Raw genomic sequence first — 55,939 nt, 5'->3', positions numbered from 1 at the left:
ATCCACTCCATGCCCAGCCCCGGAGCCGCGGCGACCACCACGAGCCGTCCGGGCCGCACCCGGGCCAGGGGCGACCTGCGCACCAGGACGCGGTCGCCGTGCCGCAACGTGGGCTCCATGCTCCGCCCGCGTACGGTCACCGTGAGGAACCGCGCCCGCAACACGAGAACCAGAACGACGAGAAGAACCGGGACGACCACGCCGACGACGGCCACCAGGGCCACCGCGGTCAACGGACGCCCGCCGGGGCGTAGCCGCGGGCCTGGGTCGCGAACAATTCGGCGTACCGGCCGCCGGCGCGTACCAGCTCCTCGTGGCCGCCGCGCTCGGCGATCCGGCCGTCGGCCAGGACGGCGATCGTGTCGGCGTCGCGTACCGTGCTCAGCCGGTGGGAGATCAGCAGTGTCGTCCGGCCGGCGCGGTGCTCGCGCAGGACGGTGTGCACCTCGTGCTCGGCGGCCGGGTCGAGACCGGCGTTCGGCTCGTCCAGGATCATCAGCTCGGGACGGTCCCGTAACAGCCCTCTGGCCAGCGCGATCCGCTGCCACTGCCCTCCCGACAACGTCACGCCCGACTGCTCGTCGTCGGAGAACAACTTCGTGAGCAGCGTGTCGTAGCCGCGCGGCAGCGCCCGTACGATCGCGTCGGCGCCCGCGCGCACGGCCGCCGCCTCGACCCGCGCGCGCCCGGCCGTCAGGTCGCCGACCGCGATGTTCTCGGCCGCGCTGAGGTCGTAGGCGGCGAAGTCCTGGAACACCGCGCCCAGCCGTTCGCGCAGCGCCGCCGGGTCGAGTTCGCGCAGGTCCACGCCGTCCCAGAGGATCGCGCCGCGCTCGGGGTCGTAGAACCGGCACAGCAGCTTGACCAGGGTGGACTTACCCGCGCCGTTCAGGCCGACCAGCGCGAGCGAGCGGCCGGAGGGGATGTCGAGATCGACGCCGCGCAGCACCCACGGCCGGTCGGGCCCGTAACGGAACCACACGTCCCGCACCTCGATCCCCCGCGAGACCGGGCCGGGGGACGCCGCGCCGCGCCCGGACGGGGTGCGCGGGGCCAGGTCGGGGGCGGTGTCCAGGACCGCCCGGTAGTGGCCGAAGAGCAGCAGCGCCTCGTGCGCGGCGGCCAGGTTGCGCACGCCCGCCGCCAGCCCGCCCTGCGTGCCCGCCACCGCCGCCACGAACACCGACAGATCGCCCACCGACGCCCGGCCCGCGACCGCCTCCGCCACGATCCACACCAGCCCGGCCCCCCAGATGGCGGCGGCCAGCAGCGCCTGCCCACCCTGTCCCCGGAGCTGCCGCACCGCCACCCGCCGCCGCTCGGCGTCGACTGCCCGCAGCTCGGCCAGCATCCGGCCGCGGAAGAAGTCCCCGAGACCGAACAGGCGGATCTCCTTGGCGGCGTGCGGCATGCTCAGCAGCCGGGCGAAGAACAGCTCCCTGCGCTGCCCGTGTCCCGTGGTCCGTATGACCTCGGCCTGCTCCCGTCCCAGCCGCAGGTGCACGCGGAGCAGCGGCAGCGCCGCGACGGCGACGAGGACCGCGACGGCCGGGCTCACGCCGGCCAGCGTGACCAGGAATCCCGCCGTCGTGAGCACGGCCTGCGCCAGGCCCAGCGCACTGGTCACCACCCGGCCGGGCCCGGCGCTGCCGGCCCGCTCGGCCAGGTGCAGCCGGTCCTGGAACGCGGGCTCCTCCAGCCGGGCGAGGCCGGGCAGCGCGTTCACGGCCGTGTAGAGCCGGTCGCGGACGAGCAGGCCGACCCGGCGTTCGAACTCGGCCCCGGCGAAGGTCATCACGTACGGGCCCGTCCCGGCGACCGCGGCCAGCGCCAGCAGCGCGTCGACGTACGGCGCCAGGGCCGCCGAGCCCCGCCCGGCCACCTCGTCCAGGACGAGCTTGGTGTACCAGGCGGTGAGCACCGGCGCCACGCCCGTCGCCGCGGTCAGCACGGCCTGCAGCACGACGTACCACCGGCCCGCCTCCCAGGCGAGCGCCACGGCCTGCCCGAGCGTCCGCGCCGGGCTGCCGTCGCCCGGCCTCACACCGGCTCCGCGGCCGGAAGCGCGGCGGGCTCGGTGCCCGAACCGCTGATCACGCCGCGTTCGTCCAGGAGGTAGAAGGCGGGCAGCCCGCGCAGCCCGAACGCGCGCCACACCGGCCCCTCCGGCTCCTCCTCGATCACCACCCTGGCCGCCGGTCCGATCCTGGCGGCCAGCTCCGCCACCTCGCCGGGCGCGCCGATGAGCACCGCCAGCACCTCGTCCCGGCGGAACCGGCCCCGGCGCACGTAGTCCAGGAGGGCGGGCAGGCGCTCGCCGCACAGCGAGCAGGCGGGGCTGAAGAAGCCGACCAGGCGGATCCCGCCGGCGTCCACGACCTCGCCGTCGCGCGTCGTGGCCGTGAACGGCGCGGGAGTCGTCCCGGGCGGGAGCACCGGCAAGGGGATGTGTTCCGGCGCGGGCCCGGCTCCGCGGGCGTCCCCGCCGCCGCGGAGCCGGGTGATGAGCGCCAGCACCAGCAGGAGGTTCAGCACGCTCAGCACGGTGACGAAGATGATCAAGTACGTCATCGGAACACGCTCCTGAGATCGTCGATCTTGATGAGCAACAGCGCCGCCACGGCTCCGGCCAGCCCCGCGACGGCGCTCTGCGCCAGGGCCCCGGCCAGGACCGCCGCCGCCGGAGCACCGCCGGCGACGTACCCGAGGACGCTCACGCCGGTGAGCAGCACGTTCCTGACCACGTGCACCGGCCCCAGCGTGCGCGGCGGGCCGCCGAAGCACAGGCAGGACGCCGGCGTACGCCGGGCCACGGTGAACACGACGGCCCCCGTGAGGACCGTGCTCACCGCCGCGGCCAGGGCGAAGCCGTAGCGCGGCGGCACCGGCGCGACCAGCAGCACGACGACCGCCGACTCGGCCGCCACCACCGCGCCCGCCGCCCACCCGCGCCACCGGCGGCGGACGAGCCCGCCCGCGTCCAGCGACCGCGCGAAGGCGGGCAGGTCACGGGCCTTGCCCGCGACCGCGGCGCCGAACACCACGACCAGGGCGACGCCACATCCGACGGCGAGAAGGTCCATGCGCCGAACCGTAGAAAACCGGCGCCTCGGATTTACTGGCAAGCTTCTTAACTATTTGCCAGTATGTCCACCAGGCACACGGGGTGTCTGCGGCGGGGCGACCGGCAGGAATCGCGGCGGGAATCCATATGAGCTCGGGCGGTGAAGCGCTCCGGCGCAGGCGGGTGGCGGCGGGGTGGAGTCAGCTCGAACTGGCCACCCGCGCCGGTGTAGGCGTGCGCACGCTGCGCGACATCGAGCGGGGACACGTACGCCGCCCGCAGCGCGCCTCCCTGGAACGCCTGGTCGCCGCGCTGCCCCTGGCCGACGCCGACCGGGCCGAGCTGCTGGCCGGCTTCGAGCGCGCCGCGCCGCCGTGGATCGGGGTGCTCGGCCCCCTCGCCGTCCGGCAGGGCGGCGTCGAGCTGGACGTCGGCGCGGCGATGCCCCGGGCCCTGCTCGGCCTGCTGGCGCTGCACGCCGGGCGGCCGGTCCCGTCCGACGAGATCGTGGACGTGTTGTGGGAGGACCGGCCGCCGCGCACGTACGACAACCTCATCCACGTGTACGCGGGCCGGCTGCGCGCGGTCCTCGGCAGGGAGGCGATCCGGCGCACGTCCGCCGGCCACGTCCTCGCGCCCGCCGCCGGTTCCCTGGACCTGGCCGCCTTCGAGGCGCTGACCACCCGCGCCGGCACGCTCCCCGACGAGCCCGTGGGCGACGACCTCGCGGCGGCGCTCGCGTGCTGGCGTGGTCCCGTGCTCGCCGGGTCGCCCGGCCGCCTGCGCGAGCACCCGATCGCGGTCGCCGCCGCCAGGACGCGCGTCGCCGCCGCCCTGGCCTACGCCGACGCCGCCCCCGACGCCGGGCCGGAGGTGGTGGCCGCACTGTGGCGGGTGGTGCACGACGAGCCGCTGCACGAGGGCCTGGCCGCCAGGCTGATGACGGCGCTGGCCGAGCAGGGCGAGCAGGCGGCGGCCCTGCGCCTGTACGGCGAGATGCGGGCCAGGCTGGCCGCGGAGCTGGGCGTGGAACCGGGCAACGACCTGCGCCGGGCCCGCGAACGCATCCTCACCCGCCCGCCCGAGGTCCCGGCCGGACGGCAGCCGGAACGGGCGGTGACCGTGCCCGCGCAGCTGCCCGCCGCCGTGGCCGCCTTCACCGGCCGTACCGCCGCGCTGCGCCGCCTGGACGGGCTCCTGGAGGGGCGGCGGGAGAGCGCGGCCATCGCGGTGCTCACCGGCACGGCGGGCGTCGGCAAGACGGCGCTCGCCGTCCACTGGGCGCACCGCGCCCGCGACCGCTTCCCCGACGGCCAGCTCTACGTCAACCTGCGCGGTTACGCCGCCGCGCACCCGCTCGGCCCGATCGACGCGCTCGCCCGTTTCCTGCACGCGCTCGGCGTGCCGCCCGAGCAGGTCCCCGCCGACCCGGACGAGGCCGCCGCCCTCTACCGGACGATGCTGGCGGGCAAGCGGGTGCTGGTCGTGCTGGACAACGCCTCGGACCCCGGCCAGGTGCGCCCGCTGCTGCCCGGCGCGGCGGGCTCGGCCACGCTGATCACGAGCAGGGACACGCTGGCCGGGCTGGTCGCGCTCGACGGCGCCCGGGTGCTGCCGCTGCCGGCGCTCACCGAGGTGGAGTGCCGCGACCTGCTCGCCCGGCTGCTCGGCCGCGCGCAGGTCAGGGCCGAGCCGGCGGCGGTGGCCGAGCTGGCCGCCCTGTGCGCCCACCTGCCGCTCGCCCTGCGCATCGCCGCCGCCAACCTGCTCGGCGCGCTCGCGCCCGCCGCCGCCAGGCAGTCCGTACGGCCCACGCACCGGCCGAGCGCCCGGCCCGGCGAAGGGCCCATCGCCCGGTACGCCGAGCGGTTGCGCATGGGTGACCGGCTGGACGTGCTCCAGGTCCCCGGGGACGTCGAGTCGGCCGTGCGGACCGCGTTCCAGTTCTCCTACGCCGCGCTCACGCCGCCCGCGCGCCGCCTGTTCCGGCTGCTGGGCCTGATCCCCGGCCCCGACATCACGGTCCCGGCCATGGCAGCGTTCCTGGGGACGACCGAGGAGGAGGCCGAGGCGCTGGCGGCCGTGCTGCGCTCGGCGAGCCTGCTGGACGAGCACCTGCCGGGCCGGTTCGCCCAGCACGACCTGCTGAGGTTGTGCGCCGCCGAGTACGCCCGCGACGAGCGGGCCGAGCTGGTCCGCCTGCACCGCCACTACCTCGACCGGGCAGACGCGGCGGCTCGTACGCTGTACCCGCAGTTCCTGCGGCTGCCCATGCCGCCCGCCGCCGAACGGTTCCCCGACCACACGGCCGCGTCCGGGTGGCTCGACGCCGAGTTGCCGAACCTGCTGGCCACGGTGACCCACACCGCCGAGCACGGCCCGTACGAGCTGGCCTGGCTCATCGCCGACACCCTGCGCGGCTACTTCTTCCTGCGCCACCAGGTGGCGGAGTGGCGGACGATGGGCTACACCGGCCTGGCGGCGGCCAGGGGGGCCGGCGAGCGGCGGGCGCAGGTCGCGCTGCTGCTCAGCCTGGCCGGGCTGAACGGTTTCCAGGGCCGCCAGCAGCAGGCGCTCGACCATTACGCGGAGGCCATGCGCCTGTCGGAGGAGACCGGCTGGCACGAGGCGCTCACCGCCGCCCTGTGCAACGCCGGCGCCACGTACGCCGACCTGGGCATGCTCCGCGAGGCCGTCGACCACCTCGAACGCGCGCTCGCGCTCAACGAGGCCCTCGCCCACACCCCGGCCAAGGCCGTGAACCTGGGCAATCTCGGCTGCCTCTACCTGGAGATGGGCCGCCTGCACGACGCCGAGGCCAGCCTGACCCGTTCGCTGAGCCTGTGCCGCGAGCTGGAGCACCGGGCCAGCGAGGCGAACGGCCTGGCGATCATGGGCGAGGTGCTGCACGGCCTGGACCGGCTGCCCGAGGCCCGCGACACCCTCCTGGCCGCGCTGGACCTGCACCGGGAGATCGGCAACCGTGGCAACGAGGCCGACACGCTGCGCAACCTGGCCGCGGTCGAACGCGACGACGGCAACCTCGGCGAGGCGCTCAGGCTGGCCGCCACGGCGCTCGACGCCTCCCACCAGACCGGGCACCGCAGGCTCGTCGCCGACACCCTGAACACCCTCGGCCTGATCCACCTCGCGCTCGGCGACGTGGACGCCGCGCTGGACCACCACGGCCGGGCGCTGGAGCTGGCCAGGGCGGCGGGCAACCGCTACCCGGAGACGAAGGCGCTGCTCGGCCTCGCCGCCGGGGAGGACCTGCGCGGCGCCCGCGAACCGGCGCTCCGCCACGCCGACCTGGCCCTGGCACTGGCCCGTACCGCCGGGTACCGCCTGCACGAGGGCCTGGCGCTGGCCCTGCGCGCCCACATCGGCGGGGACGCCGGCGACGCGCGCAGGGCCGGGGAGGTGTTCACGCAACTCCGCCTCCCGGCGAAGGCGTGGCGACGCGCTCTCCTCCCCCCGGCCCGCTGACCGGGCGCCGGGTCGGTCGACCGCCTTCTGGTGCCCGAACTGCTGGTCACCGGCGCCCCTCACCACGCTCTCCTGACCCACGTCCGCGCCGCGACCGCCATGGTCAAGGCCGTCGGAACCGGGCTCTGCCCGGCGTTCGCCGTGCCTCGTCACCGGCCGCGGCGCGGACGTGGGCCTCGCGGACGAAGGTCAGCGCCACCGCGCCCGCGACGGGCCCGGCGGCCAGGGTGGCGAACGCGGCGGAGAAGGAGCCGGTCGACTGGTAGACCGCCCCCACCACGACCGGCACGGTGACGCTGCCCAGTTGCGCCAGCGCGTTCGTCACGCCCGCCGCCGAGCCCGCCAGCGCCGTTCCCGACAGTCCGGGCACCATGGCGATCAGCAACGGCGAGTACAGGTACGCGCCCAGCCCCGCGAACCCGGCCATCACCAGGAACGCCGTCTCCGTCTCCATGCCGCCGAACAGCAGCAGGCAGACCGCGAAGGCGACCAGCACCGCGACCGCCGGGCGTTTGCGTCCCCGTCCGGCCAGGTCCGTGGCCAGGCCGATGACCGGTTTGCCCACCGCGCCCGCCGCCGCGAACACCACGACCACCGTGCCCGCCGCCACCGGGTCGATCCCGCGTCCCGTCACCATGAGGGTGTTGGACCAGGTCACGAAGCCGTACGTGCCCCAGAGCCCACCGAACCCGGCCAGGCCGATCAGCAGCAGGTTCCGGTCGCGGACGAGGCCGCGCAGCGGCGGCCGCGCGGCCGCCGGCTCGCGCCGGTCGCGCAGCAGCGTCAGGCACACCAGCGCGAGCCCCATCGACACGATCCCGAACAGGTGGTACGAGGCCCGCCAGTCGTACCACTGGATCAGCCTGGGCACGAGCGCGTTGGCGATCATCGTGCCGAGCGAGGAGGCCATGGTGAAGACGCCCATCGCCAGCCCGCGTTCCCGCTCGCCGAACCAGGACGCGATGAGCTTGACCCCCGCCGCGAAGTCGGCCCCGGCGCAGAGCCCGATCAGCGCCTGCACCGCGATCCCGGCCCCGGCGGACGGCACGGACCCGAACACGATCATGAAGCCGCCGGCCGTGAACAACGAGCCCGACAACACGACCCGGCTGCCGATCCGGTCGCCGAGCAGCCCGCCGCCGATGTTGGACAGGACGTAACCGACGTAGTACGCCGTCGCGAACGCGCCCAGCCCCGCCAGCGACACCCCCAGTGCCTCGCCTGCCTGCAGCGACGCGGGCCCCCAGGTGGACCGGTCGACGGAGGTCATGGTGAGCGAGGCCCAGCACAGCAGCAGCACGACCCACCGGCGCGCGGACCGGCTTCCGGCGGATGGTGACGCTGAGTAGTCATTCACACGCGGTTACGCTACAGTCCGCGACCGCACCCCGCCCCTCGATCCGGACGGAGAGAACCCGTGACGGCCGTACGCCCGCGAGCTCAGGAGCGGCGCGGGTCGTAGTTCTGGTACTCGGACAGGCGGACGTCGCTCTCCGGCAGCAGGGGCACGCCGCTGCCGGAGTCCAGCACCACCCGGCGTCCCAGGGGCTCGCGCAGTGTGACGTCGATCCGGCCGGTCTTCCCCATGGCGTTGCAGAGCTCCACGTCGTCCTCCCGTACGTCGACGTCCACGACCACCGCCTCGGGCGTCTCATGGACGCGGGAGCCGTACGTCGTGTCGCAGGTGCCGTGCAGGTAGCTCAGCCGGAGCTCGGCCGGCGCGCGCAGCTCGTAGGTGCTCACCTCCTGGATCCCGCCCGCCAGCCGCCGGGGCGGCCCGCCCATCGCGGCCGGGTCCACCGCGACCCGCCGGAACGGCCCCGGCACACCCTCGACGGTGAAGTCCCACGTGGGCACCCGTACGTCCCCCCGGCTGCTCGGTATCGTGGCCTCGCCCCTGGCCACCGCGATCACCCGCAGCGGCCGGCAGCCCTTGGCGGGCGGGCACTCCTCGTCGGCGAAGGACTTGGGCCTGCTCAGCCCGGCGTAGGCGGCCGTGGCCGGCAGGACCGGCACGCTCAGCGTGCTCCCGTCGGCCCAGCGCAGTTCGGCGGGGGCCGGCGCGTCGGCCGGGAGCCCGGTCTCCAGCTTCCAGGCGCTGTTGATCAGGCTCCGCCCGGCCCACCGGGGCACGCGTCCCTGGCCGGGCTCCAGGGTCAGGTTCCGCAGCGGTACGAACCCCTCGACCCAGGGGCCGCGCTCCGCCGAACTCCGCCAGTGTCCGGCGACCTCGCGGGCACGGTCGGCGAACTCGTCGGCGAACTCGTCGGCGGCGCCCGACGCCCGTAAGGAACCGCAGGCCGCCACGAGCACGGCGAGCGCCGCGACTGAGAGCATCCGCATATCCCGTAGACGCACGGGCGGACGACACGGTTCGCCCGCCCGCGACCGGCACGCCCGGATTCGACCGCGCCGGGCGTGCCGTCGCCTTGATACCAGGCGTGCCGTCACCTTGACGCCGGGCGTGCCGTCGCCTCGGGGCCGGGCCGCCGGTGATCAGCTGGGCCGGTTGCCGGTGGGGATCACGATCTTGGTCTGCGCGCCCTTGGTGAGGTAGAACGTGGTCCACTTCTTGATCATCTCGTCGAGCAGCCACGCCGCGGCGGGCACCAGCGGCAGCCCGATCAGCCCCTCCCTGAACTGCACCAGCAGCGGCCAGGCCGTCTTGACCACCGGGTCCCACAGCGGCTCGCGCGGAATGCCGTTCCAGTCGGCCGCCTGGTTGCCGGTGAGGTACCTGGCGAACGCGTTGACGAGGGGCTTGTCGATGCTGCCGGGGCTGGTCAGCTCCGCGAGCATGTTCCGCAGGATGCCGTTCAGCTCCACCCCCTCCGAGGTCGGGCCCATGTTCCTGGGCAGGACGATGTCCGACTGCGTGTAGGAGGTGTCCCAGGTGGCGGGGATGAACTCGTCCCTGATGCCGAGCATGTGCGCCAGCAGCTGCAACGAGTGCAGGTACGCCGTGGACTCGGCGGAGGAGATGCGCACCTTCCACTCGCGCATCCCGCGCATGGAGTACGTCGCCAGCGTGTGCCACGTGACAAGCATGTCCTCCTGGCTGATCGGGATGGGCCCGGACCAGGGGGACGACTTGAGCAGGTGCCGTACGGCCGCGTGCACCAGCCGGGTCTTCACGGCCTCGACCACGGCCGTGCCGCCGGGCCCCCACGCGTTCTGGGGCCTGACCGCGTACGCCAGGACGTTCGTCTTGGCGACCCGGTCCTTCAGGTCCGCGCCGCCGGCCGAGTAGTAGACCGCGCGGGCCTCCTTGGGGATGGCGGTGGCCAGCATGCCGGCGCCGACGATGGTGAGGACGACGATGTAGTTGCCCTTGAGCGCGTGGAAGCGGGACGCGGCGTCCAGTTTGGCCTGGTCGGCCCACGACGGGAGCCGGCGTGCCTGCTCGATGAAGGCCCGCAGGTCGTCCGGCAGCCCGGCGGGCAGGGGCTGGTCGTTGCGGTTCCAGTCGTACAGCAGCCGGTTGACCTCGGGGATGACGCCGCGGTCGAACAGCGAGGCGAGGAGCGGGTCGGCGACGTCGTCCCAGACCCAGCGGGGGTCGGCGCCGGTGCCGGAGCCGGCGACCGAGCCGGAGGCCGGCCAGGTCCAGCCGTCCGCGAGGGCGTCCGCCTGGGCCGGAGAGGTGATCCCCAAGGCGCCGAGCGCTCCCAGGGCGGTGCCCGAGATCAGTATCTCGCGCCTGCTCAACTCTGCCATGTCCTGCACTCCTTCGAGGTGGGGGGTCCCGTTCAGGGCAGTCCTGACCGGCTCGCCGGAGATCCACCGAGCAGGGGGCACGCGTCGGCGTCGTCGCCTGGTCCACGCCTGCCGGGCTCTCCCATGCCGCTTCCTCCTTCTCGTCCGATGCCGAGAAGTGGGTGATACCGAGAAGTGGGTGATACTGAGATACAAACTTTGAGTCCGTGTATCATCATCAGAGCACGTTGTGACGGACATCACAAGACCCGCTCTTGAGGGAGAATCGACCCAGGAGGTGATCGTGGAATCCGTGTTGTCCGGCGTCATGGCGCCGTCGGGCTCGGAGTCGTTGCTGGAGCGCGCCTACGTCGACGCCGTCGAACGTGTAGACGACCTCGACGAGCTGCGGACGCGCATCCTCGACGCGGCCTACGAGCAGTTCTGCCGGATGGGCATCAGACGTTCCACCATGGAGGACGTCGCCCGGCTGGCCAAGGTGTCGCGGATCACCGTCTACCGGCGCTTCGACTCCAAGGACACGCTGGTCGAACACGTGGTGCGCCGGGAGTTCCGCCGCTACTTCGACCAGTTCCTCATCGACATCGAGCAGGCCGGCACCGCGGCCGACCGGGTGGTTCTCGGCTTCGTCAGCTCGTTGCGCGCCATTCGCGGCAATCCGCTGATCGGCGGGCTCATAGTCACCGAGCCCGACCTGCTCGTCCCGTCCATGATGACCGACGGGGGCCGGACTCTGGCCACCGTGCGGCAGTTCGTCGCCGGTCAGCTCCGCCGCGAGCAGCGCGCGGGCAACGTGGCGGGCAGTCTCGACGCCGACGTCGTGGCCGAGATGATGGTGCGCATCTCCACCTCTTTCCTGGCGATCCCCAGCGCCGTCATCGACCTGAACGACGACGCCCAGCTGGCCTCGGTGGCCAGGCGCTTCCTCGTGCCCATGCTCGACCCGCCCGGCTGATCCCCCGCTGCTCCCGCCGCGGCTCAGGACAGATGACCGGGCAGGTCGGTGAGGCGTTCGACGCGGAGCACCGTACCGTCCGCCGCCGGTGACGGTCCGCCGGTGACGAAGTCGATGCCGCGGTCCAGCCAGATGCCGGTGAGCCCGGCGAGAGCGGCCGCGTGCACGTCGCTGTCCAGCATGTCGCCCACATTGACCGCCCGCGCGGGGTCCGTACGCATCCAGCGGCAGGCGGCGGCGTAGGCGGCGGGCTTGGCGGCGCCGAGCTCGGCCGGGGTCAGCACGGCCTCGAAGTATTCGAGCAGGCCGAAGCGGGCGAGCTTGGCGCGCTGCTGCCCGGGGTCGCCGTTGGTGAGGACGGCCAGCCGCGGCCCCCGGGGCAGCCCCTTCAGGGCCTCCAGGCACGGCCGTACGTCGGGATAACTGCGCCAGGACCGCTCGAACGCGGTGAGGTAGCGCTCGGCGATCCAGGCGTCCAGCAGGTCGGGATCCTCGGGGACCGGCTCGCCGAGCAGCGGCATGAAGGCCCGCGCCCTGCGCCGGTGATGCTCGGCGAAGGAGCACTGACCGGCCAGGTACTCCCGCATGTGGCGCCCCTCCAGCGTCCACCACGCCGCCACCAGCTCCTCCGGCGCAGCCGTCGCGTCCGGCGCGGCCGAGACGATCTGCCCGATCGTCTCCATGACCGCGCTTCGGTGATCGACCAGGGTGCCGTCCAGGTCGAAGAAGATCACGTCCGTCATCGGGCGATCATCTCAGTGGCGGGGCGGGCAGTTCGACGACGATCCGGAGCCCGCCCTCGGGGCGCGCGCCGTGGCCCGGGTGGCCGGGCTCGACCGAGCCATCCCGGTCGTCACCGCGAAGGGCGTGGAGCGGGTGGCCCGCGACGGCGGGGCGTTCGCCCAGGTCGAGCTGGGAAAGATCAGGATCGACTCCGGGGCGTTCGGCAAGAACCTGGCTCTGCGGCCCGGCGACCGGGTCACGGTACGGGTCGGCGAGCGGCGTACCCAGTTGCCCCTGGGCCTCTCGGTGCTCGAACGCGCCCGCGAGCACGCGATGTTGCGCGCGCTCGGGCTCACCCGCGGGCAGTTGCGGCGGCTGCTGGCGACCGAGGCGGTGTTGCTGTCGGTGGTGGCCACCGCGCTCGGCACCGTGATCGGCCTCGGGTTCGCCTGGGTCGGCTACGAGACGCTCGTGACGCGGGCGCTCAGCGAGGCCACCATGCGGATCCCCTGGACGTCGCTCGGCCTCGTGGTCCTCGCCGCCGCCCTGGCCGGGCTCCTCGCCGCCGTCCTCCCGGCCCGCCGGGCCGCCCGGGTGACGCCGGCCGCGGGACTGTCCCTCGACTGACCTCGGGCTCTCCATGATCGGGGAGCCCGCCGCGGCCCCGGCCATACCATAAGGTACGGTATGTCGTGATCATCTGGAAGGAGATCGTTTCAGTGATGACGACGACGACCGCAGGCAAGGTACGCGGGGTCGACCAGGACGGCATCGCCGTCTTCCGGGGCATCCCGTACGCGCGGAGTCCCTTCGGGCCGCTCAGGATGGCCGCCCCGGTCCCCGCCGAACCCTGGCACGGCACCCGCGACGCCACCGGCTTCGGCCCCCGGCCGCCCCAGCCGCCGATGTTCCCCGGCATGCCCACATGGAGCTCCGCCGACGGGCTCGACTGCCTCACCCTCAACGTGTGGTCGCCCGACCCCGGCGGTTCCGGCCTCCCGGTGATGGTGTGGATCCACGGCGGCGCCTACCTCACGGGCTCGGCCGACCTCCCGGAGTTCGACGCGCGCCTGCTGGCGGGCGAGGGCGTGGTGGTGGTCTCGTTCAACTACCGGGTGGGGATGGAGGGCTTCGGCCAGGTCGACGGCGCCCCGCCGAACCGCGGGCTGCTGGACCAGATCGCGGCGCTGCGCTGGGTCCAGGAGAACATCGCCGCGTTCGGCGGCGATCCCGGCCGGGTCACGCTCTTCGGCGAGTCGGCCGGGGCCGGCTCGATCGCCTGCCTGATGACGATGCCTTCGGCCGCCGGGCTGTTCCGGCGGGCGATCGCGCAGAGCGTGCCCGGCCTGTTCATCACTCCTGAACTGGCCGCCCGCGTCACCGCGGCCGTGCGCGCGCGGCTGGGCGGCGCGTCGCCGTACGAGAGCGCGCCGGAGGCGCTGATCACGGCGGCGAACGCGGTGGTCGCCGAGGAGTTCGCGGCCGAACCCCGCCGCTGGGGGGCGTTGGCGTTCGCGTCGATCCCGTTCCTGCCGGTGGTGGACGGAGACGTCCTGCCCTCGCTGCCGTGGCCGGCCCTGGCCGCCGGCGCCGCCCGGGACGTGGACCTGGTCGTGGGGTTCAACAAGGACGAGTTCGCCCTCTTCCTCGCCTCGGACCCGACGCCGGACGACCTGCTCGGCCACCGGTTCGACGCGGCCCTCGCGACGCTGGCCCCGCCGGGCGCGGACGCGGCCTACCGCGCCGCGCTCCCCGGGGCGTCCGTCCGGGAGTTGTACGGCAGGCTCATGTCCGACTGGCTGTTCAGGATGCCGAGCGCGTTGCTGGCCGATGCGCACGCCGGGCGCACCTTCGCGTACGAGCTGGCGTGGTCGCCCACCCCGCTGGGCGCGTGCCACGGCCTGGACGTGCCGCTGACGTTCGGCACCCTGGACACGCCGCTGGGCACGATGCTGACCGGCGGCGCCCCCGAGGCGGAGACGCTCTCGCGGCGGTTCCTTACGGCGTGGACCCGGTTCGCGGCCACCGGCGACCCCGGCTGGCCCCGCCACGAGCCCGGGACGGCCATCACCCACGTCTTCGACGTCCGTCCCTCGGACGTGTCCGACCCGGAGGCGTCGTCCAGGGCGCTCTGGTCCACCACCGGCATCACCGTGACGGGCTGAACGATCATGGCAGGCAAACGCGACTGGCTGGAGACCGGGCTCGGCCTCCTGACCACGGACGGCGCCCGCGGGCTGACCATCGAGCGGCTGTGCGGCGAGCTCAACCTCACCAAGGGCTCCTTCTACCACCACTTCAAGGGCATGACCGGCTTCAAGCGGGATCTGCTCGAACACTTCGAGGCCGAGCACACCACCCGCTTCATCGCCGCGGCCGACAACTCCGGCGGGCACCCCCAGAACAGGCTGAACCTCCTGCTCGACCTCGTCCTGGACGACAACGGCGGCAGCCAGGACCTGGAGATCGCCATGCGCTCCTGGGCCCTCCAGGATCCCGACGTACGCGCCGTGCAGGAGCGGGTCGACCGGACCCGCGTGGAGTACCTGCGTACCCTGTGGCGCGACCTCGGCGGCCGGGAGTCCGATGTCACTCCCATGGCCAAGCTGCTCTACCTGATCCTCGTCGGCGCCCAGCAGATCATCCCGCCCGTCCCCGCGGGCGAGCTGCGCGACATCTACCTGCGGGCCCTGCGGCTCGTCCCTCAGGAGAACGGGGATGAGATCTCATGACGGGACAACCCGCGAGCACGGCGGCCCGGTGGGTCCCACGGCTGATGATCGCCACCGCGCTGCTCCACTTCGTCTGGGCCTTCGTCCAGCCGAACGCCTGGGCCGCGATCGCCGCCGACGGCTTCTGGCGTGGCGTCGCCGACACGGACGCCGCCGACTACTCCGCGCGCGAGTCGAGCGTCTGGTTCATGGTCTCCGGCGTCGCCCTCCTGGCTCTGGGCACGCTCGCCCGGCACGTCCTCCGCACGACCGGCCGGCTGCCCGCCCAGCTCGGCTGGTACCTGGTGGCCATCGGCCTCGCGCTGTGCGTGCTCTACTTCCCCGTCACCGGCGGCTGGCCGCTGCTCGCGATCGGGCTGCTCAGCCTCGTGGCCGCGCGCGGCACCGGCTGACCGGACGCGAGGGCTGACCGAATCCATGAACAAACTGATCAAGGCCGCTCTCGTGCTGGCCGCGACGTCGATGCTCGCCACGGGCGTGTGGGCCCGGGCAGACCCGGCGAGCTTCGCCGTCTGGGCCGGCTGGCCGAACCACGTGCACTTCCTGCACGACGCGGGCGTGTTCCAGATCGGCATCGGGTTGATGCTGCTGTGCGCGCTGCGCTGCCGCGACGTCGTGGCGGTGGTGCTGGCGGGCTTCACGTTCACCAACACCTTCCACGCCTACAACCACGCCGTCGATCTCGGCCTGGGCGGCAACGCCTCCGACCCGTGGGTGCTCCTGCTGGTCTCCCTGGTCGGCGCGGCCGGGCTCGTCGCCAGGCTGCGCGTCCTCCGTCACCGCGGGAGGCGCCGGGCCGGCCCGCCGAAGAAGGAACCGTACGCATGAACGTCCTGCTCGCCGGTGCCACCGGCACACTGGGCTCGGTCCTGGTCCGCCAACTGCTCGACGCCGGGCACTCGGTGCTGGGCATCACGAGGTCCGAGGCGGGGGCGAGACGCGTCGCCCAGGCGGGCGGCGTCCCCGTGGTCGCGGACGTGATGGACCGGGAGAGCCTGCTGGCCGCGCTCGACGGCGTACGGGCGCACGCCGTGGTGCACCAGGCCACCGCGATCACCGGCCTGCCGCTGTTCCACCGCGCCCTCTACGCGACCGACGCCCTCCGCGACCGCGGCACCGCCCACCTCGTCGAGGCCGCGGGGGTGGTCGGCGCGCGCAGGTTCGTCACCCAGTCGTTCTTCCTCGGGTACGGCTACCGCGACCACGGCGACGACCTCGTCACCGAGGACCGGCCGTTCGCGGAACCCGGGCAGGGCGCCTTCGACCCGCACATGCGGTCGATGCGGGCCAACGAGGAGCAGGTGTTCGCAGCCCCGGGGATCGACGGGATCTCCCTTCGCTACGGCATGTTCTACGGGCCGGAGCCGTCCACCAGGAAGCTGATGGACATGACCAGGAAGCGCCTGCTTCCGGTGCCGGACCCCGCGGGCACGGTCTCGCTGATCCACATCGAGGACGCCGCCTCGGCCGCGGTGTCGGCCCTGGAACGCGGCACGCCGGGCCGTCCGTACAACATCGCCGACGATCGTCCCGTCCGCTTCGACGTCTATGTCAGGGCGCTGGCGCGGGCGGCCGGCGCGCCTGTCCCGTGGGCGGTGCCGGGCGGGCTGCTGCGCGCGATGCCGTACATGCACGCGCTGATGGTCGGCACCCGCATCAGGATCAGCAGCGAACGGGCGAAACGCGAGCTCGGCTGGACACCCCGCTACCCGTCCTACCGCGCAGGGCTCGCCACCTGCTGAGCCGCGGCCGTCCGCCCTCTCCGCCGGACGGCACCCGCCCGCTCGGCGTCCTAGCCGCGCTTGGGCCAGATGAGGCCCTGATCGGTCCAGACGACACCCTTGTTGCGGCAGAGGCAGAAGGGGTGGCCGACGGGGTCGGTGTAGACGCGCCAGCCGTAGCCGTTGGGGCCGATGGAGTCCTGCTTCAGGGACGCGCCGAGGGCCAGGACGCGGCTCTGCTCGGCCTCGACGTCGTCGACCTCGAAGTCGAGGTGGAACTGCTTGGGATGCTCGCTGTCGGGCCACTGCGGGGCGCGGTAGTCCTCCACCGGGTTGAAGGCCAGCTCGATCTCGCCGAACTGGATACCGGCCCAGTTCTCGTGGCTGCCCTCCTTGATCGGGCGACCCGTCACCTCGGAGTAGAAGGCGGCCAGTTTCATCGCATCCGGGCAGTCGATGATGAAGTCGGTGAGTCGCAACATCCCGCGATCCTGCCACAAGATCGAATGCCCAGGACGTCGAGACAGGCCCTACCCGAGGAATTCCCGCAGCGACCGTGGCCGGCGGCCCAGGAGGTCGGACACGGTCGTGGTCGTGCTCGCCCAGCGTCCGTCCCCGATCTGCGCCATGAGCTCGGCCAGGTCACGGGCGGCGGGGGCGGGCATGCCGCGCTTCTCCAGGCGCGCGGCGGCCTCCTCGACCGGCAGGTCCACATACCGTACGGTCCGGCCGGACGCGCGGGTGAGCTCGGCGGCGATCTCGTCATGGGTGTAGGCCGCCGGCCCGGTGAGCTCGTACGTGGCGTCGGCCCCCACGGGACGCGTGAGCAGCACGGCCGCCACCGCCGCGATGTCACGCGCGTCGATGTAGCCGACCCTGCCCCTGCCGTACGAGCCGAAGATGCGTCCCTCCTCGTCGACGTCGCCCGCGAGGTTCTGCATGAAGCCGACGGGCGCCAGGATCGACCACGGCACCCCCGACGCCTTGAGATGGTCGTCGACCCGTCCGTGCATGCCGAATCCGAGCAGGCTGCCCGACGTCACACCGCGTACGGAGACGGTCACCACCTGCGCCGCGCCCGCGGCCGCCGCGTGATCGACGACCGCCCGGTGGGCCGCCACGAAGCCCGGCCACTGCGCGCTGTTGAGAAAGAGCCTGTCGCCCGGCTCGACCGGAATGCTCTCCGGCCGCTCCAGGTCGCCGACCACGTAGTCGCAGCCCAGGTCCTCGCCCAGGTCCTCGCCCTGGTCCGCACGCCGCACGACGGCCCGCGCCGCGCCACCCAGTTCCCCGATCAGCGCACGCCCGATCGTACCCGTCGCGCCCGTCACCACGATCATCACGAACCTCCTGAGCAGAACGTCCCGTTCCAGCTTAACCGGAAGATCGTCATCCACTTGAATCGTCGGGCACTCCGTACCGGGCGGCGAGGGCGGCGGCGCGGTCGCGCAGGGAGGTGCGCAACCACTGCGGGGACAGGGCTTCCGCGCCCATGCCGAGCTGCCACAGCGCCCATTCGGCGTGCCGCGCGTCCTGGAAGGTCAGCTCCAGGCGCAGCCGGCCGTCCGGGTCGCTCTCCTCGGCGAGGACGGTCAGCGCGGTGCCCACCAGTTCCTCCCGCCGCGCCGGGTCCATCCGCACCAGGACGGTGACCTGGTCGCCACCGGCCCGGAAGCGGGTGCCGCGTTCCTGCCAGGCGCGGTCCAGATCGACCCGGTCCGGTCGCTGCGCGGGTTCGGGAAGCTCCTCGGCGGCGGAGATCCGCGACAGCCGGTAGGTGCGGTCCTCGCCGGACCTCGTGGCCAGCAGGTAGCCCCGGTCCCGTACGGTGACCAGGCCGATCGGGTCCACCGTGCGCCACTGCGGGGCCTGGTCGAGGGCCGCGTACCGGATGCGCAGCCGGTGTCCGGCGAACACCGCGCGCAGGACCTCGGCCGCGACGGCGTCAGGCACCTCCTCGTCCACCAGCCGGCGCGAGAGGAGATCGGTCTCCGGGTCGATGAGCAACCGCCCGGCCGCGCCGGCCGCGGTGTTCCGGTAGCTGTCGGGGAGCGCGTCGACCACCTTGAGCATCGCCGAGGCCAGGGCCGAGCCGAGCCCGAACGCCTGCGCGCCGCGCCGCGATCCGGCGACCAGCAGGGCCAGGGCCTCGTCGTGGTTCAGCCCGGTCAGCTCGGTACGGAAGCCGGGCAACAACGCGAACCCGCCGTGCCGTCCGCGTTCGGCGTAGACCGGGACGCCCGCCGCGGACAGTGCCTCGATGTCGCGCAGCACGGTACGGGTGGACACCTCCAGCTCGCGGGCCAGGGCCGCCGCGGACAACCGGCCGTGCTGCCGCAGCAGCAACACCAGGGACACCAACCGGTCGGCACGCATACGAAAACCCTAAAGGCATACACGACACAAGATGTCGTGATTTGCCGGGAGGCTTGTCCACATGACGACGACGGCGGTCATCGAGCCGTCGGACGTCCTGATGTCGACTATTCGAACGGAGCTGATATGGCAATGGAGCGAACGGCGGTCAACCCGTGGGCATGGTCGGTGGAGATGGGCTACAACCAGGGCGAACTCGTCTCCGGGAACACCCGGACCCTGTACTGCTCCGGGCAGACCGCGATGAGCGGCGAGGGCAAGCCCCAGCACGCCGATGACATGGCGGCACAGCTGGCGCTGAGCCTCGACAACCTGGAGGCGGTGCTCGGCGAGGCCGGCATGTCCCTCGCGGACCTCGTCCGGCTGAACGTCTACACCACCGACGTCGACCGGCTCTTCGAGCACTACGGCGTGCTGGCGGCCCGGCTGGGCGCGGCCGGGGTGGCGCCGTCCACCACGATGCTCGGGGTGACCCGGCTGGCGATCCCCGGCCTGATGGTCGAACTTGAGGGCACCGCCGTCGCCTGACCCGGCCGGGCGATCGGCGCTTGACCAATCGGACCGCAGTCCGTTAACTTGAGGACTCTACTCGGACTGCGGTCCGCTTAATGTCTCGCGGCAGGAGATCGCCCATGCTCAAGAAGATGATCCTGGCCGGCCTGGCCGGCACGGTGGCCCTCATGACACTCGGAACGGCCGGTTCGTACGCCGACTCGCGCCCCGACCAGACCGTCTACCACAGCCACAAGGAAGGAGGCTCGCCCTGCGAAGGGCTTGAGGGATGCACGTTCGTACAGCTGAAGGGTGACCCGAGGACCGGGGCCTCGGAGGCCATGTTCACCCTGAAGGCCGGCACCCCCTTCCCGCCGCACTGGCACACCAGCCCCGAGCACGTCGTCGGGGTCTCCGGGGTCATGTTGTGGCACGTCAAGGGGCGAAAGACATACCGGGTCGGCGCGGGCGACTACCTGTACTACCCGTCGAAGGCCGTGCACTGGGGCAAGTGCGCACCGGGCGCCGACTGCGTCTACTACGTGTACGACTCCAAGCCCTACGACTTCCACCCCGCCGAACGCAAGTAGACGGAAGCAGGGAGGGCCCGAACCGGACGTGGCCGGTTGTGGACGCCGTCGGCCCGGTGACGGCGGGCGGGGGCGGGTGGATGCTGGGGGACCCGCGGACCGGCCGCGCGTCCGCTCACCCCAGACGGAAAGCACGATCATGGCCATTCCCGGCAGAGATCCCCAGCCCCCGACCGAGCTGACCCGGCTGCTCAACGAGGCCGTCGCCCGGACCATCCCGGACCAGAAGAGCGACCCCGAGTGGGCCTTGGCCGGCCCGGACCAGAAGGTGGACTTCGACGCCTCCTACCAGGTGGACAAGCCGGGCAGCGAGGTCCCGGTCTGGAGCCTGCGCCCGTACGCCTTCCTGGAGGCTCCCGAAACCCGCCCGTACACGGTCAACCCGAGCCTGTACCGCAACGCGCAACTCAACATGAACTGCGGCCTGTACGAGGTCGTACCGGGCCGGGTGTACCAGATCCGCGGGGGCGACCTGGCCAACATCAGCTTCCTGGAAGCGGCCGGGACCGACGACATCGTGGTGGTCGACCCGCTCGGCTGCATGGAGACCGCCGCCTCCGCCATGCAGGTGTACCGCTCGTACCGAGGCCAGTCCAAGCGCATCGCGGCCGTGATCCACACCCACTGCCACGTCGACCACTACGGCGGCGTACGCGGCCTGTTCCGTGACGACGACGAGCTGGCCTACGCGAAGATCTTCGCCCCGGAGGGGTTCATCGAGCACGCCGTCAGCGAGAACGTCTACGCCGGCAACGCCATGTCACGGCGGGCGGAGTTCATGTACGGCGCGCTGCTGCCACGGGGCGAGAAGGGCCAGGTGGACGCCGGTCTGGGCAAGGCGGTCCCGGTGGGCGGCACCGTCAGCCTGCTGACGCCCACCTGCACCATCGACTCCTCCCTCGACGGCCTGACCATTCCCGTGGGGCCGCTGGAGATCACCTTCCAGCTCACCCCGGGCACCGAGGCGCCGGCCGAGATGAACTTCTACATCCCCGCCTACCAGGCGCTGTGCATGGCGGAGAACGCCACCCCGACCCTGCACAACCTCTACAGCCTGCGCGGCGCCCAGGTACGTGACGCCAAGGTCTGGTCGAACTACCTGCGCGCCACGATCGACCTGTACGGCCAGGACGCCAAGTACCTGTTCGCCAGCCACTTCTGGCCCCGCTCGGCCGGCGACAGCGGCACCGAGATCGTGGACTTCCTCACCAGCCAGGCCGACATGTACCGCTTCCTGCACGACCAGGCGTTGCGGCTGGCCAACAAGGGCTACACCATGATCGAGATCGCCGAGGACCTCCAGCTTCCCGACAGCCTGGGCAAGCAGTGGTACAACCACGGCTACTACGGCACCGTCAACCACGACCTGAAGGCCGTCTACCAGCGCTACCTCGGCTGGTACGACGGCAACGCCGCCCACCTGCACACGCTGCCGCCGGAGAAGGTCGCCCGCCGGTACGTGGACGCGATGGGCGACGCGCTGACGGTGGTGAAGCGGGCCGAGGTCATCTGGGAGAACAAGGCGGCGACGGTCGAGGACTACCGGTGGGCGGTCGAGATGCTCAGCCATGTCGTCTTCGCCGACCCGCACTACGAGGACGCCCGACTGCTGGAGGCCGCCTTCCTGGAGCAGCTCGGCTACCAGGCCGAGAGCGGCCCCTGGCGCAACTACTACCTCGCGGCGGCGTGGGAGTTGCGCGTGCGTCCCGTCCCCGCGCCCAAGGGGAAGAAGAAGGAGAAGGAGAAAGCCAAGGCGCACTCGATCATCAGCCCCGACGTGATCGACGCGATGCCGCTGGACATGGTCTTCGACTACATGGGCATCCGGCTCGACGGTCCCGCCGCCGCCAAGGTGCCGCAGCCGCCGTTCATCCAGATCCACGTCACCGACGACCCGACGGTCGAGGGCGGCGACGCCGACCTCGACCTGCGGGTACGCAACGGTGTGCTGGTCTGCACGCAGCTCAGCCCGGCGGCCACCCGGGACGACCCGCCGAGCGCCGTCTACCGCATGACCCGCGCCGGCGTCAACGCCTGGACCCTCGGCACCGCCCCGAAGGACCTCGGCCCCGCCGACCTGACCGTCCTCCAGGGGACGATCAAGCCGATCTCCGACCTGAACGCCCTGCTGGAGTCCTTCGAGCCGACCTTCCCCCTCACCCTGCCCTGACGTCCCGGCGGCGACGCCGCGACGACGGCGCGGCGACGGTCTCGTGGCGCGGGAAAACCGGTTGAACGTCCCTTTCGCGTTCCCCTAGATTGTCTGCCGCCCATCGCAGTGAGGACAGAGGACATACCCGCGTGACCCCGCCTGCTCTTCAGACCTGACACTTTCTTCCGTTCACCTTCAGACCGGCGTCGCCGCCGGTTCCGCCGGGCTGCCCGCGTGCGCCCGGTCATACAGCGTTTGAGGCCGCGCGTAATCGGTCTCGTGTCAGGTCTAGAGAGATCATGTCTTCACAACCTCATATCGTGCTGCCCTGGGTCGTCCGCCGGACCGGGCTGCCGCTGCTGTCGCTGCGGTGCGTGGACTGCCGGTCGCGGTCCGCCACCGTCGGCGAGGGCAGGTTCCGCGTCAACGCCAACGGCAAGCTGCTGGACGTGTGGCTGCTGGTCCGCTGCGTGTCCTGCGACCGTACGAGCAAGCTCACCCTGCACGATCGGGCGCCGGTCAGGTCCTTCGATCCGGTCGAGCTCGACGGCTACCACGCCAACGATCCGGAGCTGGTGGCGTCCAGGCTGGTGGACCCGCTGCTCGCCCGGCGCAACCGCTTCACCCTCGACTGGAAGGGGGTCTGGCGGCTGGACACGCCGTCGGCCTGGCTCGACCAGGCGTGGCCGGTCCAGGTGGAGGTCACGTTCCAGGATCCGGTGCCGGTGCGCCCGGACCGGCTCATCGCGCGGGAACTCGGCCTCAGCAGGAACGAGGTGCTACGCCGGGTCAAGTGCGAGATCCCGCTGCATCGTCCGACGAGCACCGGGTTCACCTTCATGGTGATCGCCGCCGACTAGCGGGCACGTAGCCGCTGTCGGGCGGGCCGGAGGCTGAGAACCTCCGGCCCGTACGCGCCCGGCCCGACGAGCACCGCCGGGACAAAACGTACTATATTCAGAGAATGGTGAAACTAGCCGGCAATCTGCGCCGTCCGGACGCGGAGCTCCGATTCGCCGACAGGGGCGGGGACGGCCCGGTGGTGGTGTTCACGCACGGCGCCGGCATGGACCACACGATGTTCGAGGCCCAGGCCGACGCCCTCGGGCGGGCAGGACACCGTACGGTCCTGTGGGACCTGCGGGGACACGGCGAGTCCGCGCTGCACCCCGGCGCGCGCTTCACGGCGGCCGGCGCGCTCGCCGACCTGGCCGCCCTGTTCGACGAGCTCGAACTCGACCGTCCCGTGCTCGTGGGGCACTCGCTCGGGGGCAATCTCTCCCAGACGTTCGTACGCGAGCACGCGGGACGGGCCGGCGGGCTCGCCGTCCTCGACTCGACCTGGAACACCGGCCCGCTGAGCGGCGTCGAACGCCTCGGGCTCGGCCTGTCCGTCCCCATGCTCAGGCTGATCCCGGCCGCCGGACTGCCCGGTCTCATGGCACGCGCCTCCGCCGTCTCGCCCGAGGCCGTCGCGCGGATCGAGGCGACGTTCAGGCGTATGCCGAAAGCCGCTTTCCTGGACGTCTGGCGCGCGACCGTCTCGCTCGTCTCGCCCGACCCGGCCTACCGTACGCCGGTGCCCCTGGGGTTGATCAGGGGGGCCGAGGACCGTGCGGGCAACATCGCCGCGGCGATGCCGCGATGGGCACGGGCGGAAGGCGTCTTCGAGCAGGTCGTCCCCGGCGCGGGCCATGTCGTCACCCTAGACGCCCCGGACGCGACCTCGCGAGCGCTCCTGCGCCTGCTGGAACAGTGGCGGCTCGACGACGCCCGCGACGACGCCCGCGACGATGCCCGCGACGAGCGGAGCGCCGGGTGATGGACGAGGAGCAGACGCGGTTCGTCGACGCGATGGGCGACACGCTGGCGTCCTGGAACCTGCCACGGGCCACCGGCCGCGTCTACGGGTATCTGCTGCTGCGCGGGGAGCCGTCCACGTCCGAACGCCTGCGCGCCGACCTCGCGCTCAGCGCGGGGGCCGTGAGCACCTCGACACGGGAACTGGTCTCCTGGGGGCTGGCCAGGACGATCGCCCAGCCCGGCAGCCGCCGCCTGCTCGTCGAGGCCGCCGGCGGGTTCGAGCAGCTCCTGTCCGCGAGCCACGTACGCGCCCGCGCGTTCATCCGCACCCTGCGCGCGGCGCAGGAACTCACGGACGACGACCGGGCCGCACGACGCCTCCGGGACGTCACGGACCTCTTCGCCGCGTACGTCGAGGCGGGCGAACAGATGCTCCGCAGACACACTCAGACCTGAGCCCGACCGGTCTGCTCCGGCCGCCGGGATCAACCTCTCAGCCGGTGTGAAGGACCCGGAAATGGCCGGGCCGCGCCGGGTCCCGTTCGACGACCTGGATCGGCGGCCAGGCCCACTGCCAGACGCCGATGCCGGGCGTACGGGAGAACCGGATCTGCCCGCGGGTGCCCTCGACCGCGACCCGCGGCCAGGCTTCGGCGACGCGATCCCGGTCCGTACCGTGGGAACGCAGCACCTCGGCCAGGACGGCGACCGTGTCGTAGCCCTCGAAGGCGACGAAGGACGGCGATTCGGCCAGCCGTTCGCGGAGGGCCGTCTCGACCCGGGCCCCGAACGGGCCGAGGCGTTCGGGCAGGTAACGCAGGAACGGGATCGCGGCGCCGTCGTCGCCCAGCAACTCCGCCCATTCGGCGAACTCCGGCTGCCCGGCCGGCGCGCCGATCAGGATCCCGGCGAGCCGCCGGTCGCGGCGGACGCACTCGACGATCGGGACCGCCGGCTCCGGATGCCCGACCAGCAGAAGGAGGGCCGTCGCGCCGTCGCCGGCGAGTTCGTCGCACACGGCCTCGGGGGTGAGCGTGCCCATGTCGAGTTCGAGGACGGTGCCGCCGCGTACGGCGAGGTGGTCCCGCAGGATGCGGGTCCCGGACGCCCAGTAGACACTCGGCTGGGCGGCCACGGCGATCCGCGTGTGGCCCGCGCCGAGGAGGAAGTCGGCGTAGATCCGCCAGCCCCGGGACTGCGCGGGGGCGAGGCGCGCCACCCGTTCCGTCGGCTGCTCGGTGAGCGCGTCGAGCACCGCCGACGAGCACAGGAACGGCAACCCGAGGGCGTCGGCCCTGGCGGCGGCGGCGCGGGCGACGACGCTGTGGTACTCCCCCGCCACGGCGGCCACACCGAGACCGGCCAGCTCGTCCACGGCCGCCGCGGCCCTCAGCGGATCCGCCGCGGTGTCCCGGACCACCAGTTCGAGCGGCCGTCCGGCGATCCCGCCGGTGTCGTTGACGTCGCGGACGGCCAGTTCGAGGCCGGCGAGCAGGTGCCGGCCCGCCTCGACCCAGCCGGGGCGGGTCAGCGGGGCGAGAGCGCCGATCCGTACAGGTGGTCCGCCGGTCCGGCCCGTACCCGGCGGTGGTGGTGGGGTGTTCATACGTTGGCGTCTCCCGTGTGGTGATTCCTTGCAGTATGCCGCGAAGATCCCTTCTCGGCGGTCACGCTGAAGTGGGTTCCTTCCTCGGCGGTCACGCCGAGGAAGGCCGTTCCGCCGCGCGGTCCGGTGATCGACGGTCCGCTGATCGACGGTCCGGCGATCGACGGTCCGCGCACAGGAACGGCCCCTGACCACGATCGTGATCAGGGGCCGGTCGTTCGGTGCGGGCCTCTTCGGCTCAGGCGACCCGCTCGTCGACGCCCACGGCGCCGACGCCGGAGCCGAGCCGGCCGCAGACGCCCTGCGACTGACCGGAGCCGCCCGGCGCGAGGGTGACCCACTCCCCTACGACGTCGGGCGCCCAGCCGCAGGTGACCACGGCCCGGAAGCGCCAGGTCTGGCCCGTGGGATTGCTGCACATCGCGATGCCGAGGTAGTTGTCGTTGTTGTGCACGAAGGTGTCGCAGTCGAGGACGGTGGCGGCCGACGCCGGCGCGGTGAACCCGAGCGACAGCAGCGTGACGGCTCCGACGACGACCGCCGCGACCTGCTTGGTCCTGAGCATTGCCCCTCCTGGAGAAGTAGTTGAATGTCACTTTGCGTCATAGAGCGTACGCAAAGAGTGGCCAGGAGGGAACTCTCCGTCCCGCCGGATCGCCGGGTGGCGTTGCTGCCGGGGGTTGAGAAGGGGCTGGTAGCCGCCTTTCGGACGGATGGCGCGTACCGGTCACGCGGTGCCTGCCGCCGACGGGCGTGACCGGCCGCTTCCCGTCCATGGGCGCTCGCCGGGGACGGGGATGGCGGGGGCGAGGTCGTACAACAGTCGTTGTGAACCCCGGTAGACGGCGGTCAGCAGTGGCGGGGCCGCCTCCAGCTCGGCGGCCAGCGCGTCGAGCGCGGCGGGCAGTTCCACGTCCCCGGCCGCGACCGCGACGCAGGCGCAGCCGGGCAGTTCGGCGGCCAGTGGCCGGATGGTCCCGGTGAACAGGGCGGCGACCGGGTCCGGGACCACCTCCTCGCGTACCGCGTCCATGACGAGCGCGGCGACACTGCGCAACTGGGGGAAGCGGACCGCGGCGGCGAACATGGTCTCGTGCACCAGCTCCGCGCCCGGCCCGGGACGGGCCACGACCCGCAGGTGCCGCGGGGTCAGCGGGAGCCAGTTCCAGTCGATGGTGTCGGCGTCGGCCACCACCACGTCGTCACGGTCGTCGGTCAGCGCCCGCAGGAGCGCGGCGTCGGTGTGCCCGCACAACAGCAGCGTCGCGGGAGGAAGGGCGCGGTCGGGGGCCGGTAAGAGGGGCGGCGCGGGCGTGAGCCGCAGCCGCATCACCTGCTCAAGGCCGGCCACCTCGCCCCCGTCGCTCCCCCGCCGGCCGGAGTGACCCTTCGGGCCGGGGGCGAGATCGGCGCCGTCCGGCGCGGGCACAGGGCCGTTGCGAGCGGGACCGTTGAGGGGAGGGACGGCCGGGGCTGGGGCGATTGGGGCCGGGGCGGTCGGAGCCGGGGCGGTCGGAGCCGGGGCGGTCGGAGCCAGGGCGGTCGGAGCCAGGGCGGTCGGAGCCAGGGCGGTCGGGGCCAGGACGGTTCGGGCTGAGGTGGGTGGGGTGGAGCCGTTCGGGGATGGGGGCCAGCGGCCGTCGGCGAGCGGGGAGCTCACGGTGGCGGTGGGGACGATGGCCCGGACCAGCTCGGCGGCGTCCTCGCGGGCCCCGCACTCCACGAAGACCTCGGCCCCGCGGGCGGACAGCACGGTGATGGCCTGGTGGAAGTGGACGGTGACCACCATGGCGTTGGCCGTCACGGCGACCGGGTCGTCGTCCGCGGTGAGCATGCGCCGCAACGTCGGCGAGAACACCGGCCAGCGCGCCGCCGCCGCCTCGACACCGCGCAGGCGGCGTCTCAGGCCGGTGGCCGCGGCGGCGACGGCGGGCGTGTGAGCGGGGTGCGGCGCCTGAAGCTCCCCACCTGTCCAGCCCTGCTGCTCCGCGCTTGTCCGGTGCGGTTGGTCGGTGGTGGTCCAGCCCAGTTGCTCGGCGATTCGTGCCGCCAGCGGCATCACCTCTCGTGGCCCGGACAGTACGCACTGATGCGGGCTGTTGTCGCAGCCGACCACGAGATCGGGATGGTCGAGCAGGCCGACCAGGTGCCGTCCGCGTACGGCGGACACGCCGAGGGGCATCATCGTGCCGTCCCAGCCCAGTTCGGTCAGCGCGCGGCTGCGTTCGCACGCCAGGCGCGCGCCGTCGCGCACACTCAGGACGCCGGCCGCCACCAGGGCCCACAGCTCGCCGAGCCCCTGGCCCACCAGCGCGTACGGCTGGAGGCCCTCCCGCGCCAGGGCGTCGAAGGTGGCTGACGACACCGCCATCAAGGCCAGATAGTGGGCCTCGGGGCCGGGCGGGCGGGGGGCGTCCGGCGTGAGGAGGTACGCGCCGACCTGCGAGGCGCCGTACTCGGCGGCGACGGCGTCGATCTCCGACAGGAGCGCCGGGACGGCCGGCGTATCGGCGGCGAGGGCCGTCAGTGCGCCTGAGGGGGGAATGGCTACGCTGCCCGGGAATACCGCGACGACTTTGCTGCGCATGCAGCCCCTTCCTGGAGCGGGCTTCGCGACACACAAGGAAGGACCGGCATGGGGTACGGCCATGAGAGCTGCCGTACCTCATCGCCGGCCCGTTCGGCCGAACGACTGATACCGCTCGCACACCATGAGTAGTCGTTCCATCGCGACACGTCACCCTATCGCCGGAGAAACTCGCCTATAGCCGCCCTCACCTCTTGTAATGGCGAAATGCGGCCTTTGCGGCGTTCCTCATAACGGCGATCATCAACCGCCCTCCGCTCGCGCGCCCGTATGGCATCGCCCGGAAGGGCGCGCCGGGTTCGGGGGCCGGCGCGGCCTTCGCAGGGGGTCAGCGGGTGGTGATCTCGCCGGCGGACAGGTTGCCCCAGGTGTGGTTGGCGGCCTTGACGACCAGGCGGACCCGGGTGGTCGTGACGGGGCGGGAAGCGGCACCGAGCGGCGTTCGACCGTGGCGGTGTTGCTCGCCCAGGTGATCGCCGCGCCGGCCGCCTGGGTCACCCAGGCGGAGCCGTTCCAGGTCTGGACGTCGAGGGAGGTGATGCCCTGGCCCTGGCCGAAGTGGGTGGCCAGGACTCCTTGGGAGGTGACGGTCGGGCGCCCGAGTTACTAATTAATCAAGGTTTAATATCTTGCCTGAAGAGGGTCAGGTCAAGAGGGAGATCCACGTCGTAGAGAAGCTCGTCCACGTGGTTGAGCGCGTGCCGTACGGCGCCGAGCACCACGGCCTGGTCGGCGAGCGTGGAGATCGCCACGGCGGGCGGTTCGAGGCACAGCGGGTCCAGGTGCCGCCGCAGGGGCTCCATGAGCACGTCGCCCGAGCGCGAGACGCCGCCGCCCACCACCACGAGGTCGGGGTCCACGGTCAGCACGATGGCGGCGATGCCCTCGGCCAGGTCGTGCGCGTACTGCTCGATCGCCCACCGGGCGGCGGGGTCGCCCTCCCTGGCCGCGGCGAAGACCAGCCCGGCCACCTCCTCCGGCGCGGCGTCGGGGGCGAAGCGCGCCAGGTGGTCGGGGGCGCGGTGCCAGCCGATCAGGTGCAGCGCGCCGATCTCCCCGGCCATGCCGCGCCCGCCGCGGTGCAGCTCGCCGCGGATCAGCATCCCGGCGCCGGTGCGTACGCCCGACAACACGAACAGCACGTCGTCGACCTCGCGGGCCACGCCGGCCCACCGCTCGGCCAGGGCCGCGAGGTTGCAGTCGTTCTCCACCAGGATCCGGCAGCGGTAGTCGCGGCCGACCTCGGCCGCCAGGTCCAGGCCCGTCCACTCGGGCAGCCCCACGCACAGGCGGACCGTGCCGGACTCGCTCACCACGCCGGTGGTGCCCACGGCCACCGACAACACCTGGTCCTCGGTGACGCCGGCCTCCCGCAGCGCGGCCGCCATCGTCGCGCGTACGGCCGCCAGCCGTTCGGCCCTGCCGTAGTCGGCGTGGACGCGGGTGAAGCCGAGGCCGACGGCGTTGCCCTCCAGGTCGCACACCTGGGCGCGGACGCTGGACGATCCGATGTCGACGCCGATCACGTAGCCGGTCGCGGCCCGGAAGCGGTAGAGGCGGGCGGGCCTGCCCATCTGGCCGGCCTCGGGCGCCACCTCCTCCAGCCATCCCTGGCCGTACAGCTCCTCGACCAGGCCCTCCACGGTGGGCCTGGACAGCCCGGCGCGGCGGGCGAGGTCGGTGAGCGGGACCACGCCCGCAGCGCGGACCGCCCGCAACGTGGCGATCATGTTGATCCGCCGCAAGCGATGTGCGTCGCTTCCCTGGAGCGCGACCTTCCGCATGGACCCCCCTTGACAGTGCTGCCTGGCGACCAATACAAACAGGGACTAATAAAAACAGCTTTAATTACTAAGTGGCAAACCGGAAGGACATCGATGTCGGAACCCGACGTCACGCTCGCCGTGGCAGGCGCTGGGCTGCGAAGCATCATCTACGCCCGCCGAGCCCTGACGAGCGGGCGGGCGAGGATCGTGGCCGTCGCGGAACCTGATCCGCGCCGCCGCGCCGCCTTCGCCGCCGAGCACGGCATCGCGCCCGCCAACGTCTTCGCCGACTGGGCCGACCTGCTGGCGGCGGGCAAGCTGGCCGACGCCATCATCATCGGCACCCAGGACCGCATGCACGTCGAACCCGCCGTCGCCGCGGCCGACCTCGGCTACCACATCCTGCTGGAGAAGCCGATGGCCCCGACCGAGGCGGAGGCCGGCCGCATCGCCGAGGCCGCCGAACGCAACGGGGTCCTCCTGGCCGTCTGCCACGTCATGAGGTACACGCGCTACACCCGGGCCCTCAAGTCGCTGATCGACGAGGGCGCCGTCGGCCAGATCATGAACATCCAGCACCTGGAGCAGGTCGGCTGGTGGCACCAGGCGCACTCCTTCGTCCGCGGGAACTGGCGCAACGAGGCGGAGTCGGCGCCGCTGCTGCTGGCCAAGGCCTGCCACGACCTCGACTGGATGGCCTACATCAAGGGCAGTCTGCCGCAACGGGTGTCCTCCTTCGGCGATCTCGTCTACTTCCGCAAGGAGCAGGCGCCGGCCGGCGCCACGGACAACTGCCTGGACTGCCCGGTGGAGGCCACCTGCCCGTACTCGGCCAGGCGCCTCTACCTGGGCTGCCTCGGCGACCCGGAGAAGGAATGGTGGCCGCTGTCGGCGGTCACCACCGACCACACGACCGAAGGCGTGCTGACCGCGCTGCGCGAGGGCCCGTACGGCAGGTGCGTGTTCGCCTGCGACAACGACGTGGTCGACAGCCAGGTCGTGAACCTGCAGTTCGCCGACGGCACCACCGCCTCGCTCACCGTCACCGCCTTCGCCGCCCTGGAGCACCGCAAGACCCGCGTCTTCGGCACGCACGGCTCCATCGAGGGCGACGGCGTGCACCTGCGCCTGCACGACTTCCTCACCGACAGGATCACGGTGATCGACACCCAGGCCGGCCCCGGGGCCTCGATGGCCGGCGGCCACGGAGGCGGCGACGACGGCCTGATGGACGCCTTCCTCGACGCCGTGGCCAGCGGCGACCCGACGAAGATCAGTTCCAGCGGTCACGAGAGCCTGGCCACGCACCGCGTGGTCTGGGCGGCCGAGCGCGCCCGCCTGTCCGGCACGGTGATCACTCTCCCCGAGCCCTCCCCCCTTGAAAGGTGACAACCATGACCAACGTCCTCTCCCGGACGACCGCACTGGTGGCGGTCGGCGCGCTGGCGTTCGGCGTGGCCGCGTGCGGCACCAAGAACAGCGGCGCCCCGGCCGGGCAGCCCGAGCAGAAGTCCCTGGTCTACCGCTCCTCCTGGGGCGAGCAGGAACCACAGGCCAAGATCTTCAAGGCGATTCTGGACGACTTCGCCAAGCAGAACAACGTCAAGGTGGACGCGAAGTTCGTCGGCCGTAAGGGCACCGAGAACCTGCCCACCGAGATGGCCGCCGGACAGGGCCCCGACCTGTTCGACGCCGCGACCGACAACCTGCCCGGCTGGCGCGCCCAGAACCTGGCCGCCCCGCTGGAGGACGTGCTCACGGCGCAGGTGCCCGGCGAGGGCAAGACCGTCGGCGACGTGCTGCCCGACTCGGTCAGGCAGGCCGCCTCCGACGACAAGGGGATGGGCATCCTCCCCCACACCGTGATCTCCACCGCCGTCTGGTACGACGCCGCCAAGCACCCCGACCTCGGCACCACCCCGCCGCGCAGCTGGGCGGACCTGATCGCCTTCCTCGACAAGGAGAAGGCCGCCGGCCGGACCGCCATCGGCCAGGACGGCACCATCCCGTTCTACAACGTCTACTGGTTCTACTCGGCCCTGGTCCGCGCGAACGGCGCAGGCAGCCTGCTGGCCCTGTCCAAGGACGCCGCCGCCTGGGACAAGCCCGAGGTGCTGGCCGCCGCCAAGCAGGTCGAGCAGCTGACCAAGGGCGGCTACTTCCAGAAGGACCACATGGCCACCAAGTACCCGGCCGCGCAGGACGACTGGGCGCAGGGCAACTCCAGCCTGAACATCAACGGCACCTGGCTGGCCAGCGAGGTCAAGACGAAGACCCCGCCCGGCGCCAAGATCCGCTCCTTCCAGCTCCCGGCCGGCGGCAAGGACTCCGTCGAGGTCGGCGCGCTCGGCTGGGGCGTCAACGTCAAGGGCAAGAACGTCCAGACGGCCAAGGAGTTCCTGGCCTTCGCGCTGCAGAGCAAGTACCTGAGCCGCATCTCCACCGAGGCGCTGAACATCCCCTCGCGCCCCGACATCCCCGCCCCCGACTTCCTCGCCGACGTCCAGAAGGCGATCGCCGAGGCCCCCGCGGTGCACAAGACCTACGACACCCTCGCGGCCGACAAGGCGTACTGGGTCGACCTCCTGCTGCCCCTGGACGACCAGCTCCTGGCGGGCAAGATCGACGCCGCCCAGTTCGTCGCGCAGGGCAAGAAGAAGACCGCCGACTACCTCGCGACCAAGGGCTGACATGGCATACGGCTCCCTCGTTGCGGAGACGGCGCTCCCGTCGCGGGATCCGTACCGCGGCAAGGTTCTGCGGCCGGCGCGGGAACGGGCCTTCTGGCCCTTCCTGCTGCCCGCCCTCGCGCTCTACGCGCTGCTGTTCGTCGCGCCCTCCTTCTACGGCGTGTGGGTCAGCCTGTACCGCTGGGCCGGCCCCGGCGCCGAGATGGAGTGGCGCGGCCTGCGCAACTACGAGGCGCTGCTGCGCAACGGCGCGTTCACGCAGTCGTTCGTCAACACGTTCGTCCTGGCGATCGCCGGCGGCGCACTGGTCTTCGGGATCACGTTCCTGTCGATGATGGCGCTGCGCCACCTGAAGGGACGGGCCTTCATCCGGTCCGTCGTCTTCCTCCCGATGATCATCTCGGCGATCGCGGTCGGCGCCGCCGTCGGGTTCCTGCTCAACCCCGGCGGCGTCGTCAACCAGATCCTCGGCTGGGCCGGCATCGACGGGCTCCCCTGGCTCGGCCCCGACCTGGTGCTCAAGTGCATCATCGGCGGGCTGGTCTGGTCCTCCACCGGCTTCTACATCGCGCTGATGATGTCGGCCGTGGACGGCATCCCGCCCCACCTGTACGAGGACGCCGTCCTGGGCGGCGCGACCAAGTGGGAGCAGTTCCGCCACATCACGCTGCCGCTCACCTGGGACGTGTTCGCCGTCGCCGCCGTGTTGTGGGTGGTCAACAGCCTCAAGGTGTTCGAGATCGTGATCGCCTTCACCACCGGCGGCACGCCCGGCGCCCCGCCGCTGCAGGCCAGGACCGTGGCCGTGCAGCAGTACACAGTGATCACCGGGGGCGGCGTGCCCGAACTGGGCTCCGGCGCCGCCATGGGCGTGGTGGTGACCCTGATCACCATCGTGCTCATCGTCCTGGTACGCCGCATCACCCGCCGAGAGAGCGTGGAGCTGTCATGACGACCGTCCCGGTGAGGCGTCCCCTGGCCCGGCTGGTGGGCGACCTCCTGCTGCCCCGCCTGACGGCCGTCGCCCTGTGGGCCTGGGTGGTCTTCAACCTGGCCCTGGTCGGCTGGGTCGGCCTGCAGTCGCTGAAGACCTCCGGCGAGGTGTGGCTCTCCCCGTTCTCGCTGCCCGCCTCGGCCGCGTGGGAGAACTACGACTCGGCCTGGCAGGCCGGCCAGTTCTCGATCGCCGCGCTCAACAGCGTCGTGCTGACCGCGCTCGGCTCGTTGCTCATCGTCGTGATCGCGGCGCCCGCCGCCTACGCGCTGTCGCGCTCGTCTCGGCGGATCGCCGGCCCGATCACCGGGTTCTTCGCCGCCGGGCTCAGCATCCCGCTGCAGACCATGGCCATCCCGATCGTGGTGGCCAAGCTGTCGGTCTACACGTTCATGGTGGACTGGGTCACCGGCTGGTGGGACAACCGCATCACGCTGCTGGTGTTCGAGGTCGTGCTGTCGCTGCCGTTCGCGGTGTTCGTCCTGACCGGCTACTTCCGGTCGCTGCCCAAGGAGGTCGAGGAGGCCGCCGAACTCGACGGCGCCGGGCCGCTGACGGCGTTCGTCCGCGTCATCGCGCCGCTGGCCCGGCCCGGGCTGACCACCGTGCTCGTGCTCAACGTGATCGGCCTGTGGAACTCCACCCTGCTGGTCCTGCTCATCACCCCGCTGCCCGAGGAGCGCACGCTGCCCGCGGCCCTGCTCAACCTGTACTCGACCATGCAGTACAGCTCCGACTGGGGCGGCCTGTTCGCCGGGATCGTGATCCTCATCTACCCGATGGTCATCCTCTACATCTGGCTCGGCCGCCGGGTCGTCGAAGGCATGACGGCCGGGATCGGCAAATGACCTGGAAAGGACGCACCCCCTTGCGTGTCATCGTCACCGCGTCGGCCTTACTGGCCGGACTCCTGGCCGCCCCCTCGGCCCAGGCCGCCACCGGCACCACCTACTACGTGGACGCCACGGCCGGGAACGACGCCGCCGACGGATCGAGCCCGGCCACCGCCTGGCGCAGCCTGGACAAGGCCGGCGACCTGGCGCTGGGCCCCGGCGACCGCCTGCTGTTCAAGGCCGGGCAGCGCTGGAGCGGCCGGCTCACCCTGAAGGGCGCCGGCACACCCGGCAACCCGGCCACGGTCGGCTCCTACGGCCAGGGCGCCAAACCGCTCATCGAGGGCGGCGGGCTCACCGGCGCCGCGGTCACGATCAGCGACGTGCACGACTTCGTCGTCGACGGCCTCCAGGTGACCAACACCGACGGCCAGGCCGTCTACCGCACCGGCGTCAACCTGTCCGCCAAGGACTCCGGCAGGCTGGCGAACGTCACCCTGCGCAACCTGAGCATCCACGACGTGGACGGCGCCGGCGGCCACAGCGTCGCCACCGCCGGCCTGCTCGTCTCGATCAGGGGCAACCGCACGCCGACCTTCTTCGACCGGCTCGTCATCGAGAACAACGAGATCTCCGAGATCGGCTCGTACGGGATCATCATGTGGTCCACCTGGTCCCGCCGCAACGGCATGACCAGCCTCTACCCGGCCGAGACCGGCATCCCCGACAGCGAGGTGTCCACCTGGACGCCGAGCACCGGCGTCGCCATCCGCGGCAACCGCGTCCATGACGTGACCGGCGGCGGCATCACCCCGATGCACACCAAGGGCGCCCTGGTCGAGGGCAACAAGGTCGAGCGGGCGGTGACCGGCCGTACCAAGACGACCGGCGGCAACGTCGGCATCTGGTGGCAGGGCAACGACGATCTCGTCGTCCAGCGCAACGAGGTCAGCGGCACCGGGTTCAACGGCCCCGGCTCCGACGGGCACGGCTTCGACTCCGACGCCGACAACAACCGCAGCCTCGTGCAGTACAACTACAGCCACCACAACGACGGCGGCTTCTTCATCGCCGTCTCCTTCGCCGGCGCGCCCACCCGCGACACCGTGGTCCGCCACAACGTCAGCGAGAGCGACGGCTACGAGGTCTTCGGCCTGTCCACCGCCACCCAGGGCACCGACATCCACAACAACACCGTCTACGCCGACGGCCGGGTGGTCGAGGTCAAGCCGCCGCTGGCCGGCGCCGGCCGCTACCCCCTGGGCAAGGTCGTGCGGATCTACAACGACGCCGCCGGCGTCAAGGTGCGCGACAACGTGTTCCTCAACACGGCCGGCGCCGGGTTCGACGGCAAGAACGGCGCGATCTACGACCACAACCTCTACTGGGGCACACCTCAGCCGCCGACGGGCCCGGACCACAAGGCGATCGTGGCCGATCCCAGGCTGGCCTCGCCCGGCACCGGCGGCCTGCCCGGCTACCGGCCGCTGGACGGCTCGGCGGTGTTCGACCTGGGCGTGAGCGTGCCCGCCGGCACCGACCTGGCCGGTACGCCCGTCCCCGACGCGGCCCCCGACCTCGGCGCCTACCAGCGGGCCGTCCCGCCGCCCCGGGTGAGCAGCACGTTCACGCCCAAGGGGCACCTGGAGCGGCTGGCCGACCGCGACCCCGCCACGTCCTGGCGAAGCGTCCCCAAGCCGCGTTTCCCCGGCACCGTCGACCTGACGTACGCACTCGACCGCACCTTCAGCACCGTCGAGCTGACCGGCTCGCCGGACATCGTGTACGACGTCCAGACCTCCGAGGACGGCACCACCTGGCAGACCAGGGCGACCGGCGTCAAGGGCGCGGCCACGCTCCCCGCCGAGGTCACCACGCGCCGGGTACGCCTGGTCGTCACCGGCCAGGGCCGCATCCAGATCGACGAGGTACGCCTGGGCGTGCCCGCCGCCACCGGCCCCTACCTGCCGCCCGGCGGCGCTCCCGTGGTCACCACGTCGTTCCCGTCGGCCTCGGCGCTGGACAACCTGATCGACGGCGACCCCGGCACGCCGTGGGCCTCGGCCGCGACCGGGGTCACCTTCCCCGGCGACATCACCGTCGACTACCGCGCGCCGCGTGACATCTCCGAGGTCACCCTGCACACCGCCTGGGCCAAGGGCCAGGGCGTCACGGACGTGTCGCTGCAGACCTGGGACGGCGCCGCCTGGGTGACGCGGGTCGACCACCACCTCATCGACTGGCCCTCCAGCAGCGCCACCGTCGAGACCAGCACGATGCGGCTGCCCGCGCCGGTGTCCACCGACAGGATCCGGCTGATCGTCCACAAGGCGAACCTCGAATGGGGCAACCTCGCCCTCTACGAGATCGCCACCCGCTGACCAGATCAGGAGAATGAGGCATGACACAGGTGCTGTCGGGAGCGATGCACTACTTCCGGGTCCTTCCCGAGCAGTGGCGGCAGCGCCTGGCCATGCTGCGGGCCATGGGCCTGGACACCGTCGAGACCTACGTCGCGTGGAACCTGCACGAACCGCGGCCCGGCCACTTCGACTTCACCGGCCGGGCCGACCTGGGCCGCTTCCTGGACCTGGCGGCCGAGGAGGGACTGTCGGCGATCGTCCGGCCGGGGCCGTACATCTGCGCCGAATGGGACAACGGCGGGCTGCCCTGGTGGCTGCTCGCCGACCGCGGGGCCCGGCTGCGCTGCCACGACGAGACCTTCCTCGGCCACGTCGGGCGCTTCTTCGACGAGGTGCTCCCGATCGTCGCCGACCGGCAGGTCACCCGAGGCGGCAACGTGAGCATGGTCCAGGTCGAGAACGAGTACGGCTCCTACGGCTCCGACCGCCGCTACCTGACCTGGCTGGCCGACGGGCTGCGCGAACGGGGCCTGGACGTGCCCCTGTTCACCTCCGACGGCGCGATCGACCACATGCTGACCGGCGGCACCCTGCCCGGCGTACGCGCGACGGTGAACTTCGGCTCCGACCCCGAAGGCTCCTTCGCCGAGCTGGCCCGCCACCGGCCCGGCGACCCGCCGGCGTGCATGGAGTTCTGGAACGGCTGGTTCGACCACTGGGGCGACACCCACACCACCAGGGACGCCGCCGAGGTCGCCGGCCTCCTGGAACGCATGCTCGCCGCGGGCGCCTCGGTCAACCTCTACATGGCGCACGGCGGCACCAACTTCGGCACCTGGGCCGGCGCCAACCTGGGCGGCGACCTCCAGGACGGCGACTACCAGCCGACCGTCACCTCCTACGACTACGACGCCGCGATCGACGAGCGCGGCGCCCCGACCGAGAAGTTCTGGGCGTTCAGGAAGGTGCTGGCCGCCCATCAGGAACGCCCGGTGCCCGAGCCGGAGCCGCTGCCGCCGACGCTCCCGCCCGGCACGGTCGAGCTGACGCAGTCGCTGCGGCTGTTCGACGCGCTCCCGGAGACCGCGGTCCGCTCGGCCCAGCCGCCGACCTTCGAGGAGCTCGGGCTGCCCCACGGCCTGGTGCTCTACCGGGCCACCCTCCAGGGGCCGCGGCGGCCGTACGAGCTGTGCGTGGACGGGCTGGCCGACCGGGCCCACCTGTTCGTCGACGGCGAGCCCGTCGCGGTCCTCGAACGGGACCGGCTGACCGGCGTGCCCGTCGCGGTGCCCGGCCCGTCGGCGGTCGTCGAGCTGCTGGTCGAGTCGATGGGCCGGGTCAACTACGGCCCCCGGCTGGGCGACCGCAAGGGCATCGCCGGCGGCGTGCGGCACGAACGGCAGTACGTCCACGACTGGGAGGCCGTGCCCATCCCGCTGGAGGACGTGTCCGGGCTTCCGTGGGGTCGTACGGGCGCCACGACCGGGCCCGTCTTCCACCGCGGCACGCTCACCGTGGCCGAGCCGCGCGACGCCTACCTCGCCCTGCCCGGCTGGACGAAGGGCTACGTCTGGGTCAACGGGTTCTGCCTGGGCCGCTACTGGGACCGCGGGCCGCAGCGCACCCTCTACCTGCCCTGGCCGCTGCTGCGCGCGGGCGGCAACGAGATCGTCGTGCTCGAACTCGACGGCTGCCGGCAGCCGGTCGTGGAGATCCGGGAGCAGGCCGACCTTGGGTAACCCGGCACCGGTCGTCATCCCCCGCCTGCAACAGTGGGACGGCGGCACCGGTTTCCTCCCGGCGAGCAGCCTGGCCAGGGTCGTCGCCGACGACACCGTCCTGCGTGACCGCCTCGTCAGGGAGATCGGGCACGTCGCCGGCCTGACGCTCACCGCGGCCGGCGGGCCGGCGCGCGACGGCGACATCGTCCTGACCCTCGACCCCGCGCCCCACGGCCAGGCGGGCGGCGTCCGCTTCGCCGAGGAGGGCTACCTGCTCGCCGTCACCGGCGGGCAGGTGCGGATCTCCGCGCCCACGCCCATCGGCCTGTTCTACGGCACGCGCAGCCTGCTGCAGATCCTGCGCACCACCACCGACCTGCCGCTGGGCACCGCCGCCGACTGGCCGGACTACCCGGTGCGGGCCTTCATGCTGGACGTGGGCCGCCGCTTCTTCACCCCCGCCTTCATCCGCGAGCACCTGGCCCTCATGGGCTGGTTCAAGCTCAACGAGCTGCAGCTCCACCTCAACGACAACGGTTTCCTGGCCCCCGAGGGCACCTGGCAGGACGTACCGGCGGGCTTCCGGCTGGTGCCCGAAGACCCCGCGCTGGCCGGGCTCGCCTCCACCGACGGCGCCTACGACCGCGCCGACTGGGACTCCTTCGAGGAGACGGCCGCGGCCAACGGCGTCACGCTCGTCCCCGAGATCGACGCGCCCGCCCACGCGCTGGCGTTCGTCCGGTTCCGGCCCTCGCTCGGGCTGGGCGACGACCACCTGGACCTGTCGAAGCCCGCGGCCACGCAGTTCGTCAAGGATCTGTTCACCGAGTTCACCCCCTGGTTCCGGGGCCCGCACGCGCACTTCGGCGCCGACGAGTACCTCGCCGACGAACCCCGCTACAAGGACTTCTTCAACACGATGGCGGCCCACCTGCGCGCCCTGGGCAAACGCCCCCGCGCCTGGGGCAGCCTGACCAGGATGGCGGGCGGCGTCCCCGAGGGCTACGACCGCGACGTGGTCATCAACTGCTGGGCCACCGTCTGGTACGGCCCCCACGAGGCCAGGCGGGACGGCTACTCCTTCGTCAACACCAGCGACAGCCTGCTCTACGTCGTCCCGGCCGCCACCTACTACCACCCGGGCGGCCTGGACGGCGAACACCTCTACGACCACTGGGCGCCGCACGTCTTCCCCGACGGCCAGAGGGTCGAACCCGGCGACCCGGACCTGCTCGGCGCCATGTCGGCGGTGTGGAACGACATCACCGCGGCGCCCTACACCGAGGAGGACGTACGCGCCCTGGTCGAGCCCACCTTCGCCGTCCTGGCCCAGAAGATGTGGAGTGGGGCGGGTGGCATGCCGTACGCGGCGTTCATGCGGGCCGTCCGGGAGGCGGGGCCGCCGCCGCAGTGAGCGCGGGATCGGTGGCCGGGGCGGAAATCGCGTCGACAACGCCGCCGCCCGCCCTCTAGGTTTGCGGGTCATGGCAGACAACCCCGGCGCCGTCCGGTGCGAATGCGGCGCGGCGGCCGGCCCGCTGGGCGTGTGCGTGGACTACTACCACGCGATCCTGTCCGAGGAGCAGGCCGACCCCGTGATGTACCGGTGGCACGCCCCCGTGGTCTGCGCGTACCTGCTGCAACATCCGTACCGAGGTCATGAGAAGTACCTCGACGGGCAGTTCCGGCAACTCCAGCTCCTCCTCGACAAGGGGCTGGACGCGCTGCTGCGCGCGGCCGCCCACCAGATCGCGCGCAACAGGCACGGGAGCCGCGCGGGCTACGACATGGAACCGCTGGCGGCCTACGAACCGCTCCCGCCGGGCGGGCCTCCCCGTGACTTCCGCGCCACGTTCAGCGGACTGCCCGTCAGGGACGGCAGCTTCGTCGCCGACGGCCATGCCGCCTATGGGCAGCACATCGAGGCCGTCGTCCGGGCCACGGTGGAGTCCTGGCTCTCAATGGAGAGCTGAGACCCCGGGGCCCCACATGGTCCTGAGCTCCCCGAGCAGGTCGCGGACGAGGGCCGAGCCGGTCAGCTCCCGGGTGGTCACATAGCCCACCCGGCGCTGCGGCGCGCCGTCGCCGAGCTCGGCCACGGCGACCCGGGCGGGCGCGTCCACCGTTGACAGCCGGGGCACGATCGCCGCGCCCAGCCCGTGCCCGACCATCGACATGACCACGCCGTCGTCCTCCACCGTGATGTCGCCCGGCGGGATCCACTCCTGCGCGGCCAGCCAGCGCCGGGTCTCGGCCGAGCAGTTCTCGTGCCAGTCGATCATGGGCAGCGAACGCGGATCCGGATGCCCGGCCGGGTGGGCCAGTACGTACGGCTCCGCGTACAGCTCCCGGCACACCAGGCCGTCCACGTACACCGGCAGGGACACCACGCCCACGTCGGCCCGCCCGTCGGCGACCTCACCGGCGATGCCCCGGCCCAGGTCCGGCACGATGCGCACGTCCACGGTCACCTTCGGGTGCCGCTGCCCGAACCGCACCAGCACGCGCGGCAGCAGATGGAAGGCCGCGCTGCGGAAGGCGGCCAGCCGGATCGTCCCGGTGGACTGGCCGCGCGCCGCGTTGTGCGCGTCGGCCCGCATGACCTCCAGCAGCCGCAGGATGTGCCGGGCGTGGCCCACGGCGGCCTCCCCCGCCGCGGTCGGCCGCGCGCCGGCGCGTCCCCGGTGGAACAGGACGGTCCCCATCTTCTGCTCGGCGGCGCGCAGGGCGTGGGAGATGGCCGACTGCGTCAGCCCCAGCCGTACGCCGGCCGCCGACACGCTGCCCTCGCCGTCCACGGCGACCAGGACCCGGAGCTCGGCGGGGGTGAGATCGTTCATGCGACGGCAACGTATGAAGAGCCTTCATGCATTCCGCGTCACGTACAAACCACACCCGCTGGCTGGGCCGATGCGGCGCCTCTAGCGTCTGCCGCATGAGAATCATGCATGCGGAACGACGTGGCGGACCCGAGGTGCTGACCCTGGCAGAGGTGCCCGATCCGGTGCCGGGCCCCGGCCATACCCTCGTGGATGTCGAGGCCGCCGGGCTCAACTTCGCCGACGTCGAACGGCTCACCGGTTCCTACCTGCCGCCCGCGTTGCCGTTCGTGCCGGGCAGCGAGGTGGTGGGACGTACCGCCGACGGCCGCCGCGTGCTCGCCTTCGCCGAGCGCGCCTACGCCACCAAGGCCCTGGTCGAGGACCCGCTGGAGATCCCCGAGGAGTTGCCCGCCGGGGCCGCGCTGGCGCTGCTGGTGCAGGGGCTGACCGCGTGGCATCTGGTCCGTACGGCCGCGCGGGTCGCCCCCGGCGAGAGCGTGGTGGTCAACGCCGCCGCCGGCGGGGTGGGCCACCTGGCGGTGCAACTGGCCAGGGAGTCCGGCGCCGCGCGGGTGATCGGCACCGCCTCCACGGCCGGCAAACGCGACCTCGTGCTGGAGCTCGGCGCCGACGCCGCGATCGACGGCGCCGCCGACGGTTACGCCGGGCGGGTGCTCGAGGCCAACGGCGGCGCTCCCGTGGACGTGGTGCTCGACGCGGTCGGCGGACCGGTGTTCGACGCGGCGCTCCACGCTCTGGCCCCCTTCGGCCGCCTCATCACGTACGGCGCCTCGGGCGGCGCCGACCCCCGGCCGATCGACCCCGGCCTGCTCAGCGAGCGCAGCATCGCGGTGGGCGGCTACTGGCTCGGCGCCCACCTGCGCCGTCCCGGCAGCAACGCCGCCGCCCCGCTGAAGGAACTGATCGAGCTGACCCTCTCCGGCCGCCTGCGCCCCACGACCGGCGCCGAGTACGAGCTCACGCAGGCCGGCCAGGCCCTGGCGGACCTCGCCGCCCGCCGTACCGTCGGCAAGGTCATCCTGCGCAACCGCTGACGGACACCCCGCCCACGCTCCCGCCGGTGGACGCCGGGTGTACGCTATGACCGAATGACCAAAGGAGTCATAGCTATGGCAGTCGCGTTCACCGCCGAGGAGAAGGCGCGCATCACCGGCCTGCTGCTGGACACCGCCGAGGAACTGTTCACCACACAAGGTCTGAAGAAGACCTCACTGGACGAACTCGTCGCCCCGGCGGGCATCGCCAAAGGCAGCTTCTACGCCTTCTTCGAATCCAAGGAAGCCCTCTACCTGGAGATCATGCTCCGCCGCGCCCCACAGGTCGCCGCCTCCGTCACGGCGGCCCTGACCGGACCCCCCGGGGAGGACGGCCTGGTCGCCGTCATGCACGCCATCACCGACGTCCTCACCGGCGACCCCCTCTACCGGCGGCTGCTCACCCGTCCCGACGAGCTGGAGGCCGTCACCCGGCGCGTCGGCCCCGAGCAGATCGCCCGCGTCGCCCCGCAGATCGTCACCCCGCTGCTCGACCACCTGGCCGAAGGCCAGCGCACCGGCGTCATCGTCGCCGACATCCCGGCCGAGATCCTCGTCGGCGTGATCCGCACGGCCGGCCTCGTCGTCGTCAACCAAGACCGCTTCGGCCCCGCCTACGAGCAGGTGCTCGAAGCCACCGTCCGAACTCTGGCCAGGGGGATGCTCGCATGAGCGCGCTGGACAAATACGCCAAGATGGCCGGGATGAGCGAAGAGGCGTGGAAGCGCCACGCCAACCCGTGGAGCGTCTGGACCCGCTTCGCCGCCATCCCCCTCGCCATCGCCGCCATCTGGAGCCGGACCTGGATCGGCTGGTGGGCGCTGCTGCCGCTGGCCCTGGTCGCGCTCTGGTTGTGGGCCAACCCGCACGCCTTCCGCCCGATCGACAAGCCCACCGCCTGGTCCTCCCGGGGCATCTACGGCGAACGCCTGTGGATGGAGGACCGCTCCCGCATGCCCGCCGGGTTCGCCGTCGTCCAGCGGATCTGGGCGCTCGGCTCGCTGGTCGGCCTCGCCCTGCTGGTGTGGGGGCTGATCGCCCTGGAGATCTGGCCCACCGTCGTCGGCCCGGCCCTCATCGTGTACGGCCAGCTCTGGCGCATCGACCGCCTCGGCGTCTTCTACGACCAGGTCACGGCCGAACACTGAACCGTCGCGGGTGGCCGGCAGGTCACCCGCGATGGCGCCTTTACGATGTAGATCAGCCCCTGAAGCTGTACGCCCGCTCGACCCGGGCGATCTGCACGTCGTAGTACTCGTACCACCGCTCGCGCCCGAGCCGCTGGGCCTCCAGGTGCTCGACGTCGGCCTTCCAGCTGGCGATGGACTCGGCGTCGGCGTAGTAGATCACTGTCAACTCGTGGCCGTCGGCCCTGGCGACGGACTCGCGGCCCAGGTAGCCCGGCCACTTGGTGCCGAGTTCGACCATCCGGGCCGCCATCTCGTCGTAGCCCTCCAGACCCGTGTCCTTCAGCTTCTGTGTGATGATCACCGCATAGTAGGGAGGTGTAAGTGGCGTCATGCCCCCATGCTACTGACTTCTACCCCGCCGCGATCGTCGCTCCCGGCGTCACCGCGGCCGGTCCCCGGCTCGTCGCGGCGAAGAGGGTTCCGTCCATAGCCGTCATCCCGAGGACCGTCGCGTCCAGGGACGGAGGTGCGCCCAGCGGCTCGCCGGTGGCGGGCCGCCACAGCCGGACGGCGCCCGCGCGGGCATCGGCCGGCACCTCCGCGCCGCCGGGCAGGGTGATCATCGTCAGCACGCCAGGCGTCCCCCGGCCCAGGCCGAACGAGCCCAGGCGACGCCCCGACCCGAGCTCCCAGACCCCCGCCTCGCCTGCCGCCTCCGCGACCGTGCGCGAGGTCGCGGGCCGCCTGATCGGCATCCGTCGCTCCGGCGCGCTCCCGCGTTTCCACCGGGCCCGGCTTCCCCGGTGACGAACGATCTTGACCTCGGGCCGGGGAGCGGCGATCATCACAGCGGCGGGGGAGAAGGAGGCAGCGACATGCCCGGCACACCCTTGTACGACTCGATCGGCGGCACGTACACCCTCACGCGGCGCACCGAGCCGCGGATCGCCGCGAGGATCTGGGCCGCGCTCGGCGACGCGCGGACAGTGGTGAACGTCGGGGCCGGCACCGGCTCCTACGAACCCCCCGACCGTGACGTCATCGCGGTCGAGCCGTCGGCGCTCATGCGGGCCCAGCGTCCGGCGGGCGCGGCGCCGTGCGTGGCGGCCTCCGCGGAGGACCTTCCGTTCGAGGACGGCTCCTTCGACGCCGCGATGGCCGTCAGCACCGTTCATCACTGGCGGGACCCGATCGCCGGGCTGCGCGAGATGCGGCGCGTGGCCCGCCGGGTGGTGGTGTTCACGTTCGACGGCGGCGACGCGCAGTGGCGTCAGCGGTTCTGGCTCATCCGCGACTACCTGCCCGAGGTCGCCGGCCTCCTCGCCGGCAAGCCGCCGCTGGCCGAGCTGGCCCGCGCGATCGGAGCCCGTACGGAGCCGGTGCCCATCCCGTGGGACTGCGCCGACGGGTTCTTCGAGGCCTACTGGCGCCGGCCCGAGGCGTACCTGGACGAGCGCGTACGCCGCGGGTTGTCGGCGTGGACCGCGGTGGGGCCGGAGGCCGAGCGGCGGGCGGTGCGCGACCTGCGGGCCGACCTCGACTCGGGCCGGTGGGCGGAACGCAACCGCGACCTCCTGTCCCTCGACGCGGCGGAGCTCGGCCTCCGCCTGCTCATCGCCTGACCCGGCCGGCCGGGCGGGGAAAGGGTCCGGCTACGGTTCGCGCCAGCCCTGGCCCAGGGCCGAGGCCTGCCATCCGCCCAGCCGGTCCCACTCGGACCAGCCGCCGTCCGGCACCCTCTGCCAGATGTGCGTCACCGCCGTGTCGTCGCGCCGTACGAACACCTCCAGCCGCGCGTCGGCGTTCGCGCCCACGGTCGGCGCGCAGCCCAGCCACACCTGACGGTCGCTCTCCAGTTGCCCGCCGAGCGACTCCCACCGCGACCAGCCATTCCCGGGCTCGGTCTGCCAGATGTGCCACAGGGCGGCGTCGCCACCCCTGACGAAGACCTCAAGGCGGCCGTCGGCGTTGCGCGCGGCCGACGGCGGGTCGATGAAACCGCGCTCCTCGCCCAGGGGGTTCCAGGACGACCAGGCCCTGCCGGGGGCGCCCTGCCAGATGTGCCACATCGCCCGGTCGGCGCCCAGCGCGAACACCTCCAAGCGGCCGTCGAGGTTGCGCTGCGCGGCGGGGGCGGTCAGCAGCCGCCCGCCGAGCGAGGCCCACTCCGACCAGCCGCTCCAGGGCGCGGGCTGCCAGATGTGCAGCAGGTCGTTGTCGGAGCCGACGGCGAAGACCTCCAGCCGTCCGTCGTGGTTGGCGATGACGTCCAGCGAGGCGGCGCGGCGGCCCGGTATCGGGTGGCGCAGCCTGCCGCCCAGCGACTCCCAGGACGACCAGCCGTTGCTGGGGGCGACCTGCCACAGGTGCACCAGATCGCCGTCCGCGCCGACGGCGAACACCTCCAGCCGCCCGTCGGGGTTCATGGCGAGGACCGGGCTGCTGGACAGCCGTCCGCCCAGCGTCTGCCAGTCGGACCAGCCGCTGTTGGGCGCGATCTGCCACATGTGCCACAGCGCGCCGTCCTCGGTGATGGAGAACGCCTCCAACCGGCCGTCGGCGTTGCGTGCCACGGCCGGTTGCCCGGCCAGTCCGCCGCCGAGTGAGGACCAGAACGACCAGTCGTTGTTCGGCCGTGTCTGGTACGTGTGGATCAGCGCGTCGTCGTTGCCCCGGGCGAACACTTCGAGGCGGCCATCGGCGTTCTGGGCGACGGTCATGTCCTGCACCCCCTGCTGAGGAGACCCCGTACGCCTCCCGGCCCCCAGTGAACGCCTCGACGGGACGGGCGGCAAGAGCCCGCCGCCCTCTTGCCAGAACCGCAAGAAATCGTGCCAGATCGCCATACGCGTGGTGACACTGAACTCCCATCCACGCAAGGAGCCTCGATGAACACCACCGAAGCGGTCACTTTCTGGGACGGCGTGTACGCGGCCCGGCCGCCGGTCACCGACCCGCGCCCCAACCTCCGGCTCGCCGAGACGGTCCCGGGCCTGCCGCCCGGCGACGCGCTGGACCTGGGGTGCGGCGACGGCGGTGACGCGCTGTGGCTGGCCCGTCAGGGCTGGAATGTCACCGCCGCCGACATCTCGGCCGTCGCCCTCCGGCGGGTCGCCGATCTGGCCCGTACGCATGGGCTGGACCACCGGCTGGCCACCGTACGGCACGACCTGGGCCGGTCCTTCCCATCGGGCCGGTTCGACCTGATCTGCGCCCACTACCTGCACACTCCGCACGACCTGGACCGCGCGAGCGTCCTGCGCTCGGCCGCGCACGCCCTGCATCCCGGCGGACGCCTGCTGGTCGTCGACCACGGCTCGACCGCGCCGTGGTCGTGGGACCAGGACCCCGGCCGCCGCCGCCCCGGCCCGCACGAGGTGGCCGCGGACCTCGACCTGGATCCGGCGGGCTGGACGGTCGAACGGGCCGACGCGCCCCGCCGGATCGCGACCGGACCGGACGGGCGCACCGCCGAGGTCACCGACCACGTGCTGCTCGTCCGCCGCGCCGCCTGACCAGCCGCCGCCACCACCTTCGATCACCAGGAAGGGACCTTCGTCATGCCCCGCGACACCCCGCCGCCCCGCACCGGACGCACCGAGACCGAGACCCTGCGCGGCTTCCTCGACTACCTGCGCACGTCCGTCGCCGCCAAGGTCGAGGGCGTCCCCGAACCGCAGGCGCGAACCCCGATGGTGCCCTCCGGCACGAACCTGCTCGGCCTGCTCAACCACCTCACCTCCGTCGAACGCGCGATCTTCCTCGGCGAGGAGGTCACCGCCTGGCCGGACACCTTCCGGGCGGCGCCGTCCGACAGCGCGGGCGACGTCCTCACCCGTTATCGCGACACGGTCGAACGCGCCAACGCCGTGCTCGACGGCTGCGCCGATCCGGCCGCGCCGCTCCCCCATGCCCTCTCCCGGACGCTCCCCCGACAAAGGGCCGGCCGTCCGGCGCCCAGTGTCCGGTGGGCGCTCACCCACATGATCGAGGAGACCGGCCGGCACGCGGGCCACGCCGACATCCTGCGCGAACTGATCGACGGCACGACCGGCCGCTGACCCCATCCCTTCCCAGGACAGGAACACATGACCACCGCAACCCGGCCGCCGTCGCGCCGCCGCCTCCTCAGGTCCGCGCGCACGGCGGCGACGATCGTGCTCGCCTTCCTGCTCACGCTCGGCGCCACGGCCTGTGCCACACCGGCCGCGAAGCCCACGCCGACGGCGAAATCCGCCTCCACCGTCTCCTACGCCGCCGCCACCCAGGACGACCCGGCGTTCAAGGGCACCTTCCGGCACGAGTTCGCCGACGTGGACGGCGTCCGCATGCATTACGTGACCGGCGGCGGCGGCACGCCGGTGGTGCTGATCCACGGCTGGCCGCAGACCTGGTACGGCTGGTGGCCGATCATGCCGGAACTCGCGAAGCACCACACCGTCTACGCGATCGACCTGCCGGGACTGGGCGACAGCACCGGCTCGCCGACCGGCTACGACAAGGCCACCCTCGCCCGGTACGTGCACAAACTGACCGCCGACCGGCTCGGGATCCGGGACGCCGCCGTCGTCGGCCACGACTTCGGCGCCGCGGTGGCCTTCCAGTACGCCGCCCAGTTCCCCGGCGACACCGGCCGCCTCGGCTACCTCGACCTGCCGCTCCCCGGGCCCGCCGTGGACGCGGCCACGTACCGCTCGCTGAGCTGGCACATCGCCTTCCACTCCCAGCGGCGGGTGCCCGAGGCGGTCGTGGGCGACGACGTGCGCGACTACCTGGCGCTGTTCTACCCCCAGGTGGCGTTCGGCGGGACGGCGTTCGGGGGCACCTCGGAGCGGTCGCCGTTCACCGACCGCGAGATCGACGAGTACGCCCGGACCTACAGCCGGCCGCAGGCCCTGTCGGGCGGGTTCGAGCTCTACCGCGCGCTCGACCGGGACGTCCGCGACGCCTCGGCGGCCGCGCCGGTACGCGTGCCGACCCTGCTCATGACCGCTCAGGGGCAGCTCGACGCGATCCGCGCCACGGTGGCCCCGCGGCTGACCAGGATCGTACGGGCGGTGGACGTGCCGCGCGCGGGGCACTGGCTCGTGGAGGAGAACCCGGCGTTCGTGACGGCGGAGCTGCTGCGCTTCCTCGCCGGGTGAGACCGGCGGCCCGCACAGTGGCGGGAACGTTCGCGGTCAGCAGGCGGGGGTCAGTGGCGGGAACGTTCGCAGTCAGCAGGCGGGGGTCAGTGGCGGGAACGTTCGCAGTCAGCAGGCGGGGGTCAGTGGCGGGAACGTTCGCGGTCAGCGGTCGGGGGGCACGCGGCCGAGTTTGCTCCAGCCGTCCCAGCCCCGCCGCCTCAGCAGCTCGATCAGCCGGCGGGCCGGCGGCAGGGCGTCGAACGCCAGGCTGTCCATCAACCGGACGAACGGCGGCTCGACGTCGAGGTCGTCGACGTAGTCCTCGCCCTTCTCCGCGGCCAGCCGCGTGATGTAAGCGGCCAGCCGGTCGGCCAGCTCCACCAGCCGCGGGCTGTCCCCGGGCTGGGCGAGGGCCTCGCCCAGGGTGAGGAAGAAGTCGATGAACTTCGGGTCGCCGAGCTGCTCCCGCTTGCGTGCCATCCACTCCGGCACCCGTCCGGGCGAGTGCGCGGCCAGCAGGATCCAGCCGTCGTGTTCGGCCTGGACGATACGTTCGTCCACCCCGAGCGCGCGCAGCCGGTCGAGGTAGGCGACGACCTCCGGCGGCAGCGCCAGGCTGTCCCCGGCGGCGAGCCGGGCCAGCCGTTCGCGGTGCCGCCGCCGCTGCCGGATCTCCTCCCGCAGCCGCCGGTCGATGTCGGCGAGCGCCGCGGCGAACTCCTCCTCACCGGCCCGCAGCAGCTCCCGTACCCGGGCCAGCGGGACCCCGCTCTCGGCGAGGGTCCGGATCCGGATCAGCTCGACCACCGCGCCGGCGTCGTACCTGCGGTAGCCGGAGGCGTCCCGCTCGGGCTCGGGCAGCAGGCCCCTGGCGTGGTAGTGACGCACCGCGCGTACGGTCACTCCGGCGTACGACGCCAGTTCGCCGATCGTCAGCATCGCACCAGCCTCCCAGGTGCCGCTACGAGGCCGCCCGACCGGCCCGGCCCGAAGCGCTCCGGACGAGCTGGGCGATCTCCGGGGCGTGCGTGAAGACCAGCCCGTGGTCGGCCTCCAGCCAGGACGTGGTGATGTGCGGCCGCTGCCGGACGAGCCGTTCGATCCCGGCGCGCCAGTTCCGGTTGAAGCGTTGTGCGATGCCGTCGCCCTCGCCGGCCATCGCGGTCGACATGATCATGCTGATCGGCACGTCGATCGCCCGGTAGCGGTCGAGGATGGCGGCCCGGACCACGTCGATCTCGGCGTTCAGCCCGACGATCTCATCCCCGCCGAGCAGGACCTGACGCGGGGTGCCCCGCCGGGCCTGCTGCCGCGCGGCCAGGTCCGTCCACATCGCGCGCAGCTCCGGCAGGACGTCCGGGGTGAGGAACGGCTCGGGCACCGGGTTCGCCCCGTCGATCAGGACGAGCCCGGCGATGCCGCCGGGATGCGCGGCGGCGTGGTGCACGGCCAGGTCGGCGCCCAGCGAGTACCCCACGAGCAGCGGCGCCGCACCGGAACCTCCCGCAGTGGCGAGGACCGTGGCCAGGACCGCGCCCAGGTCACCGAGGAACGACTGGAAGGAGTAGTCGCCCGCGGCTGAGGAGAGACCGTGGCCCCGCAGGTCGAAGGTCACCACGTCGTGGTCGCGCCGCAGCAGCCCGGCCAGCTCGTGCAGGTCGGCCTGGGTCGAGTTCAGCCCGGGGCACAACACCAGCGGCCGGCCCCTGCCGCCACGGGACACCGCGATCGTGACGCCGTCGTGGTCGATGGTGAAGTGGTCGATCGTGCAGTGGTCGATCGTGCAGTGGTGGATCGTCATGCCGCCATGCTGGGACATTGACCCTGCGTCAGGGTCAAGCCGGACGGGCCGCCGATCGTGTCGCCACCGCCCCGTCTGACTGTCGCGGGCGGGGCGGCGGTTGTGAGCGGTCGTGCAGCGGTGGGTCAGCCGGTGTAGGAGATCCAGCCGAACTCGTACTGGGTCCAGCCGTTCTCGTCGCCGCGGTGCCCGCGGCCGATCAGCAGCTCGTGGCGGCCACGGCGGGGCTCGCGGGGGCCAGGACGAGGGCGGCGAGGGCCGTCGCCGCCAGCGCGGCGGGCAGAGACTTCTTGATCATGTACGTGTCCTTCGACGAGATCCTTCGGGTGAACGGCATTCATACTCACCGTCCCGATTCCGTCCCGTCGTCCGCCTGCCGGATGAGCGCGCGTCCCCCTGAACGCTGATCCACCGCGCCTCCGGAGTTCCCATAGCGGAATTAAAGCGGCGCTGCCTAGATTCGCGGGAGAGCTGCGGAGCCGGTAAATCGACATGGTGCTTCCATACCAATTACTCATAGCATCCGCTGGCTGAGCGTCCGGCGCGGGGGATGGAACGGGATGGCACGCCTTTCGTACGGGGACTCATCCAGGCGGCAGCCAGCCGCGAACCTCTGTCGGAGGCATTCATGAAGAGACCTGATGGCACACGGGTACCGATTCGGGACGGTGGCCGCGATCGGCTTGCGGACGGGCCGAATATGTCCGCAGGTCGTGCGTCTTATGGGCCGTCCCGCTGGTCGGAAGGCGTTCGGATGATGCCCGTTCACTGCGTGTAATGATTCTGCAAGCAAACTGCAAGGGGGTGTCCCGACATTCTCTGGCGACTGCCCGTTTGAGAGGCGCCGAGCCGCTGGACGCCCCGCATCTGCCGTGGTCCGAAAGTTGAACACGTCCCAGCCATTCACTCTTCTCGGCGACGGCTGAACGCGACCGCAGCGGGGGCGGTGCGGCCGGTCCGCGTTGTGTTCCCGGCCGTCGTCGCCGTAGTTCGCCCCGATTCCACGTCGCGGCTGCCCATGTCCGGGCCGGGTCCCGATTTGTCATGCGCTGCGCCGCGATTCGGCAGTGTGGTACTTCACAAGGGAGCAGGTTCGTGCAATTTCGCATACTCGGGCCGCTGGAAGTCAGGTCGGCAGAGGGCACGGTCGAGATCAGAGGCGTCAAGCGCCGCGCGCTGCTCGCGGCACTGCTGCTTCATCCCGGTCAGGTCGTCTCGGTCAACCGGCTCGTCGAGACGCTGTGGGAGGAGGCGCCGCGTTCGGCGGCCTCCAACATCCGCACCTACGTCGCCGATCTCAGGGCGTCCCTGGGAGCTCTGCGGGTGGTCAGTCATTCCTCCGGCTACCTCATTCGGGTGGAACCGGGCGAGCTGGACCTGCTGCTCTTCGAGACGCTGGCGGACAAGGGGCGGCAGGCGGCCAAGGACGGGGACGCCCCGGCGGCGGCGATCACGCTGGAACGGGCTGCCGGGCTCTGGCGCGGGGAGCCGCTGGCCGGCATGGAGCTGGGCGCCTGGGCCCAGGCCCGGATCACCCTGCTGGACGACCTTCGCTGGGGCGTGTTGTCGTCCCTGGTGGAGGCGGAGATGGCGCTCGGCCGGTACGAGGAGCTGATCGTACGGCTGCGCCGGATGCTGGAGGAACGCCCGCTGTGCGAACGGACCTGGGCGCAGCTCATGGTCGCGCTCTACCACCTGGGACGGAAGGCGGAAGCGCTGGTGGCCTTCGCGCAGGCACGCGAGATCCTCACCCGTGAGCTGGGGCTGGAGCCGTGCCCGGAGCTGCGCGAGGTGCAGCGCGGCATCCTGGCGGGCCGCAAGGCCCTCCCCTGGAGCAGCCACCACTACACACCCCCGCCCTCCCCCGCCACCCCACCGGGACGCCCACTCCCCCACGGGGTCGCAAGCGGGGGCGCGAGCGGGGCCGGGGGCGGGGCTTCGGGGGACGGTGGTGGGGGCAGGCGGGCGTGTCATCTGTCGCCGGTCGTCGCGGGCCTGGTCGGGAGGGCGGCCGAGCTGGGCGAGATCACCGGCGCGCTCACCCGGCCCCCGGGCGCCCCCGGCGGGGCCGCCGTCGTCGCGCTGTCCGGCTCGCCGGGCGCGGGCAAGACGGTCCTGCTGTTACGCGCCGCCCACGAGCTGGCGCCCCGGTTCGCCGACGGCCGCCTCGACCAGGTGCTCTGCGGCTCGACCGCACACCCCAAGCCCGTCTCGGCCGTACTGGCGGAGTTCCTGTGCTCCCTGGGGGTGCCGCCGCGGCGCCAGCCCGCCGGGGTCGAGGATCGAGCCGCCCTGTACCGGTCGTTGCTGGCCGGCCGCCGTGTGCTGATCGTGCTGGACGACGTCGAAGACGGCGCGCAGCTCCGCCCGCTGCTGCCGGGGCCGGGCGCGTGCCGGGTCCTGGCGGCCGGACGCACCCGCCTGACCTCCCTGGACGGCGTACGCCCGGTGCGCGTCGGGCCGCTCGCCGAGGAGTCCGCGATCGAGCTGCTCGGCGACCTGATCGGCGACGACCGCGCGGACCGCGAGCCCGGCGAGGTCCGGCGCATCGCCGCGGCCTGCGCCGGGCTGCCGCTGGCACTGTGGATCGCGGGGACGCGGCTGGCGGTACGCCCCTCGTGGCCGCTCGCCCGGCTGGCCGAACGGCTGGCCGACGAGTCCGTACGACTGAAGGAGCTGGCGATCGGGGAGCTGAGCGTCCAGGCCGCCTTCGCGGCCAGTTACGCCAAGCTGTCGCCGCTCGCGCGGCGCGTGTCCTGGCTGGCGGGATCCCTGCCGCCGGAGCAGCCGGTCGTGCTGCCCGGCTCGCCGGACGGGGTGGTGGCCGAGCTGGTCCAGGCCAACCTGCTGGTCCCCGTGGAGGGCGGCCACCGGCTCGACGACCTGTTCCGGCTCTACGTACGCGGACGGGCGGAGACGGGCGAACCACCTGACCGGCCGCACCCGGGCGGACGCCCGCCGGCCGTCGGCGCGGTCGTGGGGAGCCGGGGGGAGGCGGACGGCGATGCCTGACCAGAACGCGACCGGCAACCTGTTGCCGGCACAACACCGCATGTGGACCCACGACGACCTGACCGCGCCGGAGTCGCACGTCGTGGCGGCGTACGAGATCGACGCGGACCTCGACGCCGCCGACGTGGAGCGGGCCCTGACCGCCGTCGTCCGCAGGCAGGAGGCTCTGCGGACGTACTTCCGGGTCCTCGACGGCGATCCCGTCCGGCTGGTGGCCCGCGGGGTCGTCGCCGCCGTGGCGGCGGCCGATCTGTCGGCGCTGGCCGAGCCCGAACGCTCGGCCGAGGTGGCGCGGCGGCTCGCCGCCGACGCCCGTACGCCGCTCACGCCGACGGCCGCGCCGCTGTTCAGGGTGTCCGTGCTGCGGCTGGACAAGGGGCACGTCGTGTTGTCCCTCGTCCTGCACCGGCTGATCGCGGACGACTTCTGCCCGGGGATCCTGCTGGCCGAGCTGTGGGACGCCCACACCCGCCCGCAGGCCGAGCGGCTGCCCCTGGCCCGCATGACCGACCTCGTCACCGCCGGGTGGGCGGCGCTCCGGGCCGAGCCCGACGACGAGGTCCGGGAGGAGGACGACCCGGGCGCGGTGCTGGTGGCCGGGGCTGCCGTGCTGCTGGGCCGGCTGACCGGGGACGCCGAGGTCGCGGCCGGTGTCCTGACGGCGCGGCGGGAGTTGCCGGGGACCTCGCGGCTGATCGCGCCGCTGGCCGTCCCGCGGGTGGTCCGCGTCGGTCTCGCCGACGATCCCACCGTGGGTACGGTGCTCCAGCGTGTACGGGCGGGGCTGGCGGTGGCCGGCGGCGGGCGGCCGGCGGTCATGGCCGTCCTCGACGACGGCGAGCCCCTGCCGCCGGAGGTGCGTCCGATCGCGATCGGCCACGCGGGCCCGCCGACCGTGCGCGGCACCCGCACCCAGGGGAAATGGCACCTCCGGCTCGACCACGACGGAACCGGGCTCGGGCCCGTCTCCGCCGACCGGCTCGGGGCGCGGTTGCTCACCGTTCTCGAAGGCATGGCGGCCACGCCTGACGAGGCGGTCTCCCGGCTGCCGATCCTCCCCGACGCGGAACGGCGGCTCCTGCTGGACGACTGGGCCACGGGACCGGCGGCCCCGGCGCCCGCCGGACACGTCCACGAGCTCGTCCGGGCCACGGCGGAACGACAGCCAATGGCGGTCGCGGTGCGCTCCGACGGCCACGAGCTGACGTACCAGGACCTCGACGGGCGGGCCGACCGGCTCGCGCACGCCCTGCGCTCGCGCGGCATCGGCCCGGAGAGCCGTGTCGCGATCTGCCTGCCGCGCGGCCCGGACCTCCTCGTCGCGCTGCTGGCGGTGCTCAAGGCGGGGGCCGCGTACGTCCCGCTGGACCCCGGGCACCCGCCGGGACGGCTCGCCTTCATGATCGCGGACAGCGGCGCCGACCTCGTGCTCACCTCGACCGGCCCGGCTGAGCGGCTGCCCGCGAGCCCGAGCAGGACCGTCGTCCTCGACCGCGTCCGGGAGTGGATCGACGGGTTCCCCGCGACGAACCCGGCGGTCGCCACACATCCGGACAACCTCGCCTACATCCTCTACACCTCCGGCTCGACGGGCGTGCCGAAGGGCGTGATGGTGCCGCACGGCGGGCTGGCGAACTACGTGCGGTGGGCCGTGGAGGCGTACGAGGCGGGCGCGGGCGGCGGTTCGACGTTGCACTCCTCGATCGCGTTCGACCTCACGGTCACCTCGATCTACCCCGCGCTGGCCGCGGGCGGCACGGTGACCGTGGTACGGGAGGACGCCGGACCGGCCGCGCTCGCCGAAGCCGTGCGCGAGGGCGGTCACAGCCTGGTGAAGCTGACCCCGGCCCACCTCGAACTGCTGTGTGACCACTTCGCGCAGACCGGAACGGACGGGGACGCGGCGGACCTGACACGCAGGCTCGTCGTCGGCGGCGAGGCCCTGCCGGGCCAGACCCTGCGGCGATGGGCCGGCCACTCCCCCGGCACCCTGGTCGTGAACGAGTACGGCCCCACGGAGACCGTCGTCGGCTGCTGCGCGTACGAGGTGGCGGCCGGGGACGCCCCCGCCGGCCCGGTGCCGATCGGCCGTCCCGTCGCCGGCACCCGCCTGTACGTCCTGGACGGAAGCCTGCGCCCCACCCCGGCCGGGCTGCCGGGCGAGCTCTACGTCGCCGGGGCCGGCGTGGCCCGCGGGTATCTGGGCAGGCCGGGGCTGACCGCCGAACGGTTCCTGCCCGACCCGTACGGCCCGACGCCGGGGGCCAGGATGTACCGGACCGGGGACCTCGTCCGGCATCTGCCCGACGGCACCCTCGACTACCTCGGCAGGACCGACCACCAGGTCAAGGTGCGCGGTCATCGCATCGAGCCGGGCGAGATCGAGGCCACGCTCCTGCGCCACCGGAACGTGCGCGCCGCGGTCGTGGTGGTCAGGGAGGACCGGCCGGGCGACCGGCGGCTGGTGGCCTACGTCGTGCCCCGGGCGGACCCGGCTCCGACTGACGAGCAGCTCGCCGCCCACCTGGGCCGGACGTTGCCCGCGGCCATGTTGCCCGCGCATTACGTGCCGCTGCCCGCGCTGCCGCTGACCGGCAACGGCAAGGTGGACCGCGCGGCCCT

53 protein-coding genes (2 of these 53 running past the window's edge) are annotated in these 55,939 nt (G+C 72.7%); 32 read left to right on the top strand and 21 right to left on the bottom strand.

From position 1 onward, the window contains the following. The 4 genes in view from IEZ27_RS14100 to IEZ27_RS14085 are tightly spaced (at most 5 nt apart) and all read right to left on the bottom strand, a layout consistent with a single transcriptional unit that may run on beyond the window. Positions 1-224, bottom strand: the 5' end (the start) of a protein-coding gene (locus IEZ27_RS14100; protein WP_229824013.1) for a S26 family signal peptidase. It extends 232 nt beyond the left edge of the window; 224 of the gene's 456 nt are visible here — the first part of the coding sequence; it begins with the start codon at positions 222-224; the stop codon falls past the left edge of the window. A gap of 5 nt (positions 225-229) precedes the next feature. Then, positions 230-2,044, bottom strand: coding sequence for an ABC transporter ATP-binding protein (locus IEZ27_RS14095; RefSeq protein WP_189647582.1), 1,815 nt, complete (start codon positions 2,042-2,044; stop codon positions 230-232). Beyond that, entirely contained in the window at positions 2,041-2,571 is a 531-nt protein-coding gene (locus tag IEZ27_RS14090) for a thioredoxin domain-containing protein (RefSeq protein WP_189647581.1), read from the bottom strand. Before IEZ27_RS14090 ends, IEZ27_RS14095 begins: the two co-directional genes overlap by 4 nt. Continuing rightward, positions 2,568-3,083 (bottom strand): MauE/DoxX family redox-associated membrane protein, encoded by a 516-nt coding sequence (locus IEZ27_RS14085; RefSeq protein ID WP_189647580.1) that lies wholly within the window; start codon positions 3,081-3,083, stop codon positions 2,568-2,570. Before IEZ27_RS14085 ends, IEZ27_RS14090 begins: the two co-directional genes overlap by 4 nt. 128 nt (positions 3,084-3,211) lie before the next feature. Between IEZ27_RS14085 and IEZ27_RS53860 the strand changes: the two genes are divergently transcribed. After that, the gene (locus tag IEZ27_RS53860) at positions 3,212-6,550 is read left to right on the top strand and encodes a tetratricopeptide repeat protein (protein ID WP_229823968.1); all 3,339 of its coding nucleotides are present in this window, start codon (positions 3,212-3,214) and stop codon (positions 6,548-6,550) included. Between the two features lie 103 nt (positions 6,551-6,653). Here the strand turns inward: IEZ27_RS53860 and IEZ27_RS14060 are convergent, their stop codons facing one another. The 3 genes from IEZ27_RS14060 to IEZ27_RS14050 form a co-directional block, all read right to left on the bottom strand. Continuing rightward, a complete protein-coding gene (locus tag IEZ27_RS14060) occupies positions 6,654-7,907 on the bottom strand; it encodes an MFS transporter (protein ID WP_229823967.1) in 1,254 nt (417 codons plus the stop codon). 83 nt (positions 7,908-7,990) lie between these two features. Next, positions 7,991-8,887, bottom strand: coding sequence for a hypothetical protein (locus IEZ27_RS14055; RefSeq protein ID WP_189647578.1), 897 nt, complete (start codon positions 8,885-8,887; stop codon positions 7,991-7,993). 159 nt (positions 8,888-9,046) lie between these two features. Next, positions 9,047-10,267 carry an oxygenase MpaB family protein gene (locus IEZ27_RS14050; RefSeq protein WP_189647577.1) on the bottom strand — a complete coding sequence of 407 codons (1,221 nt, stop codon included), beginning with the start codon at positions 10,265-10,267 and terminating at the stop codon, positions 9,047-9,049. Between the two features lie 283 nt (positions 10,268-10,550). Between IEZ27_RS14050 and IEZ27_RS14045 the strand changes: the two genes are divergently transcribed. Beyond that, the gene (locus IEZ27_RS14045) at positions 10,551-11,222 is read left to right on the top strand and encodes a TetR/AcrR family transcriptional regulator (RefSeq protein WP_229823966.1); all 672 of its coding nucleotides are present in this window, start codon (positions 10,551-10,553) and stop codon (positions 11,220-11,222) included. Between the two features lie 23 nt (positions 11,223-11,245). Here the strand turns inward: IEZ27_RS14045 and IEZ27_RS14040 are convergent, their stop codons facing one another. Then, entirely contained in the window at positions 11,246-11,965 is a 720-nt protein-coding gene (locus IEZ27_RS14040; RefSeq protein WP_189647576.1) for an HAD family hydrolase, read from the bottom strand. On the opposite strand from IEZ27_RS14040, the gene IEZ27_RS53855 reads away from it, so the two are divergent. The 6 genes from IEZ27_RS53855 (at position 11,931) to IEZ27_RS14010 (ending at position 16,419) form a co-directional block, all read left to right on the top strand. Beyond that, positions 11,931-12,572: an FtsX-like permease family protein gene (locus IEZ27_RS53855; protein ID WP_229823965.1), complete on the top strand. Its 642-nt coding sequence runs from the start codon at positions 11,931-11,933 to the stop codon at positions 12,570-12,572. The genes IEZ27_RS14040 and IEZ27_RS53855 overlap by 35 nt on opposite strands. A gap of 95 nt (positions 12,573-12,667) precedes the next feature. Next, complete coding sequence (locus IEZ27_RS14030; protein ID WP_189647575.1) at positions 12,668-14,110, top strand: carboxylesterase/lipase family protein; 1,443 nt, start codon at positions 12,668-12,670, stop codon at positions 14,108-14,110. Positions 14,111-14,116: 6 nt separating this feature from the next. Then, entirely contained in the window at positions 14,117-14,677 is a 561-nt protein-coding gene (locus tag IEZ27_RS14025) for a TetR/AcrR family transcriptional regulator (protein WP_189647574.1), read from the top strand. Further along, positions 14,674-15,069, top strand: coding sequence for a DUF6463 family protein (locus IEZ27_RS14020; RefSeq protein ID WP_189647573.1), 396 nt, complete (start codon positions 14,674-14,676; stop codon positions 15,067-15,069). Before IEZ27_RS14025 ends, IEZ27_RS14020 begins: the two co-directional genes overlap by 4 nt. Before the next feature lie 25 nt (positions 15,070-15,094). Further along, a complete protein-coding gene (locus IEZ27_RS14015) occupies positions 15,095-15,505 on the top strand; it encodes a hypothetical protein (RefSeq protein WP_189647572.1) in 411 nt (136 codons plus the stop codon). Beyond that, positions 15,502-16,419: an NAD-dependent epimerase/dehydratase family protein gene (locus IEZ27_RS14010; RefSeq protein ID WP_189647571.1), complete on the top strand. Its 918-nt coding sequence runs from the start codon at positions 15,502-15,504 to the stop codon at positions 16,417-16,419. The genes IEZ27_RS14015 and IEZ27_RS14010 overlap by 4 nt, the downstream gene beginning before the upstream one ends. Positions 16,420-16,469: 50 nt before the next feature. Here IEZ27_RS14010 and IEZ27_RS14005 read toward each other — a convergent pair whose 3' ends face one another. From IEZ27_RS14005 to IEZ27_RS13995, 3 genes are read right to left on the bottom strand one after another with little or no spacing between them, the layout of a single operon-like run. Beyond that, entirely contained in the window at positions 16,470-16,880 is a 411-nt protein-coding gene (locus tag IEZ27_RS14005) for a VOC family protein (RefSeq protein ID WP_189647570.1), read from the bottom strand. Between the two features lie 48 nt (positions 16,881-16,928). Continuing rightward, positions 16,929-17,738, bottom strand: coding sequence for an NAD(P)H-binding protein (locus IEZ27_RS14000; protein ID WP_189647569.1), 810 nt, complete (start codon positions 17,736-17,738; stop codon positions 16,929-16,931). Positions 17,739-17,787: 49 nt separating this feature from the next. Continuing rightward, positions 17,788-18,774 carry a helix-turn-helix transcriptional regulator gene (locus tag IEZ27_RS13995; RefSeq protein WP_189647568.1) on the bottom strand — a complete coding sequence of 329 codons (987 nt, stop codon included), beginning with the start codon at positions 18,772-18,774 and terminating at the stop codon, positions 17,788-17,790. Between the two features lie 132 nt (positions 18,775-18,906). Here IEZ27_RS13995 and IEZ27_RS13990 point away from each other — a divergent pair, with 132 nt between their 5' ends. From IEZ27_RS13990 to IEZ27_RS13965, 6 genes are all read left to right on the top strand, one after another. After that, complete coding sequence (locus tag IEZ27_RS13990) at positions 18,907-19,302, top strand: RidA family protein (RefSeq protein ID WP_189647875.1); 396 nt, start codon at positions 18,907-18,909, stop codon at positions 19,300-19,302. A gap of 104 nt (positions 19,303-19,406) precedes the next feature. Continuing rightward, on the top strand, positions 19,407-19,856 hold the full coding sequence (locus IEZ27_RS13985; RefSeq protein WP_125634214.1) for a cupin domain-containing protein: 450 nt from the start codon (positions 19,407-19,409) through the stop codon (positions 19,854-19,856). Between the two features lie 139 nt (positions 19,857-19,995). After that, the gene (locus IEZ27_RS13980) at positions 19,996-22,026 is read left to right on the top strand and encodes an alkyl/aryl-sulfatase (protein ID WP_189647567.1); all 2,031 of its coding nucleotides are present in this window, start codon (positions 19,996-19,998) and stop codon (positions 22,024-22,026) included. A gap of 302 nt (positions 22,027-22,328) precedes the next feature. Further along, the gene (locus tag IEZ27_RS13975) at positions 22,329-22,868 is read left to right on the top strand and encodes a DUF1062 domain-containing protein (protein ID WP_229823964.1); all 540 of its coding nucleotides are present in this window, start codon (positions 22,329-22,331) and stop codon (positions 22,866-22,868) included. A gap of 104 nt (positions 22,869-22,972) precedes the next feature. Beyond that, positions 22,973-23,830: an alpha/beta fold hydrolase gene (locus IEZ27_RS13970; RefSeq protein ID WP_189647565.1), complete on the top strand. Its 858-nt coding sequence runs from the start codon at positions 22,973-22,975 to the stop codon at positions 23,828-23,830. After that, complete coding sequence (locus tag IEZ27_RS13965) at positions 23,830-24,267, top strand: GbsR/MarR family transcriptional regulator (RefSeq protein WP_189647564.1); 438 nt, start codon at positions 23,830-23,832, stop codon at positions 24,265-24,267. The genes IEZ27_RS13970 and IEZ27_RS13965 overlap by 1 nt, the downstream gene beginning before the upstream one ends. A gap of 37 nt (positions 24,268-24,304) precedes the next feature. On the opposite strand, the gene IEZ27_RS13960 is transcribed toward IEZ27_RS13965, so the two are convergent. From IEZ27_RS13960 to IEZ27_RS13950, 3 genes are all read right to left on the bottom strand, one after another. Next, positions 24,305-25,417: an ABC transporter substrate-binding protein gene (locus tag IEZ27_RS13960; RefSeq protein WP_189647563.1), complete on the bottom strand. Its 1,113-nt coding sequence runs from the start codon at positions 25,415-25,417 to the stop codon at positions 24,305-24,307. Between the two features lie 238 nt (positions 25,418-25,655). Further along, positions 25,656-25,982, bottom strand: a complete 327-nt coding sequence (locus IEZ27_RS13955; RefSeq protein WP_189647562.1) for a hypothetical protein — start codon at positions 25,980-25,982, stop codon at positions 25,656-25,658. Between the two features lie 162 nt (positions 25,983-26,144). Continuing rightward, a complete protein-coding gene (locus tag IEZ27_RS13950) occupies positions 26,145-28,004 on the bottom strand; it encodes an acyltransferase domain-containing protein (protein WP_189647561.1) in 1,860 nt (619 codons plus the stop codon). 370 nt (positions 28,005-28,374) lie between these two features. Here IEZ27_RS13950 and IEZ27_RS13945 point away from each other — a divergent pair, with 370 nt between their 5' ends. Further along, the gene (locus IEZ27_RS13945; protein ID WP_189647560.1) at positions 28,375-28,614 is read left to right on the top strand and encodes a hypothetical protein; all 240 of its coding nucleotides are present in this window, start codon (positions 28,375-28,377) and stop codon (positions 28,612-28,614) included. 4 nt (positions 28,615-28,618) lie between these two features. Here the strand turns inward: IEZ27_RS13945 and IEZ27_RS13940 are convergent, their stop codons facing one another. After that, positions 28,619-29,788 carry an ROK family protein gene (locus IEZ27_RS13940; protein ID WP_189647559.1) on the bottom strand — a complete coding sequence of 390 codons (1,170 nt, stop codon included), beginning with the start codon at positions 29,786-29,788 and terminating at the stop codon, positions 28,619-28,621. A 93-nt stretch (positions 29,789-29,881) separates the two neighbouring features. Between IEZ27_RS13940 and IEZ27_RS13935 the strand changes: the two genes are divergently transcribed. From IEZ27_RS13935 to IEZ27_RS13900, 8 genes are all read left to right on the top strand, one after another. Next, complete coding sequence (locus IEZ27_RS13935; RefSeq protein WP_189647558.1) at positions 29,882-31,159, top strand: Gfo/Idh/MocA family protein; 1,278 nt, start codon at positions 29,882-29,884, stop codon at positions 31,157-31,159. Positions 31,160-31,164: 5 nt separating this feature from the next. Continuing rightward, positions 31,165-32,460, top strand: a complete 1,296-nt coding sequence (locus IEZ27_RS13930) for an ABC transporter substrate-binding protein (RefSeq protein ID WP_189647557.1) — start codon at positions 31,165-31,167, stop codon at positions 32,458-32,460. A gap of 1 nt (position 32,461) precedes the next feature. After that, positions 32,462-33,412 carry a carbohydrate ABC transporter permease gene (locus IEZ27_RS13925; protein WP_125634193.1) on the top strand — a complete coding sequence of 317 codons (951 nt, stop codon included), beginning with the start codon at positions 32,462-32,464 and terminating at the stop codon, positions 33,410-33,412. Further along, positions 33,409-34,302 carry a carbohydrate ABC transporter permease gene (locus IEZ27_RS13920; protein ID WP_229823963.1) on the top strand — a complete coding sequence of 298 codons (894 nt, stop codon included), beginning with the start codon at positions 33,409-33,411 and terminating at the stop codon, positions 34,300-34,302. Before IEZ27_RS13925 ends, IEZ27_RS13920 begins: the two co-directional genes overlap by 4 nt. Positions 34,303-34,322: 20 nt before the next feature. Continuing rightward, on the top strand, positions 34,323-36,668 hold the full coding sequence (locus IEZ27_RS13915; protein ID WP_189647556.1) for a discoidin domain-containing protein: 2,346 nt from the start codon (positions 34,323-34,325) through the stop codon (positions 36,666-36,668). A gap of 20 nt (positions 36,669-36,688) precedes the next feature. After that, on the top strand, positions 36,689-38,389 hold the full coding sequence (locus IEZ27_RS13910) for a glycoside hydrolase family 35 protein (protein ID WP_189647555.1): 1,701 nt from the start codon (positions 36,689-36,691) through the stop codon (positions 38,387-38,389). Beyond that, complete coding sequence (locus tag IEZ27_RS13905; protein ID WP_189647554.1) at positions 38,382-39,785, top strand: family 20 glycosylhydrolase; 1,404 nt, start codon at positions 38,382-38,384, stop codon at positions 39,783-39,785. The genes IEZ27_RS13910 and IEZ27_RS13905 overlap by 8 nt, the downstream gene beginning before the upstream one ends. A gap of 70 nt (positions 39,786-39,855) precedes the next feature. Continuing rightward, positions 39,856-40,344, top strand: coding sequence for a DUF5946 family protein (locus tag IEZ27_RS13900; protein WP_189647553.1), 489 nt, complete (start codon positions 39,856-39,858; stop codon positions 40,342-40,344). Here the strand turns inward: IEZ27_RS13900 and IEZ27_RS13895 are convergent. Next, positions 40,330-41,211 carry a LysR family transcriptional regulator gene (locus tag IEZ27_RS13895; protein WP_189647552.1) on the bottom strand — a complete coding sequence of 294 codons (882 nt, stop codon included), beginning with the start codon at positions 41,209-41,211 and terminating at the stop codon, positions 40,330-40,332. The genes IEZ27_RS13900 and IEZ27_RS13895 overlap by 15 nt on opposite strands. Before the next feature lie 95 nt (positions 41,212-41,306). Between IEZ27_RS13895 and IEZ27_RS13890 the strand changes: the two genes are divergently transcribed. The 3 genes from IEZ27_RS13890 (at position 41,307) to IEZ27_RS13880 (ending at position 43,396) form a co-directional block, all read left to right on the top strand. Further along, positions 41,307-42,248, top strand: a complete 942-nt coding sequence (locus tag IEZ27_RS13890; protein ID WP_189647551.1) for a quinone oxidoreductase family protein — start codon at positions 41,307-41,309, stop codon at positions 42,246-42,248. A 75-nt stretch (positions 42,249-42,323) separates the two neighbouring features. Then, positions 42,324-42,920, top strand: coding sequence for a TetR/AcrR family transcriptional regulator (locus IEZ27_RS13885; RefSeq protein ID WP_185844624.1), 597 nt, complete (start codon positions 42,324-42,326; stop codon positions 42,918-42,920). Then, positions 42,917-43,396, top strand: a complete 480-nt coding sequence (locus IEZ27_RS13880) for a DUF6653 family protein (protein WP_189647550.1) — start codon at positions 42,917-42,919, stop codon at positions 43,394-43,396. The genes IEZ27_RS13885 and IEZ27_RS13880 overlap by 4 nt, the downstream gene beginning before the upstream one ends. A gap of 52 nt (positions 43,397-43,448) precedes the next feature. Here the strand turns inward: IEZ27_RS13880 and IEZ27_RS13875 are convergent, their stop codons facing one another. Both IEZ27_RS13875 and IEZ27_RS13870 read right to left on the bottom strand, forming a co-directional pair. Beyond that, a complete protein-coding gene (locus IEZ27_RS13875; protein ID WP_229823962.1) occupies positions 43,449-43,739 on the bottom strand; it encodes an antibiotic biosynthesis monooxygenase family protein in 291 nt (96 codons plus the stop codon). A 49-nt stretch (positions 43,740-43,788) separates the two neighbouring features. Then, entirely contained in the window at positions 43,789-44,133 is a 345-nt protein-coding gene (locus tag IEZ27_RS13870; RefSeq protein ID WP_189647548.1) for a hypothetical protein, read from the bottom strand. A gap of 120 nt (positions 44,134-44,253) precedes the next feature. On the opposite strand from IEZ27_RS13870, the gene IEZ27_RS13865 reads away from it, so the two are divergent. Further along, positions 44,254-45,000, top strand: a complete 747-nt coding sequence (locus IEZ27_RS13865) for a class I SAM-dependent methyltransferase (RefSeq protein WP_229823961.1) — start codon at positions 44,254-44,256, stop codon at positions 44,998-45,000. A gap of 30 nt (positions 45,001-45,030) precedes the next feature. Here the strand turns inward: IEZ27_RS13865 and IEZ27_RS13860 are convergent, their stop codons facing one another. Then, positions 45,031-46,098: a hypothetical protein gene (locus IEZ27_RS13860; RefSeq protein WP_189647547.1), complete on the bottom strand. Its 1,068-nt coding sequence runs from the start codon at positions 46,096-46,098 to the stop codon at positions 45,031-45,033. A 168-nt stretch (positions 46,099-46,266) separates the two neighbouring features. On the opposite strand from IEZ27_RS13860, the gene IEZ27_RS13855 reads away from it, so the two are divergent. Genes IEZ27_RS13855 through IEZ27_RS13845 form a run of 3 tightly spaced genes read left to right on the top strand, consistent with a single transcriptional unit; the run spans position 46,267 to position 48,522 of the window. Next, positions 46,267-46,893: a class I SAM-dependent methyltransferase gene (locus IEZ27_RS13855; protein ID WP_189647546.1), complete on the top strand. Its 627-nt coding sequence runs from the start codon at positions 46,267-46,269 to the stop codon at positions 46,891-46,893. A 45-nt stretch (positions 46,894-46,938) separates the two neighbouring features. Continuing rightward, positions 46,939-47,439, top strand: coding sequence for a DinB family protein (locus IEZ27_RS13850; protein WP_189647545.1), 501 nt, complete (start codon positions 46,939-46,941; stop codon positions 47,437-47,439). A 27-nt stretch (positions 47,440-47,466) separates the two neighbouring features. After that, on the top strand, positions 47,467-48,522 hold the full coding sequence (locus IEZ27_RS13845; RefSeq protein WP_189647544.1) for an alpha/beta fold hydrolase: 1,056 nt from the start codon (positions 47,467-47,469) through the stop codon (positions 48,520-48,522). Between the two features lie 144 nt (positions 48,523-48,666). Here IEZ27_RS13845 and IEZ27_RS13840 read toward each other — a convergent pair whose 3' ends face one another. Beyond that, positions 48,667-49,443, bottom strand: coding sequence for a MerR family transcriptional regulator (locus tag IEZ27_RS13840; protein ID WP_189647543.1), 777 nt, complete (start codon positions 49,441-49,443; stop codon positions 48,667-48,669). Between the two features lie 22 nt (positions 49,444-49,465). Then, complete coding sequence (locus IEZ27_RS13835) at positions 49,466-50,305, bottom strand: alpha/beta fold hydrolase (protein ID WP_229823960.1); 840 nt, start codon at positions 50,303-50,305, stop codon at positions 49,466-49,468. A 1,095-nt stretch (positions 50,306-51,400) separates the two neighbouring features. Here IEZ27_RS13835 and IEZ27_RS13830 point away from each other — a divergent pair. Then, positions 51,401-53,317: an AfsR/SARP family transcriptional regulator gene (locus IEZ27_RS13830; RefSeq protein WP_189647541.1), complete on the top strand. Its 1,917-nt coding sequence runs from the start codon at positions 51,401-51,403 to the stop codon at positions 53,315-53,317. Further along, positions 53,310-55,939, top strand: partial view of a non-ribosomal peptide synthetase gene (locus IEZ27_RS13825; RefSeq protein ID WP_189647540.1) — the 5' portion only. It continues 1,213 nt past the right edge of the window; the window shows 2,630 of its 3,843 coding nt (coding positions 1-2,630); its start codon is at positions 53,310-53,312; the stop codon falls past the right edge of the window. Before IEZ27_RS13830 ends, IEZ27_RS13825 begins: the two co-directional genes overlap by 8 nt.

Source organism: Nonomuraea spiralis, from assembly GCF_014648435.1.
In the GTDB taxonomy this organism is placed as follows: domain Bacteria; phylum Actinomycetota; class Actinomycetes; order Streptosporangiales; family Streptosporangiaceae; genus Nonomuraea; species Nonomuraea spiralis.
Note: the sequence above shows the minus strand (reverse complement) of the source record. Positions and strands in the feature narration are given on the sequence as shown.

What these genes read in the sequence shown, in the direction of transcription:
- IEZ27_RS14090 (WP_189647581.1), bottom strand. Translation starts at nt 2,571, where the DNA reads ATGACGTACTTGATCATCTTCGTCACCGTGCTGAGCGTGCTGAACCTC.
- IEZ27_RS14085 (WP_189647580.1), bottom strand. Translation starts at nt 3,083, where the DNA reads ATGGACCTTCTCGCCGTCGGATGTGGCGTCGCCCTGGTCGTGGTGTTC.
- IEZ27_RS53860 (WP_229823968.1), top strand. Translation starts at nt 3,212, where the DNA reads ATGAGCTCGGGCGGTGAAGCGCTCCGGCGCAGGCGGGTGGCGGCGGGG.
- IEZ27_RS14055 (WP_189647578.1), bottom strand. Translation starts at nt 8,887, where the DNA reads ATGCTCTCAGTCGCGGCGCTCGCCGTGCTCGTGGCGGCCTGCGGTTCC.
- IEZ27_RS14050 (WP_189647577.1), bottom strand. Translation starts at nt 10,267, where the DNA reads ATGGCAGAGTTGAGCAGGCGCGAGATACTGATCTCGGGCACCGCCCTG.
- IEZ27_RS14040 (WP_189647576.1), bottom strand. Translation starts at nt 11,965, where the DNA reads ATGACGGACGTGATCTTCTTCGACCTGGACGGCACCCTGGTCGATCAC.
- IEZ27_RS14030 (WP_189647575.1), top strand. Translation starts at nt 12,668, where the DNA reads ATGACGACGACGACCGCAGGCAAGGTACGCGGGGTCGACCAGGACGGC.
- IEZ27_RS14025 (WP_189647574.1), top strand. Translation starts at nt 14,117, where the DNA reads ATGGCAGGCAAACGCGACTGGCTGGAGACCGGGCTCGGCCTCCTGACC.
- IEZ27_RS14020 (WP_189647573.1), top strand. Translation starts at nt 14,674, where the DNA reads ATGACGGGACAACCCGCGAGCACGGCGGCCCGGTGGGTCCCACGGCTG.
- IEZ27_RS14015 (WP_189647572.1), top strand. Translation starts at nt 15,095, where the DNA reads ATGAACAAACTGATCAAGGCCGCTCTCGTGCTGGCCGCGACGTCGATG.
- IEZ27_RS14010 (WP_189647571.1), top strand. Translation starts at nt 15,502, where the DNA reads ATGAACGTCCTGCTCGCCGGTGCCACCGGCACACTGGGCTCGGTCCTG.
- IEZ27_RS14005 (WP_189647570.1), bottom strand. Translation starts at nt 16,880, where the DNA reads ATGTTGCGACTCACCGACTTCATCATCGACTGCCCGGATGCGATGAAA.
- IEZ27_RS14000 (WP_189647569.1), bottom strand. Translation starts at nt 17,738, where the DNA reads ATGATCGTGGTGACGGGCGCGACGGGTACGATCGGGCGTGCGCTGATC.
- IEZ27_RS13995 (WP_189647568.1), bottom strand. Translation starts at nt 18,774, where the DNA reads ATGCGTGCCGACCGGTTGGTGTCCCTGGTGTTGCTGCTGCGGCAGCAC.
- IEZ27_RS13990 (WP_189647875.1), top strand. Translation starts at nt 18,907, where the DNA reads ATGGAGCGAACGGCGGTCAACCCGTGGGCATGGTCGGTGGAGATGGGC.
- IEZ27_RS13985 (WP_125634214.1), top strand. Translation starts at nt 19,407, where the DNA reads ATGCTCAAGAAGATGATCCTGGCCGGCCTGGCCGGCACGGTGGCCCTC.
- IEZ27_RS13980 (WP_189647567.1), top strand. Translation starts at nt 19,996, where the DNA reads ATGGCCATTCCCGGCAGAGATCCCCAGCCCCCGACCGAGCTGACCCGG.
- IEZ27_RS13970 (WP_189647565.1), top strand. Translation starts at nt 22,973, where the DNA reads ATGGTGAAACTAGCCGGCAATCTGCGCCGTCCGGACGCGGAGCTCCGA.
- IEZ27_RS13965 (WP_189647564.1), top strand. Translation starts at nt 23,830, where the DNA reads ATGGACGAGGAGCAGACGCGGTTCGTCGACGCGATGGGCGACACGCTG.
- IEZ27_RS13960 (WP_189647563.1), bottom strand. Translation starts at nt 25,417, where the DNA reads ATGAACACCCCACCACCACCGCCGGGTACGGGCCGGACCGGCGGACCA.
- IEZ27_RS13955 (WP_189647562.1), bottom strand. Translation starts at nt 25,982, where the DNA reads ATGCTCAGGACCAAGCAGGTCGCGGCGGTCGTCGTCGGAGCCGTCACG.
- IEZ27_RS13950 (WP_189647561.1), bottom strand. Translation starts at nt 28,004, where the DNA reads ATGCGCAGCAAAGTCGTCGCGGTATTCCCGGGCAGCGTAGCCATTCCC.
- IEZ27_RS13940 (WP_189647559.1), bottom strand. Translation starts at nt 29,788, where the DNA reads ATGCGGAAGGTCGCGCTCCAGGGAAGCGACGCACATCGCTTGCGGCGG.
- IEZ27_RS13935 (WP_189647558.1), top strand. Translation starts at nt 29,882, where the DNA reads ATGTCGGAACCCGACGTCACGCTCGCCGTGGCAGGCGCTGGGCTGCGA.
- IEZ27_RS13930 (WP_189647557.1), top strand. Translation starts at nt 31,165, where the DNA reads ATGACCAACGTCCTCTCCCGGACGACCGCACTGGTGGCGGTCGGCGCG.
- IEZ27_RS13925 (WP_125634193.1), top strand. Translation starts at nt 32,462, where the DNA reads ATGGCATACGGCTCCCTCGTTGCGGAGACGGCGCTCCCGTCGCGGGAT.
- IEZ27_RS13920 (WP_229823963.1), top strand. Translation starts at nt 33,409, where the DNA reads ATGACGACCGTCCCGGTGAGGCGTCCCCTGGCCCGGCTGGTGGGCGAC.
- IEZ27_RS13910 (WP_189647555.1), top strand. Translation starts at nt 36,689, where the DNA reads ATGACACAGGTGCTGTCGGGAGCGATGCACTACTTCCGGGTCCTTCCC.
- IEZ27_RS13900 (WP_189647553.1), top strand. Translation starts at nt 39,856, where the DNA reads ATGGCAGACAACCCCGGCGCCGTCCGGTGCGAATGCGGCGCGGCGGCC.
- IEZ27_RS13895 (WP_189647552.1), bottom strand. Translation starts at nt 41,211, where the DNA reads ATGAACGATCTCACCCCCGCCGAGCTCCGGGTCCTGGTCGCCGTGGAC.
- IEZ27_RS13890 (WP_189647551.1), top strand. Translation starts at nt 41,307, where the DNA reads ATGAGAATCATGCATGCGGAACGACGTGGCGGACCCGAGGTGCTGACC.
- IEZ27_RS13885 (WP_185844624.1), top strand. Translation starts at nt 42,324, where the DNA reads ATGGCAGTCGCGTTCACCGCCGAGGAGAAGGCGCGCATCACCGGCCTG.
- IEZ27_RS13880 (WP_189647550.1), top strand. Translation starts at nt 42,917, where the DNA reads ATGAGCGCGCTGGACAAATACGCCAAGATGGCCGGGATGAGCGAAGAG.
- IEZ27_RS13870 (WP_189647548.1), bottom strand. Translation starts at nt 44,133, where the DNA reads ATGCCGATCAGGCGGCCCGCGACCTCGCGCACGGTCGCGGAGGCGGCA.
- IEZ27_RS13865 (WP_229823961.1), top strand. Translation starts at nt 44,254, where the DNA reads ATGCCCGGCACACCCTTGTACGACTCGATCGGCGGCACGTACACCCTC.
- IEZ27_RS13860 (WP_189647547.1), bottom strand. Translation starts at nt 46,098, where the DNA reads ATGACCGTCGCCCAGAACGCCGATGGCCGCCTCGAAGTGTTCGCCCGG.
- IEZ27_RS13855 (WP_189647546.1), top strand. Translation starts at nt 46,267, where the DNA reads ATGAACACCACCGAAGCGGTCACTTTCTGGGACGGCGTGTACGCGGCC.
- IEZ27_RS13850 (WP_189647545.1), top strand. Translation starts at nt 46,939, where the DNA reads ATGCCCCGCGACACCCCGCCGCCCCGCACCGGACGCACCGAGACCGAG.
- IEZ27_RS13845 (WP_189647544.1), top strand. Translation starts at nt 47,467, where the DNA reads ATGACCACCGCAACCCGGCCGCCGTCGCGCCGCCGCCTCCTCAGGTCC.
- IEZ27_RS13840 (WP_189647543.1), bottom strand. Translation starts at nt 49,443, where the DNA reads ATGCTGACGATCGGCGAACTGGCGTCGTACGCCGGAGTGACCGTACGC.
- IEZ27_RS13835 (WP_229823960.1), bottom strand. Translation starts at nt 50,305, where the DNA reads ATGACGATCCACCACTGCACGATCGACCACTGCACGATCGACCACTTC.